Genomic DNA, 53,570 nt, shown 5'->3' on the forward strand with positions numbered 1-53,570 from the left:
CGAGCTGATCACCAGCGAACTGGTCACCAACGCCATCCGCTACGGAGCCGACCCCGTCGTGCTGCGGCTGATCCGGGACACCACGTCGCTGATCTGCGAGGTCTCCGACGGCAGCAGCACCGCCCCGCATCTGCGCCGGGCGCGCACCTACGACGAGGGAGGCCGCGGACTGCTGCTCGTCGCGAGCCTCACCCAGCGCTGGGGCACCCGCTACGGCGACAGCGGCAAGACGATCTGGGCCGAGCAACCGCTGAGCCAGGGCTGACGCGGAGACACAGGGCTGACGCGGGGCGTGTCGGGAAAGGGCGCACAACGGAGGGTCGCCCGCGTACCGGACGTACGCGGGCGACCCCGGAGAGCATGCGGCGGGCGCCGTCAGCCCTGATCGTCGCGGTCCGCCGCCTCCTCCTCGGCCTCCTTCGCCTCGACCTCGGGGTCCAGGACCGACTGGCCGCTGCCGTCCACCGAGGACAGCCGGCCGGACTCGGGGACCTCGGTCGCGGCCGGCGGCTCCACCAGCCAGTCGGGATTGGCCTGCTTGTCCCACCACTTCCAGGCGGCGAACGCACCGCCCGCGACCACGCCCACCAGCGCGACCACCTTGGCGATGCGACCGGCCCGTGCCCGCCGGCTCCGCTTGCGGGCGAGCTTCTGGATCTTCTGCGCGGGGACCTGGCCGCGCAACGCGACCAGCGCGGCGGCCCCCCGCGCGGCGGCCTCGTCCGCGACCGGCCCGGCCGCGGCCATCGCCTGCTCGATGCGCGGCCGGGACACCGCCACCGCCTGCTCGATCCGCGGCCTGGAGTACTCGGCGGCCTGCCGCGCGGCCTTGCGTGTGCGGCAGGCGGCCTCCTGGGCGGCCTGGTCGAGCTTCGGCGGTACATACGTCATGGCCTGCGTGCGGGCCTGCTCCAGACGGGGGGCGACATGGGCGCCGTACTGCACACGGGCCTGGTCGGCGGCCAGGGAGACCTTCGGCGCCAGCCGTACGCGTGCCTCGTGCGCGTAGTGCGCGGCCCTTTCCCTGGCCGTGTCGGCGTAGGGCGCCACCACTTCCGCGGCGTGCAGCACGCTGTCCTTCGCCGAGCCGGTCGCGGCGCGCACGCTGTCGATGCGGGTCACGGGTTCCTCCTCCTCGGTGGCGTACGGTAATTCGACTTTCCACCCATTTACGGATCATGCCTGCCGAGGGGCCCGTGAGCATGTGCGCACGGGCATCCGGGTCACGGTCACGCGGAGACGGTGGAAGGGTGATAGCGGATGAATACGGAGCAACGGGAGCTTGTCGATGACAATGCCACGGATCGCCGCGCGGCGCTCCCGACCCGAGTGGACTGACCCCGAATTCCGCAACCGATTCCGGCGGATGTCCGCCCCGACGAGGGCGCCGGGCGACGCGTGGCCCCGGCCGTGCGAGGATCGGAGGGTCAAGAGAAGACAACGGAAGGCAGATCGTGGCTGAGCAGCTCTACGCCACCCTGAAGACCAACCAAGGCGACATCGAGATCCGGCTCCTGCCGGACCATGCCCCCAAGACGGTCCGCAACTTCGTGGAGCTCGCCAAGGGCGAGCGCGAGTGGACACACCCCGCCACCGGCGAGAAGTCCACGGCGAAGCTGTACGACGGCACGGTCTTCCACCGGGTGATCAGCGGTTTCATGATCCAGGGCGGTGACCCGCTGGGCAACGGCACCGGCGGCCCCGGCTACACGTTCGAGGACGAGTTCCACCCGGACCTCGCCTTCAACAAGCCCTACCTGCTGGCGATGGCCAACGCCGGCCCGGGCACCAACGGCTCGCAGTTCTTCGTCACCGTCGCCCCGACGGCCTGGCTGACCCGCAAGCACACCATCTTCGGCGAGGTCACCGACCCGGCCAGCCAGAAGGTCGTCGACGCCATCGCGGCCACGAAGACCAATCGCAACGACCGCCCGCTCAACGACGTGGTCATCGAGTCGGTCGTCATCGAGTCCCGCGGAGCCTGAACCAACGGCTCGCAAGGGAACCAATCGCCCCGCTCGTCCGTAAGGATGAGCGGGGCGGTGCGTTGCCACGGCGAGTCGTGCACCGTCCACAGCGAACCCGAGGGGACCCCATGGAACAGGCGCCAGGCGGCCGGTCGGAGGCACGCAGCGGCGTGCCCACCTGCTACCGGCACCCGGACCGCGAGACCGGCATCCGCTGCACCCGCTGCGAGCGGCCGATCTGCCCCGAGTGCATGGTCGATGCCTCCGTGGGATTCCAGTGCCCGGACTGCGTCCGCGCCGGCTCCGGCACAGGGCACTCCCCGGCCGCGTCCCGGCCCCGGACGATCGCCGGTGGCAGCGTGGCGGCCGATCCGCGTCTGATCACCAAGCTGCTGATCGGCATCAACCTGGCCGCGTTCCTGGCCCAGCTGTCCCTCGGAGACCGCTTCACCGATCGGTTCGATCTGATCGGCCAGGCCTACGTGCCCCTCCTCGGCGGCATCGAGGGCGTCGCGCACGGCCAGTACTACCGGCTGCTGACCGCGATGTTCCTGCACGGCGGCTACATCCACATCCTGTTCAACATGCTCAGCCTGTGGTGGATCGGCGGTCCCCTGGAAGCGGCCCTCGGTCGTGCCCGCTACCTGGCCCTCTACTTCGTCTCCGGACTGGCCGGCAGCGCGCTCACCTACCTGGTCGCCGCCCCCAACCAGCCCTCCCTCGGCGCCTCCGGCGCCATCTTCGGCCTCTTCGGCGCCACCGCCGTCCTGATGCGCCGGCTCAACTACGACATGCGCCCCGTCATCGCCCTCCTGGTGGTCAACCTGATCATCACCTTCGGCTGGGCCAACATCGCCTGGCAGGCGCACATCGGCGGCCTGGTCGCCGGTGTGATCGTCGGCTACGCGATGGTCCACGCCCCGCGCGAGCGGCGGGCGCTGGTGCAGTACGGGACGTGCGCGCTGGTGCTGGCGGTCATCGTCGTCATGATCGTCGCAAGAACCGCCCAGCTCGCCTGAGGACGGTCTCGGACGAGGCCGTCTCCCTCTGGGGCCCCTCCGCTGTCCAATGTTGTCCACAGTGTGTGCCGAATCTTGTGCACAGTGTGCGGGAACAACTGTGCCCCCTGTCGCTCACCTGTATTTGCGCAGGTCAGGCAGGGGGCCAGAGGATGGCGGCGAGGTGGTGCGACAGTCGTACCGGTGTCAACGGGGGACTGGTTATCCACAGATGGTCTTTCTTTTCCCCAGGGATTTCTACAGGCTGTGGATAACTCAGCGGATAGCTGTGGGGAGAGCTGGACCCGGCCCCCGGTTCACCCGGCTGCGACCGCTACTTCCACTGCGTGGAGACGCCGAATCCGGCCGCGATGAAGCCGAAGCCGACCACGATGTTCCAGTTGTCCAGCGCGTCGATGGGCAGCGAGCCGTCGGTCACGTAGAAGACGACGATCCAGGCCAGGCCGATGACGAACATGGCCAGCATCACCGGGGCCACCCAGCCACGGCTCTCCAGCTTCAGGGCCGTCGCCTGCTTAGCGGGCGGCGGCGTGTAGTCGGCCTTCTTGCGGATACGTGACTTCGGCACGAGGGTCTCTCCTGTCGATGCGCTGCGTGGCCGCGCAGGGGAACTGGGCTGGCTCCGGGGGCGTACAAGGGGACTGCTGGGGGAAACCCCGCGCTCCCCCGGGCGTCCGTTAGCGTAGTGCTTCCGTGGCGCCGAAGGAGATAAGGGTACGTTGAGCAATTCTGCCGACTCTCCGGGGACCGGATCCAGTCCGGCCCGCACGCCCCGTTTCCGGCCCGTGCGGATCCTCACCGTGGCCGTTTTCGCCCTCGCCGGGCTGATTTTCTTCACCAGTTTCAACACGGCCAAGGGCACCAATATCCGGACGGACGCCTCACTGCTGAAGCTGTCGGACCTCATCCAGGAGCGCAGCCACAAGAACAAGGAGCTGGACGAGTCCAACGCGGCGCTGCGCCACGACGTCGAGTCCCTCGCCGAGAGCGACGACGGCAGCACCAAGGCGCAGGACGAGAAGCTGGCCGGCCTGGAGAACAGCGCGGGGACGCGGCCGGTCAAGGGGAAGGCCGTCACGGTCACCCTCGACGACGCCCCGCCGAACGCCACCGCCAAGCTCCCCGGCTACCCCGAGCCGCAGCCCGACTACCTGGTCATCCACCAGCAGGACCTCCAGGCCGTGGTCAACGCGCTGTGGCACGGCGGCGCCCGGGGCATCAAGGTCATGGACCAGCGGCTGATCTCCACGAGCGCGGTGCGCTGCGTGGGCAACACCCTGATCCTCCAGGGCCGCGTCTACTCCCCGCCGTACAAGATCACGGCGGTCGGCGACCCGGAGAAGCTCCAGCAGGCGCTCGCGGACTCCCCGGCGATCCAGAACTACATGGTCTACGTCAACGTCTACGGTCTCGGCTGGAAGGTCACCGAGGACGGGACGGTGACCCTGCCCGGCTACTCGGGCACCGTGGACCTGCACTACGCGCAGCCGGTGAAGTAGCCGCCGGGCCCGGTTCCCCGAGGCCGGGAAACCGAGGGCGCCGCGCCGTTAGTCTGTTGGCGTACGGCGTGAGTGGTGGCGTACGGCGTGAGTCTGGTGCCGTGGTGAGACGGAAGGGACGGCATGTACGGCTGGATCTGGCGGCATCTGCCGGGGAACGCGTGGGTGAGGGCGCTGATCTCACTGGTCCTGGTCCTGGCCGTGGTCTACGTCCTGTTCCAGTACGTCTTCCCGTGGGCCGAACCGCTGCTGCCCTTCAACGATGTGACGGTGAACAACCAGTGAGTGCGCGGATCCTCGTCGTCGACAACTACGACAGCTTCGTCTTCAACCTCGTCCAGTACCTGTACCAGCTCGGCGCCGAGTGCGAGGTGCTGCGCAACGACGAGGTGTCCACGGCGCACGCCCAGGACGGCTTCGACGGCGTGCTGCTCTCGCCGGGGCCGGGCACGCCCGAGCAGGCCGGTGTGTGCGTGGACATGGTGCGGCACTGCGCCGCGACCGGTGTCCCCGTCTTCGGCGTGTGCCTGGGCATGCAGTCCATGCAGGTGGCGTACGGCGGCGTGGTGGACCGGGCGCCGGAGCTGCTGCACGGCAAGACCTCCCTGGTGGAGCACGAGGGCAGGGGCGTCTTCGCCGGGCTGCCCTCGCCGTTCACGGCGACCCGCTACCACTCCCTGGCCGCGATGCCGCCGACCGTGCCCGACGAGCTGGAGGTCACCGCCCGTACCCACGACGGCATCATCATGGGCCTGCGCCACCGGGAACTGCCCGTGGAGGGCGTGCAGTTCCATCCCGAGTCGGTGCTCACCGAGCACGGGCACCGGATGCTGGCCAACTGGCTGGTGGAGTGCGGCGACCAGGGTGCGGTGGCGAGGTCTGCGGGGCTCGCCCCGGTGGTGGGCAGGGCCACGGCGTGACCGCGCTGCGCCCCGAGCGCGAGTCCGGTGCCGACTGGTACGGATCCTCCGAGGGCTACGACGCCCCCGCGGATCCGTACGCCTCGGTGCCGTACGACACGCGTGACCCGGTGGCGCCGTACGCGGGCTCCCTCACCGAGGAGACGATGGGGCTGCGGGTCCCCGAGCCGCCGCCCAGGGCCTCAGGAGGCGAACGGGGCACCACGGCGCCCGGAGCGCCCGGAGCGGCCGGGACGGCCGGAGGAACGGCCGGAGGCCCGCCGGGGACGCCCGGACCGCCTGGGACGCCCGAAGTCCCCCAGGGCGGCCGTGCGGCCCGCAGAAAGGCCGCCAGGGGCCGCCACGGGCGCCAGGCACGCCCAGGGCGTCACGGGGCCGGTGCGCATGCCGCCGGACGGTCCTCACCGGGAGGGGACGGGGCGCCCGAGGGGCAGCCGGCCGCTCCCCTGACCCGGGTGGAGGCGCGGCGGCTCGCGCGGGCGCGCAGACCCGGCCCGGGGGTGGTCGCCAGCCGGATCGTCGGCGAGGTGTTCATCACCACCGGTGTGCTGATGCTGCTGTTCGTCACCTACCAGCTGTGGTGGACGAACGTCCGGGCCCACGCGCTGGCGGGCAACGAGGCACACCAGTTGCAGGACGACTGGGCGAGCGGCAAGCGCAGCCCGGGGGTCTTCGAGCCGGGGCAGGGCTTCGCCATCCTGCACATCCCGAAGCTGGACGTGGTGGTGCCGATCGCGGAGGGCACCAGCAAGACGAAGGTGCTGGACAAGGGCATGGTCGGGCACTACGGCCAGGGCGACCTCAACACGGCGATGCCCGAGGCGAAGACGGGCAACTTCGGGCTCGCCGGGCACCGCAACACCCATGGCGAGCCGTTCCGCTACATCAACAGGCTCAAGCCGGGCGATCCGATCGTCGTGGAGACGCAGGACACCTACTTCGTGTACAAGATGACGTCGATGCTGCCGGTGACGTCACCGGCCAACATCAGCGTCCTGGACCCGGTCCCCAAGGGGTCGGGGTTCACCGGACCCGGTCGCTACATCACACTCACCACCTGCACACCGGAGTTCACCAGCAAGTACCGGTTGATCGTCTGGGGCAAGATGGTCGAGGAACGGCCGCGCAGCAAGGGCAAGCCGGATGCGCTCGTCAGTTAAAGGGCGGATGAACAGTGGCAGCGACCACGGACGACACGGCAGAGCACACCGACGACGGCCCCGCGCCGCGCTCGCGCCGGCGGGGCGGCGGCCGGCTGGCCCTGGCCGTCAGCGTCTTCGGTGAACTCCTCATCACGGCGGGCCTGGTGCTCGGCCTGTTCGTCGTCTACTCCCTGTGGTGGACCAATGTGATAGCGGACCGCAAGGCGGACCGACAGGGCCACAAGATCCGCGACGAGTGGGCGCACTCCGCGCCCGGTGGCCCAGGTGGCCCCGGCGCTCTGGACACCGGGGACGGCATCGGCTTCCTGCACGTGCCGGCCATGCACAACGGCGAGGTCCTGGTGAAGAAGGGCACGTCGACGGACGTCCTGAACGACGGCGTGGCCGGCTACTACGTCGACCCGGTCAAGGCGACCCTGCCGATGACCGGCAAGACGGGCAACTTCACCCTCGCCGCCCACCGGGACGGCCACGGCGCGAAGTTCCACAACATCGACAAGATCGAGAAGGGCGACCCGATCGTCTTCGAGACCCGGGACAAGTGGTACGTCTACAAGGTCTACGACATCCTGCCCGAGACCTCGAAGTTCAACGTCGAGGTCCTCACCCCGGTCCCGAAGGAGTCGGGCGCGACCAAGCCCGGCCACTACATCACCCTGACGACCTGCACACCGGTGTACACGAGCCGGTACCGGTATGTGGTCTGGGGCGAACTGGTCCGTGTGGACAAGGTGGACAGCAAGCGGACGCCGCCGAAGGAACTGCGGTGACGGAGCTCCACGCAGGAGCTCCACGGGCGCGACGGAGCCCCGGCACCAGGAAGGTGCCGGGGCTCCGTTCGTCAGGGCCGTGACGCCGGGCGGTCAGCCGAAGAGGCCGCCGTTGTTGTTGCCGCCGTTGTTGCCACCCTGGTTGTTGCCGCCGCCGAAGGCGGTCAGGGTGATCGGCGTGGCACCCGGGTTGTCGACCTGCTGGTTGGGCTTGGGGTCCTGGTCGACGACGAGGGCGTTGGGGTCGGTGCTGCCCCTGACCTGGATGTTGGTGAAGCCGGCCCCGTTCAGGATCTGCGTGGCCTGTGCCACCGTCTTGGTGCGGACATCGGGTACCTGGGTCTTCTGCTGCTGGACCGGCTTGCCGATCTGGATCGACACCGTGGAGCCCTTGTCGACCGGGGTGCCTGCCGCCGGCGACGTCTGGATGACCTTGCCGACCTTGGCGGGGTCGGTGTTGTCCACATCGGTGCACTCACCGGTGAGGTTGCTGGCTTCCAGCTGCTGTTTGGCGGCCTCGCAGGACTGGTTCGTGACGTCCGGGACCGGGACCTGCTTCTTCTCCGCGGCGACCGTCAGGGTGACGGTGGAGCCCTTCTCCTTCTCCGTGTCGCCCTGAGGGTCCTGGCTGATGACCACGCCCGGGGACTGGTCGGACTCCTGGGTCTGCTTCTCGACCTTGAAGCCCTTGCCTTCCAGCTGGGACTGCGCCTTGTCGAAGGTCAGGCCCCGTACATCGGGCACGATCACCTTCGGCGCCCCCGTCGACACCGTGAGGGTGACGGTGGTGCCCTTCTCGACCTCGGTGCCCTTGGCCGGGTCCTGGTCGCAGACCTTGCCCTTGGGCTCGTTCTCGCAGGGCTTCTGCGTGAACGTCGCCTTCAGGCCGACGTTCTCCGCCATGGACTTCGCGTCCGCCCTCGTCTGGTCGACGAAGTTCGGCACCGGCACCTTGTCGTTGGCCGCGCTCTCGCCGCTGAAGACCCACTTGCCGATCAGGATGGCGCCGAGGAGCACCAGGATGCCGGCGACGACCAGGAGGATCGTCGACGTGTGGGACTTCTTCTGCTGGCGGCGGCGGTCGGGGCGCTCGTCGTAGCCGTAGCCGCCGTCGTCCGGGTTCATCGGCGGCAGCATCGTCGTGGCGGGGGCGCCCGCGTCGGGACGCAGGGCCGTGGTCGGCTGGTCGTCGGGGTAGCCGCCGTAGCCCACCGCGCCCATGGCGGCCGTGGCCGCGACCGGCTGGCCGTCGAGGCAGGCCTCGATGTCGGCGCGCATCTCGTCGGCCGACTGGTAGCGGTAGTCGGGGTCCTTGACCAGGGCCCGCAGGACGATGGCGTCCATCTCGGGCGTGATCTCGGGGTCGAAGACGCTCGGCGGCTGGGGTTCCTCGCGTACGTGCTGGTAGGCCACCGCGACCGGGGAGTCGCCGACGAACGGCGGGCGGACCGTCAGCAGCTCGTAGAGCAGGCAACCCGTCGAGTACAGGTCCGAGCGGGCGTCGACCTGCTCGCCCTTGGCCTGCTCCGGGGAGAGGTACTGGGCGGTGCCGATGACCGCGGCGGTCTGCGTCATCGTCATGCCGGAGTCGCCCATCGCGCGGGCGATGCCGAAGTCCATGACCTTGACCTGGCCGTTGCGGGTCAGCATGACGTTGGCCGGCTTGATGTCGCGGTGGACGATGCCGCTGCGGTGGGCGTACTCCAGGCCCTGGAGGATGCCGACGGTCATCTCCATGGCCCGCTCGGGCAGCAGCTTGCGGCCGCTGTGCAGCAGCTCACGGAGTGTGGAGCCGTCGACGTACTCCATGACGATGTACGGGATCGAGACCCCGTCGATGTAGTCCTCGCCCGTGTCGTAGACCGCGACGATCGCGGGATGGTTGAGCGAGGCGGCCGACTGGGCCTCCCGGCGGAACCGGGCCTGGAAGGAAGGGTCGCGCGCCAGGTCGGCGCGCAGCGTCTTCACCGCCACGGTGCGGCCCAGGCGGGTGTCATGCGCGAGGTACACCTCCGCCATGCCACCACGGCCGAGCACCTGGCCCAGCTCGTACCGGCCGCCGAGGCGACGCGGCTCTTCCATAGCTACCTACCAGCCCTCTCCGTCGGACCCGACCGGCACCACGTGTGCCGCCGGAGCTGCCGTCCGGGCCTACCGTACCCGGCTCGCTTTGTATGACCTGGCCAAGCCCGTAACCCGATACAGGACCGGTATGTCAACGTGCACCGATGTGAAGGGGGCGTGAGCAGGGTCACTTCTTGGAGTTGATGACCGCCTCCATCACGCTCTTCGCGATGGGGGCCGCGAGGCCGCCGCCGGAGATGTCGTCGCGGTTGGCGTTGTCGTCCTCGACCACCACGGCCACCGCGACCGGCGAGCTGCCGTCGCTGGTCTTGGCGTAGGAGATGAACCAGGCGTACGGCTTGCCGGCGTTGTTGACGCCGTGCTGGGCGGTACCGGTCTTGCCGCCCACGGTGACGCCGTTGCCGAGCTGGGCGTTCTGGCCGGTGCCCTCCTTGACGACCGTCTCCATCATCGACTGGAGGATCTGGGCGTTCTTCGAGGACAGCGGCCGGCTCAGCTCCTCCGGCTGGGTCTGCTCCAGGGTGTCGAGGGTCGGCGACTGGAGCTTGTCGACCATGTACGGCTTCATCAGCTTGCCGTCGTTGGCGACCGCGGAGGCGACCATGGCCATCTGGAGCGGGGTCGCGGCGGTGTTGTACTGGCCGATCGAGGACAGCGCGGTCTGCGAGGGGTTCATGTCGTCGGAGAACACCGAGGCGTTGGCGCGGACCGGGGTGAACTGCTCCTTGTTGAAGCCGAACTTCTCGGCCTCGTCGAGCATCTTGTCGTTGCCGAGGGTGGAGCCGATCTTGCCGAAGACGGTGTTGCAGGAGTAGCGCAGCGCGACGCGCATGGTGGCGTTCTTGCAGGGGATGTGGCCCTCGTTGGGCAGCGGGGTGGTGGTGCCCGGCATGGTCCACGGGTCCGGCGAGTCGGTGTTCTCGTCGGCCGTCGTGTACAGCCCGTTCTCCAGCGCGGCGGCCGCGGTGACCACCTTGAAGGTGGAGCCGGGCGGGTAGGTCTCGCGCAGCGCCCGGTTCAGCGTCGGGTCGCTGGGGTCGTTCTTCTTCTGGAGCTTGTTCCAGGCCTTGCCGTCCGCCGCGGAGGTGCCGGCGAACGACGAGGGGTCGTACGACGGGTAGGAGGCCAGCGCCAGGATCTTGCCGGTGGACGGCTCCAGGGCGACGACGGCCCCCTTGCCGTGGCCCTTGAGGCCGTTGTACGCCGCCTTCTGCGCGGCCGCGTTCAGCGTGGTGACCACGTTGCCGCCCTGCTTCGGCTTGCCCGTGATCATGTCCAGGGTGTTGCGGAAGAAGAGCCGGTCGTCGTTGCCGGTGAGTATGCCGTCGTCGATGCTCTCCAGCTGCGTGGCGCCGAAGGACTGCGAGGCGAAGCCGGTGACGGGTGCCCACATGGGGCCGTTCTTGTAGGTGCGCTTGTACTTCAGGTCGTTGAGCCCGTTGCTCTTGGTCTCGGTCGACCCGGTGATCGGGGAGCCGCCGACGATGATGTCGCCGCGCGGGGTGGAGTAGCGGGCGATGGTGACGCGGCGGTTGTTCTCGTCGTTCTTCAGGCCGTCGGCCTTGACGTACTGGAGCCAGTTGTCGCGGATGAGCAGCGTGAGGACGAGGAGGCCGCAGAAGATCGCGATCCGGCGCAGGGGCTTGTTCACGGGCGGACCACCTGGGTCATCTCGGCGTCGGGGTTGGAAGCGGGTGCGGGCGCCGGCCGGCGGGCGGTGTCGCTGATCCGGATCAGTACACCGATGAGGGCCCAGTTGGCGATGACGGAGGAACCGCCGTACGCCAGGAACGGCATGGTCATACCGGTCAGCGGGATGAGACCCATCACACCGCCGGAGACGACGAAGACCTGAAGGGCGAAGGCGCCGGACAGGCCGATGGCGAGCAGCTTGCCGAACGGGTCGCGGGCGGCCAGCGCCGTGCGCACGCCGCGCTCCACGATCAGGCCGTAGATCAGCAGGATGGCCATGATGCCGGCGAGGCCCAGTTCCTCGCCGAAGGTGGCGAGGATGAAGTCGGAGTTGGCGGCGAACCGGATGAGGTCGGAGTGGCCCTGGCCGAGCCCGGAGCCCAGGGTGCCGCCGGAGCCGAACGCCCACAGCGCCTGCTGGAGCTGCTCGGAGTGCACGCCGGGTGCGCCCGAGCGGCTCAGCTTGTACTCGTTCATCGGGTTCAGCCAGGCCTGGACGCGCTGGTGCACGTGCGGCTCGAAGCTGGCCACGCCGACGGCGCCGGCCGCGGACATCAGCAGACCGAAGACGATCCAGCTGGTCCGCTCGGTGGCGACGTACAGCATGATCACGAACATGCCGAAGAACAGCAGGGAGGTGCCGAGGTCGGTCTCGAAGACCAGGATGAGGATCGACATCACCCAGACGACCAGGATCGGGCCGAGGTCGCGGCCGCGCGGCAGGTACAGCCCCATGAAGCGGCGGCTGGCCAGGGCGAGCGCGTCCCGCTTCACCATCAGGTAGCCGGCGAAGAAGACCGCGAGGACGATCTTCGCGAACTCGCCGGGCTGGATGGAGAAGCTGCCGACGTGGATCCAGATCTTCGCGCCGTAGACGGGCAGGGCGAGGCCGGGGACCAGCGGCAGCAGCAGCAGGACCAGCGCGGCGACCATGGAGATGTAGGTGTAGCGCTGCAGGACGCGGTGGTCCTTGAGGAAGATCAGGGCGACGACGAACAGCGCGATGCCCATCGCCGTGTACATCAGCTGGTTGGGCGCCTTGTCGCCGGCCTGGTCGATGGCCTGGAGCAGCTTGGACTGGTCCAGCCGCCAGATCACCACCAGGCCGAGCCCGTTGAGCAGGGTGGCCAGTGGGAGCAGCAGCGGGTCCGCGTAGGGCGCGAACTTGCGTACGACGAGATGGGCGACGCCGGCCAGCAGGCCGAGGCCCAGGCCGTAGCTCAGCAGGCCGGAGGGCACCTGGTTGTCGATGGCCAGGCCCACGTTGGCGTAGGCGAACACCGGGATGACGACCGCGAAGATCAGCAGGGCGAGCTCGGTGTTGCGCCGGCTCGGCGCGCCGATGGCGCCGATCGTGGACGTGTGGTGCGTCGGCGAGTTGGTAGTACTGCTCATCGTGTGACAGGGCCTCTCACGGCTTGCCTACTGCTTACCGCACTGCGAGACGACCTTCTGCTCTTCCTCCGAGAGAGTGGGGCCGGGGTTGGAAGTGGGCGCGGTCGCGGACTTGGACGGGGACGGTGACGTGGACGTCGACGGACTCGGCGTCGCTGTCGCCTTGGACGTGAAGGAGGCGGGGGTGGTTCCGGTGGTGGCGCCGGTGCCGGTGGTGCCGGTGGTGCTCTTCGTGCCGGTGGTGCCTCCGGTCTTGCCCTGGGGCTCCTTGGCGTTGTTCTGGGACTCCGCGGCGCGGCGCTCGGCTTCCTTGCGGCACGCGGAGGCCTGCACCGACAGCTCGTCGATCTTCTTCTGGGCGTCCTGGAGACCGCCGTCGCCGGCGATCGTCGCCTTGACCTGCTTCTGCTGGTAGGGCGGCAGGTACTTGAGTTCGATCTCGGGGTGGTCGGTCTCCACCTTGGACAGCTTCATCCAGGCCAGGTCCTGGCTGATGCCCCGGTAGAGCGCGACGTGCTCGTCGTTGACGCCGACGAAGTACTGGGTCTGCGTCCAGCGGTAGCCGCCGTACAGGCCGCCGCCGATGACGGCGAGCGCGAGCACGCCGTACAGGGAGCCCTTCAGCCACCTGCGGCCCCTGCGCGGCTTGACGAAGTCGTCGTCGCCGTAGCCCGCGAAGCCGCCGGCGGGGATGAAGCCGGTGGTGTCGCCGGAGCCGGGCGGGCCGAACTCGCCGCCCCCGCCGCCCTGGCCGGGTACCTGGCGGCCCAGGCCCGAGGCGCGGCCGGCCGGGGTCTGCATGATGCCGTTGTCGTGCAGGTGGTGCTGGTTCTCGGCGACCGCGCCGACGACGACCGGGGTGTCGGACAGCTGCCCGGCGAGGGTGTCGCCGGTGTCCAGGTCGAGGACGTCGGCCACGATGACGGTGATGTTGTCGGGGCCGCCGCCGCGCAGCGCGAGCTGGATCAGTTCCTGCACGGTCTCCTGCGGGCCCTGGTAGCTGGCGAGGGTCTCCTCCATCGTCTGGTGGGAGACCACGCCGGACAGGCCGTCGGAGCAGATCAGATAGCGGTCGCCGGCGCGGACCTCGCGGATGGACAGGTCCGGCTCGACGTGCTCGCCGCTGCCGAGGGCGCGCATCAGGAGGGCGCGCTGCGGGTGGGTGCTGGCCTCCTCCTCGGTGATGCGTCCCTCGTCGACCAGGCGCTGCACCCAGGTGTGGTCCTGGGTGATCTGGGTCAGGACGCCGTCGCGCAGCAGGTAGGCGCGCGAGTCGCCGACGTGCACGAGGCCGAGCCGCTGCCCGGTCCACAGCAGTGCGGTCAGCGTGGTCCCCATGCCCTCCAGCTGCGGGTCCTCCTCGACCATGGCGCGCAGCTGGTCGTTGGCGCGCTGCACGGCCGCGGCGAGCGAGGTGAGGATGTCGGAGCCGGGGATGTCGTCGTCGAGGGCGACGATGGTGGAGATCACCTCGGAGGAGGCGACCTCGCCGGCGGCCTGGCCGCCCATGCCGTCGGCGATCGCGAGCAGTCGCGGACCGGCGTAACCGGAGTCCTCGTTGCCCTCGCGGATCATGCCCTTGTGCGATCCGGCGGCGAAGCGCAGTGACAGACTCATGCGCACCTCGCCCGTCGGCTCCGGATACAGCCGATCGTGTCGAGCCACACTGCCCACCCTCCGGTCGGGAGCGCGCCGGGGCCCGGGGTGCCGGCCGCCGCCGCGTGCTCGCTCCGCTCGCGCTCATTCATGACGTAGCACTACTTCCGCAGCTCGATGACGGTCTTGCCGATGCGGATCGGCGCGCCCAGCGGGATCGGCGTGGGGGTCGTCAGCCGGGACCGGTCCAGGTACGTGCCGTTGGTGGATCCGAGGTCCTCGACGATCCACTGGCCGTCGCGGTCCGGGTAGATCCTGGCATGACGGCTGGAGGCGTAGTCGTCGTCCAGCACGATCGTGGAGTCGTGCGCGCGGCCCAGCGTGATCGTCTGGCCCTGGAGCGCGACGGTGGTACCGGTGAGGGTGCCCTCGGTCACCACGAGCTTGGTGGGGGCGTTGCGGCGCTGCCGGCCGCCGCCACCCTGCTGACCGCGCTGCTGCGGGGGCGCGGCCTGCCGTGCGGCCTGCTGCGGCCGGCCGGCGTCCCGGCGGGCCCCCCGCTGGGTGACGCGCGTACCGAACAGGTCGCTGCGGATGACCTGCACGGCCACGATCACGAACAGCCACAGTACGGCCAGGAAACCCAGCCGCATGACCGTGAGGGTCAGCTCTGACATTGCCCCCGGTTCACCCTTCGGCTTGCCTATAGATAACGGTGGTGCTGCCCACGACGATCCGCGAGCCGTCGCGGAGCGTAGCGCGGGTGGTGTGCTGCCCGTCCACCACGATGCCGTTGGTGGACCCGAGATCCTGGATCGTCGAGGGCGTTCCGGTCCGGATCTCGCAGTGCCGGCGGGAGACGCCGGGGTCGTCGATCCGCACGTCGGCGTCGGTGCTGCGGCCCAGCACGAGCGTCGGGCGGGAGATCTGGTGGCGGTTGCCGTTGATCTCGATCCAGTAGCGGGTGCGTCCGCCGGCCGTGGGGCCCTGCGGGGGCCGGTGGGCGGCGGGCTGCGGGTAGCCGTACCCGCCGGGGCGTGCGCCGGGCGGCGGGGCGGAGGGCATGGGGGGCGCTGCCGCGGGCGGGTAGCCGTACCCGCCCTGGGCGCCGGGGCGGCCGGGCGCGGCCGGCGAGGGGCCCTGCGGGCTCTGCGCGGCCTGCTGGCTGCTGGAGGAGGCGAGCGTACGGCTGCGCACCCGGTACAGGCCGGTGTCCAGGTCGTCCGCCTTCTCCAGGTGGACCTTGATCGGTCCCATGAAGGTGTAGCGCTGCTGCTTGGCGTAGTCGCGCACCATGCCGGCGAGCTCGTCGCCGAGCTGGCCGGAGTAGGGGCTCAGACGCTCGTAGTCGGGCGCGCTGAGCTCCACGATGAAGTCGTTGGGGACGACCGTGCGGTCGCGGTTCCAGATGGTCGCGTTGTTGTCGCACTCGCGCTGGAGCGCGCCTGCGATCTCCACGGGCTGGACCTCGGACTTGAAGACCTTGGCGAAGGTGCCGTTGACCAGGCCTTCGAGACGCTGCTCGAACTTCTTCAGGACTCCCATGGGGCACCTCCTCCGTCGTGGCCGTCGCTGCGGGTCTTGCTGTCGTGCTTGCGGTCGTGCTTGCGGTCGTGCTTGTGGGTCTTGCGGTCGTGCTGATGCGTACTGCTTACCTGGTACTGCTTACTGATCGTATCCACGCGCCGGTAAATCGGCTGGTTCCCCCTGTCGGCCCCGTCGACGGTTGTCGACACTCCTTGTACTCCCTGTGTACGTCTGCCCAGGATCGTAGAGGCGGCCGTAGACCAGTGTCCCGCACCCGAGGGTGCGGCCTGTCCGGCTCCTGGGGAGACGGGCGGGACCGGTACGAGGTTGATACGTGAACAGGCACAGGTTGATACGGAGCGGGGGCATCCGGGGCGCGGGGACTCGCGGGTGGGGGCGCTCCGGAGGGCACGGCGGTGAGAACGGGGGCATCGGGGGGCAGGGCACTGGGGGGACGTCGGAGGACGTCGGAGGACATCGGGGGACGTCGGGGGCGGTGTTCGGGGGGAGGGCCGGGCGGGGGGCCGGATGCTGTCGGTGCTGGTGCTTGGGGGTGCGCCTGCCCCGGGGAAAGGGATGTGAACCCACCCCGGACGGCGTGCTAATGTTCTGGGTGTCGGAAGGCGCCGGGCCCGAAACGAAGGGAACGGAGCCGGAGGACACACCCAATGCGCGGGTGGCGGAATAGGCAGACGCGCTGGATTCAGGTTCCAGTGCCCGCAAGGGCGTGGGGGTTCAACTCCCCCCTCGCGCACAACTGAAAGCCCCGCAGGTCTCGGACCTGCGGGGCTTTCGCGTTGCCCGGACAAGCGGGGCAGGCTTTGGCGTTGTCCGGGCACGCTTCCTGGCCACCTGTTCTGCCTGTGAGGAAGGTCTCAGGCGGCGAGGGTCACTCGCGGGCCCACAGGGCGGGGACGTTGGGCGGCTCCCAGCCGGTCATGGACGTGTGGGCCTGGACACATCGGTAGGCGACTCCGTCGTAGGTCACCCGGTCGCCCGCGCCGTAGGCGTGGCCGGGCGCCCAGGTGCCGCCGGGCGGATCGGTGGGCGGGTCGGTGGGCGGGTCGGTCGGGTCGCCCGGGCCGGGCGTGCCCTCGACGTCCAGGACGAAGTCGAAGGTGCCCTCCTGACCCCCGCCCGCCCCGCGGACGTTCATCAGCAGCGTCGCGTCGAAGAGGCTGTCGGTGGCGTTGCGCGGCTCACCGGGGAAGTACAGCTGGGTGGTCAGCACCGGCTGCCCGGGGGCCTGGGCCTTGACGTGGATGTGCCGGGTGCGGCCCGGGTAGAGGCCCGGCACGATCGTGCTCAGCGAGTACGCCCCGGTGGCGTCCGTGAACTGGTGACCTCGCAGGGTGTACCCGGCCATGTCGTAGGCGCCGGCGTCGTCGGCCTGCCAGAAGTCGAGGAGCACCCCCGGCAGCGGGACGCAGTCGCGCCCGAAGACGTAGCCGCTGACGGTCAGCGGGGTGCCCGTGGTGCCCGGCGTCACCAGGTCGGTGCGCAGCGGGGAGTCCGGCTTGAAGTAGGGGCCCTCGATCTGGTCGTGGGTGGGGCCGTCGCCGTCGTCGCAGGTGGGCGTGGGCGCAAGGGACCGGCCCCGGCCCGCGGAGTCCCGGGCGAGCGCCACGGTGCCGGTGAGCAGCGGAAGGGCGGCGCCGGCGGCGACGGCCGCCTTGAGCAGGTTCTTGCGGCTGATCGGACGGCCGGGTCCGGGGACGGATCCGGGGCCTGGACCGGGGGCCGGCTCGGTGGGGGATCCGGGCCCGGGAACCGGGCCGGAGTGATCGGGTGGGGTGGGTGTCATGGCGGTTCCTCGGTCTCCTCGAACGGGGGAAGAAGGACGGGACGTGCATGACGGTGTGCCGTTGACGGCCGATGCGATCGCGGTGACCGCGGTGACCTATGCGATCGCGGTGGTCGCGGTGACCGATGCGATCGCGGTGGTCGCGGTGGTCGCGGTGATCGCTGTGATCCCGGACGACTGTAATCAGGCTGGTGACGGCCGTGGAGATACCGGCCGGACCCCTGCGTGGCGTTATGGCCGCCCCCGCGGGGCGGCGTCCCGGTGCACCCGCGGCGGGCCCGGCTGTACGGTCTGGCTCGTCGACGTGAACCGGACGAGGTCTGGGTGGGAGGGGCGGTCGGGATGACCGAGCTCACGGTGGGGACGGATGCGGCCCAAGCGGCCATAGCAAGCAAAGGAAGCGTGAGGGACGCAGGAGGACCGGGAGGCGCGGAGGCGGCGGCGATCGCGGGAGTCGCGGGAGTCGCGGGGGTCGACGCGACCGGTGGCGGGGCCGGACGGGCGGGGCGGGTGCCGGTGGTGCCCGGGTTCGCACGGTGGCCCGTCGAGGGCTCGCCCAAGGCGGAGGGCAAGGCGCTGCGCGGGCGTGTCCCGCGGTCCGCGCACGCCGCCTTCGAGGCGGACGCCGGCCGGCCGGACGCGCTCACGGCCGTCGAGGAGTCCAGCCAGGGCCGCATCCCCGAGCTGACGCCGATCCGGGTCGGCAGGATGGCGGCGACACCGTTCGCGTTCCTGCGCGGCTCGGCGGGCCTGATGGCGTACGACCTCGCGCGCACCCCCATGACCGGCGTCGGCGCCCAGATCTGCGGTGACGCGCACGCGGCCAACTTCGGCCTGTACGCGGACGCCCGCGGCGGCCTGGTGATCGACCTGAACGACTTCGACGAGACCGTCCACGGGCCCTGGGAGTGGGACCTCAAGCGGCTCGCCGCCTCCCTGGTGCTCGCGGGCCGGGAGGCGGGCTGCGACGAGGACAGCTGCCGTGCCGCGGCCCAGGACGCGGTGGGCGCCTACCGGCGCACCATGCGGCTGTTGGCCAAGCTCCCGGTCCTGGACGCCTGGAACGCCATCGCCGACGAGGAACTCGTCTCCCACACCGACGCCCACGACCTGCTCGGCACGCTGGAGCGGGTCTCGGAGAAGGCGCGGGCCAACACCAGCGGCCGTTTCGCCGCCCGGTCGACGGAGCGGACGGAGGACGGCGGGCGCCGCTTCGTGGACGCCTCGCCGGTGCTGCGGCGGGTGACCGACGCGGAGGCGGCGGCGGTGGCGGCGTCGCTGGAGCACTACCTGACCACGCTCCCGGAGGACCGGCTTCCCCTGCTGGCCCGTCACGCGGTGCACGACGTCGCGTTCCGGGTGGTCGGCACGGGCAGCGTGGGCACGCGGTCGTACGTCGTGCTGCTGCTGGACCACCGCGGTGAGCCGCTGGTGCTCCAGGTGAAGGAGGCCCGGCCGTCGGCGCTGGTGGGGCACCTGGTGACCGCCGGTTTCGCGGCGCCGGAGGTGGACCACGAGGGCCGCCGGGTGGTGCTCGGTCAGAAGCGGATGCAGGTGGTCAGCGACATCCTGCTGGGCTGGACGACCGTGGCGGGACGGCCGTTCCAGGTACGTCAGTTCCGCAACCGCAAGGGCAGCGTCGACCCGGCCGCCCTCCCCGCCGACCAGATCGACGACTACGCCCGGATGACCGGCGCGCTCCTGGCCCGCGCCCACGCCCACAGCGCCGACCCCCGGCTGATCGCCGGTTACTGCGGCAAGAACGAGGAGCTGGACGAGGCCGTCGCCGCCTTCGCCGTCGCCTACGCCGACCGCACCGAGGCGGACCACGCGGACCTGGTGGCGGCGGTGCGGGCGGGCCGGATCGCGGCCGAGGCGGGGGTGTGAGCCCGCTTTCGTCGGTTTCGGCGGTGTCGGTGGTGTCGGCCGTCTGCCCGGCCCCCATCGGCGCGGCGCTAGGCTGGTCGAGTGACGACCCCGGAACCTGAGCAGGGTGACGTCGCCGGAGCGGATCGGGCGAGGTCACAGGGCGCCGCGGCGCGGCCCGAGGAGCGGTTGGAGCGGGCCGTGCGGGCCGCCGAGCAGGCGCTCATCGAGTACGAGATCGCGGTGGAGACCTTCCGGGTGGAGGTCGAGAACTTCTCCCGGCTGCACGAGCAGCGGCTCGGCCCGCTCTATGCCCGCCTGGACGAACTGGACGCACAGATCGCCGAGGCCCGGGCCGCGCGCACCGGTGACCCCGAGGACGTCCGCCGGGCGGAGGAGGCGCGGGCCCGGTTGCAGCCGATCCCCGGTGTCGAGGAGCTGCTGCACGGCTGGATGGACGGAGACGGCCTGTTCCCGGAGGCCGTCGCGATGCTCACCGATCAGCCGGTGCGGCCCCCGCAGCGGGTCCGGCCGAGCGAGGAGGCCCGCAGCCTCTACCGTGAGCTGGCCCGCAAGGCCCACCCCGACCTGGCGCAGGAGGACGGCGAGCGCAAGCGGCGCGAGGAGTTCATCACCCGGGTCAACGCCGCCTACGCCCGTGGCGACGAGGACGAGCTGCGCCGGCTGGCCGAGGAGTGGGCCGCCGGCCCCCGGCCCGCCGAGCAGCGCCCCAGCCGCAGCGAGGAGCTCTACGCCCGCCTGGAGTGGCTCTCCGAGCGCAAGGAGATCCTCACGCTCGTCGCCAAGCAGCTGGAGGACAGCGCGATCGCCGGGATGCTCCGGCTCGCCCCCGACGACCCCGACGGTCTCCTCGAGGAGATCGCCGCCCAGCTGCGCGACGACGTGTCGAAACGCGAGGCGGAACTGGCGGAGCTGCGGGCCGGGGCCTGACGCCCCGGCCGGCGCCGGCCGGCCCGCCCGTCTCCGGCGGCGGGCCCGCACTCGGTGGCGACCGCCCCCACTCCGGCTTCGGGTAGCGTCGGAGCATGCATTTCGGAGCTGGTGTACCCACGGTCGAGGTCCAGGACCTCAAGGACGGCGACTTCCTGCTGGACGTCCGCGAGGACGACGAGTGGCAGGCGGGCCACGCCGAAACGGCCCTGCACATCCCCATCAGCGAGTTCGTGGCCCGCTACGGCGAGCTGACGCAGGCGGCGCCGCAGGACGGGCGGATCCACGTGATCTGCCGCTCCGGTGGCCGTTCGGCCCAGGTCGCGATGTACCTGGTCCAGCAGGGGATCGACGCGGTGAACGTCGACGGCGGCATGCAGGTGTGGGCCGCCACGGGCCGCCCCGTCGTGACCGACGAGGGCAAGCCCGGACACGTGCTGTGAGCAACGCGCTGTAAGCCACGCGCTCTGAGCAACGCTCTCTGAGCAATGCTGTGTGAGCTACGCGCTGTGAGCAGGCGATGAGCACGTGCCGGGCCAGGCGCTGGGTCATGGGCCGTGCTCAGCGGTCGAAGTCCAGCTCCACCTTCTCCGTCGCCGGGTGCGACTGGCACGCCAGCACGTAACCCGCCTCCGTCTCCTCCGGTTCCAGCGCGAAGTTGCGGTCCATGCGGACCTCGCCCGTCACCAGGAAGGCGCGGCATGTCCCGCAGACCCCGCCCTTGCAGGCGTACGGCGCGTCGGGACGGTTGCGCAGGACCGTCTCCAGCAGCGTCTCCCCGTCCTGGACCGGCCACGTCCCGCCACGGCCGTCGAGCCGGACGGTGACCGTGCTGTGCGCCGGTGCCGCGGATGCCGGGCGGGTGGCCGTACCGGCGTCCACATGGAAGATCTCCTGGTGGATCCGGTCCCGGGTGACCCCGAGTCCCCGCAGGGCCCGCTCGGCCCCCTGCACCAGCCCGTACGGCCCGCACAGGAACCATCCGGCCACCTCGGGCACCGGCAGCAGCGCCGGAAGCAGCCCCGTGAGCCGCTCCTCGTCGAGGCGTCCGGACGGCAACCCGGCCTGCTGCTCCTCCCGCGAGAGCACCGTCACCAGCTGAAACCGCTCGGGGTAGCGGTCCTTCAGGTCGGCGACCTCCTCCAGGAACATCGTCGAGGCGGTGGTCCGGTCGCCGCGTATCAGGCAGAAGCGGGCCGACGGTTCGCGGGCCAGCAGGGTGGCGGCGATGGACAGCACCGGCGTGATGCCGCTGCCGCCGACCACCGCCGCGTACAGACCGGGCGCGGGACGCAGCGTGAAGCGGCCCGCCGGGGTCATCACCTCCAGCTCGTCCCCGACGGCGATCTCCTTCAGCGCGTAGGCGGAGAACGCCCCGCCCTCCACCAGCCGCACCCCGACCCGCAGCGTGCGCGGCCCCTCGCCGTCGGGGTCCGGTGCCGGTGAGCAGATCGAGTACGTCCGCCGGATGTCGGCCCCGTCGGCCACCCGCCGCAGGGCTAGGTGCTGGCCCGGCGCGTGCCGGTACTCCGCCCGCAGCTCCGGCGGCACCGTGAAGGTGAGGGCCACGGAGTCGTCGGTGAGCCGGTCGACAGCCGTCACGCGCAGTGGGTGGAACCGGGCCATCACACCTCCTTGAAGTGGTCGAACGGTTCCCGGCAGGCCAGGCAGCGCCGCAGCGCCTTGCAGGCGGTGGAGGAGAACCGGCTGAGCAGCTCGGTGTCGGCCGATCCGCAGTGCGGACAGCGGACGGCGTCGACAAGGTCGCCGCCAGGGGGAGCAGCTGGTGCGGTTGGTGCGGTTGGAGCTGCGGGGGAGCCCTTGGTTGGGGGGGTCGTGCGGGGGCGGATGCGGGTGGCGCCGAGATCCACGGAGACGGGTCCCGAGGCGGTCCGTACGCGTGGCGGTGCTATGCCGAACTCCCGCAGCTTGCGCCGCCCCTCGGCTGTGATGTCGTCCGTCGACCAGGCCGGCGAGAGCACCTTGCGGACGGTGACCTCCCGCATGCCGTGCTCGCGCAGCACCCGTTCTATGTCGAGCGACATCGCCTCGACGGCCGGGCAGCCGGTGTAGGTCGGGGTCAGCTCGACCTCGACCGCGTCCGCGCCGTGCAGGTGCACCGCGCGGACCACGCCCAGCTCCTGAAGGGTGAGCACGGGCAGCTCGGGGTCGGGCACGGAGCCCGCGAGCCGCAGCAGCTCCGCCTCCAGTGGGGTCGTCGCGGTCACCATGACGCCCCCGGGTGGCTGCGGTGCAGGTGCTGCATCTCGGCGAGCATCCGCCCGAACGGCTCGGTGTGCACGCCCTGCCGTCCGGCGCCCGCCGACCAGGCCGTGACCCGCGGACCTTCCGGCAGCGTCAGGGTGGCCCGCTCCAGCACATCACCCACGGACTCCAGCCAGGCGGCCTCCAGGCCGGCCCAGTCGAGGTCCAGGCCTGCCACCGGCTGGAACATCTCGCCGGTGAACCGCCACAGCGCCTCGCAGGCCCGCCGCATCCGTTCGTGGCTGACGTCCGTGCCGTCGCCGAGCCGCAGCGTCCACTGTTCGGCGTGGTCGCGGTGGTAGGCGACCTCGTTGACCGCCTTGGCGGCGAGCGGGGCGAACTCGGCCTCGCCGCCGGCCAGCGCCGCGTACAGCAGGTGCTGGTAGGTGGAGAAGTACAGCTGGCGGGCGATGGTGTGCGCGAAGTCGCCGTTCGGCTGCTCGACGAGCTGGAGGTTGGTGAAGGCGCGCTCCTCGCGCAGATAGGCCAGTTCGTCCTCGTCGCTGACCATCGACAGCAGGACGCGGGCCTGGCCCAGCAGGTCGAGGGCGATGTTGGCGAGGGCGACCTCCTCCTCCAGGACGGGCGCGTGACCCGCCCACTCCCCCAGCCGGTGGGAGAGCACCAGGGCGTCGTCGCCCAGGGCCAGGGCGGCGGCGGTGGCGACGGTGGCCGTCACAGGTGCTTCACCCCTTCCGGGATCTCGTAGAAGGTCGGGTGCCGGTAGGGCTTGTCGGCGGCCGGCTCGAAGAACGGGTCCTTCTCGTCCGGCGAGGAGGCCGTGATCGCGGCGGAGGGGACCACCCAGATGGAGACGCCCTCACCACGCCGCGTGTACAGGTCGCGGGCGTTGCGCAGGGCCAGTTCGGCGTCCGGGGCGTGCAGGCTGCCGGCGTGGGTGTGGGACAGCCCGCGCCGGGACCGCACGAAGACCTCCCACAAGGGCCAGTCGGTGTTCGTCATGCCTGCTTCGCTCCTGTCCTGCCTGTCGCGTCCGTCGTGCCTGCCGCGACTGTCGCGTCCGGCCTGCCTGTCGCGCCTGTCGCGCCCGCGGCGCCTGCCACGCCTACCGCGCCGTGCGCCTCTGTTCCGCCGCTGTGCCTGGCCGCGTGGGCCGCGGCCGCCTCCCGCACCCAGGCGCCCTCGTCGTGCGCCCGTCGGCGCTGGGTCAGGCGCTGCTCGTTGCACGGGCCGTTGCCCTTGAGGACGGCCTGGAACTCGGTCCAGTCGATGGCGCCGAAGTCGTGTTGCCCCCGCTCCTCGTTCCACTTCAGGTCCGGGTCGGGGAGGGTGAGGCCGAGGGACTCCGCCTGGGGGACGCAGATGTCGACGAAGCGCTGACGCAGCTCGTCGTTCGAATGACGCTTGATCTTCCAGGCCATCGACTGCGCGGAGTGCTGGGAGGCGTCGTCCGGCGGGCCGAACATCATCAGGGACGGCCACCACCAGCGGTTCACCGCGTCCTGCGCCATCGCGTGCTGCTCGGGCGTGCCCCGGCTCAGGGCCAGCAGCAGTTCGTACCCCTGGCGCTGGTGGAAGGACTCCTCCTTGCAGATACGGACCATGGCGCGCGCGTAGGGGCCGTAGGAGCAGCGGCACAGGGGGACCTGGTTGGTGATCGCGGCGCCGTCCACCAGCCAGCCGATCGCGCCCACGTCCGCCCAGGTCAGGGTGGGGTAGTTGAAGATCGAGGAGTACTTCTGGCGGCCGGTGTGCAGCTTGTCCAGCAGCTCCTCGCGGCTGGTCCCCAGTGTTTCGGCGGCGCTGTACAGGTACAGGCCGTGGCCCGCCTCGTCCTGGACCTTGGCCATGAGGATGGCCTTGCGGCGCAGGGACGGCGCGCGGGTGATCCAGTTGGCCTCCGGCTGCATGCCGATGATCTCGGAATGCGCGTGCTGGGCGATCTGCCGGACCAGTGTCGCGCGGTAGGCGTCGGGCATCCAGTCCCGCGGCTCGATGCGCTCGTCGGCGGCCACCGCGGCGTCAAAGGCGCGCTGGTTCGCGTCCGTACCCGCGGCGCCGTCCGGGGCGTCGTGCGCCGGGATGCCGGCCGTCAGGTGCGCGGCTGCTGTCGCCATGCGGTCCCCCTTGACCTCGACTTCTCTGCCATCTCCCGACCGATCGTTCGGTCCGGTGGATTCCATGGTGCGGTTCGCCGCCGCGGAGTGTCAACCGCTGTGGAAAACGGAGCCGGTGCCCTGTGGACACAGCGCGGACCGCCCGCATCCGACACGGAAAGCGTTCGGGGCACCACGTTTCGCCGCCCGTGAGGGTCTGTTTCCCCGCCCGTGAGGGTCCGCTGTGCGGGCTCTGTGTGCACGGCCTCCGGCGCCATTCGGGTGAAGGCCGACAGAGTAGTGCCAAACGCCGTGCGAGCCGGGCGGTCGTGCGGGCCGGGGCTGTGCCCGGCGGGCGGCGCTGAGTACCGTTCCGTGCGACGCCCGGGAGCAGAGCGGGTGGGCGCGGTGACGTACCGAGCCCCGCGTCCGTTCGGGCGGCGGGGTGAGGGGTGGCCGCAAGGGCGGAAGACAGAGCGGGCACGCGGCGGGATCGGGAAACGGGGCGGCGGAATGGACACGCACGACGAGGACTCGAACGCTCCGCACGGGCCGGGCGGGCGACACGGACCGGACAGGACCGCCGGTCCCCCCGAGCCCCGCGGGGCCGGCGGGGCCGATGAGCCCGGCAGAACCGGCGGGGCCGATGAGCCCGGCAGAACCGGCGGGGCCGATGAGCCCGGCAGAACCCGCGGGGTCGATGAGCTCCGCCGGGTCGGCGGGACCGATGAGCCCGGTGGGTCTCAGGTCACGGAGGAGACTGACCGCCCTCCCACGACGTACGAGCGCTCCGGACCGGAGGGGGAACCGGGAGCCGACGGGCCCCTGGACCGTCCCGAACCACTCGTCGGGACCCGTCTCGGTGTCGCCGCGCTCTCTCCGCGCTATCAGGTGGGCGCCGCGCTGGCGCTCGCGGTGGTGGCGGTGGTCGCCTGTGTGCACCTCGGCATGGTGTTCCTGCACATCGCACCCTCGAACACGGTGACGAAGCAGCACGGCGCGGCCATCGACGACTGGATATACCCGGAGTTCGAGCAGAACTGGAAACTGTTCGCGCCGAACCCGCTGCAACAGAACATCGCCGTCCAGGTACGCGCCGAGACGCACGGGGCGGACGGCAGCACCTCCACCACCGGCTGGTACGACCTGTCGGCGGAGGACGGCCGGGCGATCCGGGGCAACCCGCTGCCCAGCCACACCCAGCAGAACGAGCTGCGCCGCGCCCTCGACTACTACAGCGGCACCCACGACAAGGACAACCGCCCGGTGGGCGTGCGCGGCACCCTGTCCGAGGAGTACCTGCGCCGCATCGTCGTGCTGCGCCTGGACCGCGACCACGCGGCCGCCGGTGGCACGCTCCAGCGCGTCCAGGTCCGCGTGCGCACCGCCGCCGTGTCGCCGCCCGGGTGGAGCGGTGAGAGGGTGCCGTCCGAGCCCGCCTACCGCGTGCTGCCGTGGTGGACGGTGCCGGCCGCCGAGGCCCGGGGAGGTGTGCGGTGAACCAGCTCTCCATGACCGTGTCCCGGGGGATCGGCCGGATCACCGAGGCCGCCCTCGGACCCCGCCAGACGGCCGTGATACGCATCGGCTTCTCCGCGACCTGGCTGCTGTTCCTGCTGCGCGAGTATCCGCACCGCCAGGAGCTCTACGGCCCCGACGGCCCGTGGAGCTGGGACCTGGGCCGGCGTCTGACGCAGGAGAACGGCGCGTTCACCGCGCTGATGTGGTTCAGGGGCCAGTTCTGGTTCGAGACCGTCTACGCGCTGGCCGTGCTGGCGAGCCTGCTGCTGTTGCTGGGCTGGCGCACCCGCACGATGTCCGTGTTGTTCATGCTCGGCGTGTTCTCGCTGCAGAACCGCAGCGTCTTCGTGGGCGACGGCGGTGACAACGTCCTGCACCTGATGTCGCTGTACCTGGTCTTCACCCGTTGTGGGCAGGTGTGGTCGCTGGACGCGCGGCGGGCGGAGCGCGGGCGCGCGGCACGCGCGCGCGGGGAGCGGGTGCCGCCCGACCGGGTGGGCCCGGCGCTGTGGGGTGTGCTGGGAGCGGTCCTGGCCGGGGTCACGGTGGCGGGCAGGATGCAGGGCGAGTGGCTGGTGCCCACGCTGCTGTGGACGGTATGGGCGGCGCAGGCGCTGTGGTGGCTGGTCGCGCGGCGCGCGAGGTCGGCGGAGCCGCGGATCCTGCTCGACGTGATCGCCGACATCCTGCACAACGTCGCCCTGCTGGTGATCATGACCGAGGCCTGCCTGATCTATGCGACGGCCGGCTGGTACAAGATCCAGGGTTCGCGCTGGCAGGACGGCACCGCTGTGTACTACCCGCTCCACCTGGACTACTTCTCGCCCTGGCCCGGCCTGGCCGATCTGCTGTCCTCCAGCGGGACGCTCATGATGGTCGTCACCTACGGGACGGTGATCGTGCAGGTCGCCTTCCCCTTCACGCTGTTCAACCGGCGGGTGAAGAACGTCCTGCTGGTGGCCATGATGACCGAGCACGCCGTGATCGCCGTCGTCCTGGGGCTGCCGTTCTTCTCGCTGGCGATGATCGCGGCGGACGCGGTGTTCCTGCCGACGTCGTTCCTGCACCGGCTCGGCGACCGGGCCGCACGCGCGCGTGGACGGCTGCTGTCGCGCGGCGGCCGCCGCGAGCCGGAGGAGCCGCGCTCCCCCGGGGACAGCGAGCCCGCCCGCGTAGGCTTCCCGGCATGACGGACCCCGTACCCGACCCCGTGCGCGCCTGGCGCCGGCTCGCCGACGGCCCCGCGCCCACCGTGCTGCTCGACGGCTTCCACGCCCTCAAGCACGCGGTGCGCTTCGGGGCCGGGGTACCGGTGGCCGTCACCGCCGACCGGAGCGCGGCACTCGCGCTGGCCGAGGAGCTGGCCCCGGACGTCCGGGACACCCTGGACGCGCTGCTCACCGAGGTGCCGAGGGACACGTACGCCTCGTTCGTGCCGCGTCCGCATCCCACCGCAGTGGCCGCGCTCGCGCTACGGCCCTCCCGCGAGGCGAATCTGCGGGCGCTGGCGCACACGCCCCGCGGCGCGCCGGTCGTCGTCCTGGACCAGCCGCGCAATCTGGGCAACGCGGGTGCGGTGATCCGGCTGGCCGCCGGTTTCGGGGCGACCGGCGTGGTCACCACCGGCACCCTCGACCCCTGGCACCCGACGGTGGTGCGCGGCGGGGCGGGGCTGCACTTCGCGACGGCCGTGGAACGGCTGGCCGTGGACGAACTCCCGGCCGGGCCGCTGTTCGCGCTCGACCCGGAGGGCGAGGACATCCGCGGACTGAAGCTGCCCGACGACGCCGTGCTCGCCTTCGGTTCCGAGCGCAGCGGCCTGTCCGCCGAGCTCCGGCAGCGCACCGACCATCTGGTGGCCCTGCCGATGCGCCCCCAGGTCTCCAGCTACAACCTCGCCACCAGTGTCGCGATGACGCTGTACCACTGGAGCGCGACCGGGGGCGCACCCTGACGGGCGGCCGGCGCCGCTCTCCGAACGCGTCCTACGCCTCGCGGCGGACCTCCACGACCCGGAAGCGGTTGGCCACGAAGGCGCCGTCGCACAGGGCCGCGTTGGCCGCCGGGTTGCCGCCGGAGCCGTGGAAGTCGGAGAAGGCGGCCGTCTGGTTGACGTACACCCCGCCGGTGAGGTTCAGCGACAGCTGGGCGGCCTCCTCCAGGCACACCTCGCGCACCGCCCGCTCGACCTCCTCGTCGGTCGTGTGGGCGCCCACCGTCATGGCGCCCTTGTCGCGGATCGTGCGCCGCAGGAGATCCACCGCGTCGGCGGCCGAGTCGACGGCCACGGCGAAGGAGACGGGACCGAAGCACTCGCTCATGTAGGCGGCCTCGTCGTCCGGCTTGGCGCCGTCCAGCTTCACGATGACCGGCGTGCGGACGACCGCTCCGGGGAAGTCGGGGTTGGTGATCTCGCGGGAGGCGAGGGCGACCTCTCCGAGGGACGCCGCGGCTTCCAGGCGGGCCTTGACGTCCGGGTTGACGATCGCGCCCAGCAGGGCGTTCGCGCGGGCGTCGTCGCCGAGCAGGCCGTCGACCGCCTTCGCGAGGTCGGCCGCCACCTCGTCGAAGGACTTGGGGCCCTGGTCGGTGCGGATGCCCCCGCGGGGGATCAGCAGGTTCTGCGGGGTGGTGCACATCTGGCCGCTGTACAGGGACAGCGAGAAGGCCAGGTTGGAGAGCATCCCCTTGTAGTCGTCCGTGGACTCCACGAGCACCGTGTTGACGCCGGCCTTCTCGGTGTAGACCTGGGCCTGGCGTGCGTTGGCCTCCAGCCAGTCGCCGAAGGCCGTGGAGCCCGTGTAGTCGATGATCCTGATCTCCGGGCGGGTGGCCAGCGTCTTGGCGATGCCCTCCCCCTGGTGCTCGGCGGTGAGTGCGACCAGGTTCGGGTCGAAGCCCGCCTCGGCCAGCACCTCGCGGGCGGTCTTCACCGTGAGCGCGAGCGGCAGGACCGCGCGCGGGTGGGGCTTGACCAGGACCGCGTTGCCGGTGGCCAGGGAGGCGAACAGGCCCGGGTAGCCGTTCCACGTCGGGAAGGTGTTGCAGCCGATGACGAGTGCGACACCCCTCGGGACCGGGGTGAACTGCTTGGTGAGGACGAGCGGTTCGCGCTTGCCCTGCGGCTTGGTCCACTCGGCGGTCCGGGGCGTGCGGACCTGCTCCGCGTACGCGTACGCCACCGCTTCCAGGCCGCGGTCCTGGGCGTGCGGGCCGCCCGCCTGGAACGCCATCATGAAGGCCTGGCCGGAGGTGTGCATGACCGTGTGCGCGAACTCGTGCGTCCGGTTGCTGATCCGCTTGAGGATCTCCAGGCAGACCACCGCGCGGGTCTCGGCGCCCGCGTCGCGCCAGGCGCCCTGGCCGGCCTTCATGGCGGGCAGCAGCACGTCGATGTCCGCGTGCGGGTACGTCACGCCCAGCTCGATGCCGTACGGCGAGACCTCGCCGCCCACCCAGTCGTCGGTGCCGGGCTGGCCGAGGTCCAGGCGGGTGCCCAGGAGGGCGTCGAAGGCGGCCTTGCCGGCGGCCGCGTCCAGGCTGCCGTGCTCCCCGTAGGCCTTGGGGTGCTCGGGGTGGGGCGACCAGTACGCGCGCGTGCGGATCGCTTCCAGCGCCTGGTCGAGAGTGGGCCGGTGGCGGGCGATCAGCTCGTGCGTGGTCAGTTCGGCGGCCATGCGGGACCAACTCCTCGTCTCAAGAGCTCCTCGTCGAGCTCATGACCTGGCAGAAACATGGGCAGGGACAGCCGGTCAGAGTTAGAGTAACCGAACGATCGGTCGGGGCAAGTGGTCCGCCGCGTCTGTGGAAAGTCTGGGCGGAGGGGGTCCGCCGCATCTGTGGAAAACGCCGTGCGGGAGGATCGCGCACATGACAGCACTCGACCTCAGCAGCCCCGTGGCCGTCGTCGGCACCGGCACCATGGGCCAGGGCATAGCCCAGGTCGCGCTGGTCGCCGGCCATTCCGTACGCCTGTACGACGCCGTGCCTGGGCGGGCCCAGGAGGCGGCCGCCGCGATCGGCGCCCGGCTCGACCGGCTCGTCGAGAAGGACCGGCTCACCGGCGCCGACCGGGACGCGGCCCGCGTCCGGCTGAAGCCCGCCGGGAGCCTGACCGAGCTCGCGGACTGCTCCCTGGTCGTCGAGGCCGTCCTGGAGCGGCTGGACGTCAAGCAGGAGCTGCTGAAGGAACTGGAGGGCGTCGTCACCGACGACTGCCTGCTCGCCACCAACACCTCGTCCCTGTCGGTGACGGCCATCGGCGGGGCGCTGCGCAACCCGGGCCGCTTCGTGGGCCTGCACTTCTTCAACCCGGCCCCGCTGATGCCGCTGGTCGAGGTGGTCTCCGGGTTCGCCACCGACGTCACGTCGGCCACGCGCGCGTACGAGATGGCCCGCGCCTGGGGCAAGACCCCGGTCGCCTGTGCCGACACCCCCGGCTTCATCGTCAACCGCATCGCGCGCCCCTTCTACGCCGAGGCCTTCGCCGTCCTGGAGTCCCAGGCCGCCGACCCCGCCACCATCGACGCGGTCCTGCGCGAGTCCGGCGGGTTCAAGATGGGCGCCTTCGAGCTGACCGACCTCATCGGCCAGGACGTCAACGAGTCCGTGACGCACTCCGTGTGGCGGTCCTTCTTCCAGGATGTGCGCTTCGCCCCCTCGCTCGCCCAGCGCCGCCTGGTCGAGTCCGGCCGGCTCGGCCGCAAGAGCGGCCACGGCTGGTACGACTACGGCGACGGCGCCGAGCGCCCCGAACCGCACACCGCCGAGCGGGCGCAGCCTCCCGCGTACGTCGTCGCGGAGGGTGACCTGGGGCCCGCGTCGGAGCTCCTGGCGCTGATCCGTGAGGCGGGCATCGCGGTGCGTGAGGAGGACGAGGACAACGGCACCCGCCTGGTGCTGCCGGGCGGCGGCCAGCTGGTCCTCGCCGACGGGCAGACCTCCGTGGAGTTCCGCGACGTCGTCTACTTCGACCTGGCGCTCGACTACCGCCGGGCCACGCGTATTGCCCTGTCGGCCTCCCAGGACACCTCCTCGCAGACCCTCGCGGAGTCCACCGGCCTGTTCCAGGCCCTCGGCAAGGAGGTCAGCGTCATCGGGGACGTTCCCGGAATGATCGTCGCCCGGACGGTGGCCCGGATCGTCGACCTGGCGCACGACGCCGTCGCCAAGGGCGTGGCCACCGAGGAGGACATCGACACCGCGATGCGGCTTGGCGTCAACTACCCCCTCGGTCCCTTCGAATGGAGCCGCCGCCTCGGCCGGACCTGGGCCTACGGGCTGCTGGACGACCTGCACCTGCGCGATCCGTCCGGACGTTACGCCCCGTCCCTCGCGCTGTACCGGCACGCCTACGCCTCCGAGAAGCGGGAGGGCATCTCATGACCACGGCCAGGCGCGACACGTACACGCCCGAGACGCTGCTGTCCGTGGCGGTGCGGGTCTTCAACGAGCGCGGCTACGACGGCACCTCCATGGAGCACCTGTCCAAGGCCGCCGGCATCTCCAAGTCGTCGATCTACCATCACGTGGCCGGCAAGGAGGAGCTGCTGCGCCGAGCCGTCAGCCGGGCGCTGGACGGCCTCTTCGAAATCCTCGACGAGGAGCACGCGCGCGTGGGGCGCGCCGCCGAGCGCCTGGAGTACGTCGTGCGCCGCATGGTCGAGGTGCTCATCGCCGAACTGCCGTACGTGACACTGCTGCTGAGGGTGCGCGGCAACACGGTGACCGAGCGGTGGGCGCTGGAGCGGCGGCGCGAGTTCGACCACCGGGTGGCCGAACTGCTGAAGGCGGCGGCGGCCGACGGTGACGTGCGCGGTGACGTGGAGGTGCGGCTGGCGACCCGCCTCGTCTTCGGGATGATCAATTCGATCGTGGAGTGGTACCGGCCGGACGGCCGGGGCATGAGCGAGCGGGAAGTGGCGGACGCGGTGACGCAGTTGGTCTTCGGCGGTCTGCGCAAGGAGGGCTGATCCGGCACGCGTTCAACGCTGCGGTTCCAGGTCCTCCTCCTCGAACACCAGCAGCGTGCGGGTGCTGAGCACTTCGGGGATCGCCTGGAGCCGGGTCAGCACCAGCTCGCGCAGCGCCCGGTTGTCCGGCGTGTGCACCAGCAGCAGGACGTCGAAGTCGCCGCCGACCAGGGCGATGTGGGAGGCGCCGGGCAGCCGGCGCAGCTCCTCGCGCACGGTGCGCCAGGAGTTCTGCACGATCTTCAGCGTGATGTAGGCGGACGTGCCGTGCCCCGCGCGTTCATGGTCGACGCGGGCTCCGAAGCCGCGGATGACACCGTCCTCGAGGAGGCGGTTGATGCGGGCGTAGGCGTTGGCGCGCGAGACGTGGACGCGTTCGGCCACCGACCGTATCGAGGCGCGGCCGTCCGACTGGAGCATCTGGAGGATGTCCTGGTCCACGGAGTCCAGTGGGCGGGGCGGCGGCAGGGCGGTGCCGTCCGGGCTTTCGGCCATTTGTTCAGGAGCCATGTCCCCCCGCCTCTCTACCATGGACGTACTGCGTCCATCCCACGCTGTGGAGAACCGTTTGTCCACAGCCTGAGGCCGCCTGTAGCCAAAATGTGCCGGCGACCGAACAATCGGTAGGTGAGGCGGGTCACAGCCGATGCGCCTCCGTAGCCGCTCCCACGAGGAGGTGCCGTCATGACGGTCATGGAGCAGCGGGGTGCCTACCGGCCATCACCGCCGCCCGCCTGGCAGCCCCGTACCGACCCCGCGCCGCTGCTGCCCGACGCGGAGCCCCACCGCGTGCTGGGGACGGAGGCGGCCGGGAAGGCCGATCCGGAGCTGCTGCGCCGTCTGTACGCGCAGGTGGTCCTCGGCCGCCGCTACAACGCGCAGGCCACCGCCCTGACCAAGCAGGGCAGGCTCGCCGTCTACCCCTCCAGCACCGGCCAGGAGGCCTGCGAGGTCGCCGCCGCGCTCGCCCTCGAGGAGCGTGACTGGCTCTTCCCCAGCTACCGCGACACGCTCGCCGTCGTGGCCCGAGGTGTGGACCCCGTCGAGGCCCTCACGCTGCTGCGCGGCGACTGGCACACCGGCTACGACCCCTACGAGCACCGTGTCGCCCCGCTGTCCACGCCGCTGGCCACCCAGTTGCCGCACGCCGTCGGCCTCGCCCACGCCGCCCGCCTCAAGGGCGACGACGTGGTGGCGCTGGCGATGGTCGGCGACGGCGGCACCAGCGAGGGTGATTTCCACGAGGCGCTGAACTTCGCCGCCGTCTGGCAGGCCCCGGTCGTCTTCCTGGTGCAGAACAACGGCTTCGCCATCTCCGTCCCGCTCGCCAAGCAGACCGCGGCGCCCTCCCTGGCCCACAAGGCCGTCGGGTACGGCATGCCGGGCCGGCTGGTCGACGGCAACGACGCCGCCGCCGTCCACGAGGTGCTCACCGACGCCGTACGGCACGCGCGCGCGGGAGGCGGTCCCACCCTGGTGGAGGCCGTGACGTACCGCATCGACGCCCACACCAACGCCGACGACGCCACCCGCTACCGCGGCGAGGCCGAGGTCGAGGCCTGGCGCGGCCACGACCCGGTCCAGCTGCTGGAGCGGGAGCTGACCGGCCGCGGGCTGATCGACGAGGACGCGATGGCGGCCGTCCGCGAGGAGGCCGAGACGATGGCCGCGCGGCTGCGCGAACACATGAACCAGGACCCGGCGCTCGACCCGATGGACCTGTTCGCCCATGCCTATGCCGAGCCGACCCCGCAACTGCGCGAGCAGCAGGCCCTGCTGCGGGCCGAGCTGGCGGCCGAGGCGGAGGAGGGCACCGCCCGATGAGCACCGTCGCCCTCAAGCCGGCCACCATGGCCCAGGCCCTCACGCGCGCGTTGCGCGACGCGATGGCCGCCGACCCCGCCGTGCACGTCATGGGTGAGGACGTCGGCACCCTCGGCGGCGTCTTCCGGGTCACCGACGGACTCGCCAAGGAGTTCGGCGAGGACCGCTGCACCGACACCCCGCTGGCCGAGGCCGGCATCCTCGGCACCGCCGTCGGCATGGCGATGTACGGCCTGCGCCCGGTCGTCGAAATGCAGTTCGACGCCTTCGCCTACCCGGCCTTCGAACAGCTGGTCAGCCATGTCGCGAAGATGCGCAACCGCACACGCGGCAAGATGCCCCTGCCCCTGACCATCCGCATCCCGTACGGCGGCGGCATCGGCGGCGTCGAGCACCACAGCGACGCCTCCGAGGCGTACTACATGGCGACCCCGGGGCTGCACGTCGTCACGCCCGCGACCGTCGCCGACGCCTACGGGCTGCTGCGCGCCGCCATCGCCTCCGACGACCCGGTCGTCTTCCTCGAACCCAAGCGGCTGTACTGGTCGAAGGATTCCTGGAACCCGGACGACCCGCAGACCGTTGAGCCGATAGGCCGCGCCGTGGTGCGGCGCTCCGGCAGGAGCGCCACGCTCATCACCTACGGCCCGTCCGTGCCCGTCTGCCTCGAAGCCGCCGAGGCGGCCCGGGGCGAGGGCTGGGAGCTGGAAGTCGTCGACCTGCGCTCGCTGGTGCCGTTCGACGACGAGACGGTGTGCGCGTCGGTCCGGCGCACCGGGCGTGCGGTCGTCGTGCACGAGTCGGGCGGGTTCGGCGGTCCGGGCGGGGAGATCGCCGCCCGTGTCACGGAGCGCTGCTTCCACTACCTGGAGGCGCCGGTGCTGCGCGTGGCCGGGTTCGACATCCCCTACCCGCCGCCGATGCTGGAGCGGCACCACCTGCCCGGCGTCGACCGGATCCTGGACGCCGTGGCGCGTCTGCAGTGGGAGGCCGAAAGCTGATGGCACAGGTGCTGGAGTTCAAGCTCCCCGACCTCGGGGAGGGGCTCACCGAGGCGGAGATCGTCCGCTGGCTGGTCGAGGTGGGCGACGTCGTGGCCGTCGACCAGCCGGTCGTCGAGGTCGAGACGGCCAAGGCGATGGTCGAGGTGCCCTGCCCCTACGGCGGTGTGGTCACGGCCCGCTTCGGCGATGAGGGCACGGAACTGCCCGTGGGTGCCCCGCTGCTGACGGTCGCGGTCGGGGAGGCCTCCGAACCGGCCGCCGAGGGCGAGACCGGTGGCTCCGGCAACGTCCTGGTCGGCTACGGCACGGGGGCGCCGCCGGCGCGCCGCCGCAGGATTCGGCCCGCCCCGGGCGCGCCGCGCCCGGACGGGGCAGCGTCCCCGGCCCCCCGCCCGGCCCCGAACGCCGTGGCCGTGCCGGCGGTGGCCGAGCGCGCCGGCCATGCCGAGCGGCCCACCGACGGCCCCGTCCCCGTGATCTCCCCGCTCGTGCGCCGGCTGGCCCGGGAGTACGGCGTGGACCTGCGGCGGCTGTCGGGCTCCGGGCCCGACGGGCTGATCCTGCGCGCGGACGTCGAGGAGGCGTTCAGGGCCGGGACGGCACCGGGCCGTACGGCGAAGACGCCGGCCCCAGCGGTCCCGGCCGGCCCGATGGCCACGTTCGCGGCGTCCGCCGGGTCGGCGACCGCGCCGGCCCCGGCGCGGAGCCCGGCCGCCGCCGGCACCCGGATCCCCCTCAAGGGTGTCCGCGGCGCCGTCGCCGACAAGCTCTCCCGGAGCCGCCGCGAGATCCCCGACGCGACATGCTGGGTCGACGCCGACGCGACGGAACTGATGCGCGCCCGGGCGGCCATGAACGCGGCGGGCGGACCGAAGGTCTCCCTGCTCGCACTGCTCGCCCGGATCTGCACCGCCGCCCTCGCCCGCCACCCCGAGCTCAACTCCACGGTCGACATGGAGACCAGGGAGATCGTCCGGCTGGACCGGGTGCACCTGGGCTTCGCCGCGCAGACCGAGCGCGGGCTGGTCGTCCCCGTCGTACGGGACGCGCACGCGCGGGACGCCGAGTCGCTGACCGCCGAGTTCGCCCGGCTGACCGAGGCGGCCCGCGCGGGCACCCTCACCCCCGGGGAACTCACCGGCGGCACCTTCACGTTGAACAACTACGGAGTGTTCGGCGTCGACGGCTCCACACCGATCGTCAACCATCCCGAGGCCGCCATGCTCGGCGTCGGCCGCATCGTCCCCAAGCCCTGGGTGCACGAGGGCGAGCTGGCGGTGCGGCAGGTCGTCCAGCTCTCGCTCACCTTCGACCACCGGGTGTGCGACGGCGGCACGGCCGGCGGGTTCCTGCGCTATGTGGCCGACTGCGTGGAGCAGCCGGCGGTGCTGCTGCGCACGCTCTGAGAAGACCGGGGCCCGTCCGGCGGACAGGCCCTGAGCCTGCCCCGAGCGGACGGAACCCCCGCCCGCGTTCCCTGTGATCGCGGGCGGGACGCATACTCAGGGGGTGACCGCCTTCGAGCGCCCTGCCCATGAGCTCCCCGCGCACGAGTCCGCCGCCCACGACGCCGTCGTGCTCGCCGGAGGCGCCGCCCGGCGGCTGGGCGGCGCGGACAAGCCCGGTGTGCGGGTCGGTGGCCGTGCCCTGCTCGACCGTGTCCTCTCCGCCTGCGCCGAGGCCCGCACGACCGTGGTCGTCGCCGAGCCCAGACCCACGGCGCGGCCCGTGCGCTGGGCGCGCGAGGAACCGCCCGGCGCGGGCCCGCTCGCCGCGCTCGACGCCGGCCTGCGCCACACCACGGCGGACCACGTCGTCGTGCTCTCCGCCGATCTGCCGTTCCTCGCACCGGCCACCGTACGGCGGCTCCTGGGCGCCCTGCGCGCGGGCCGCGCGGACGGCGCGCTGCTCACCGACGCCGACGGCCGTGACCAGCCGCTCGTGGCGGCCTACCGTGCCCACGCGCTGCGCCGCGAGCTGGCGGCGCTCACCCGGGAACACGGCGCTCTCACCGGGCTGCCGCTGCGCCGGCTCACCACCGCACTCGACCTCACCCGGGTCCCCGACCATGTCGCGTCCTTCGACTGCGACACCTGGGACGACATCGCCACCGCCAGGGCACGCATCAGGGAGCATGGGCACGTGTTGGATGAATGGATTTCCGCAGTCAAGGACGAACTGGGCATCGACCTGGACGTCGACACCGGCGTGCTGCTCGATCTCGCCCGCGACGCCGCCCACGGCGTCGCCCGGCCCGCGGCACCCCTGACCACCTTCCTCGTCGGCTACGCCGCCGCACAGGGCAAGGGCGGCCCCGAAGCGGTCGCGCAGGCCGCCCGCAAGGCCGCCGCCCTCGCCCTGCGCTGGGCGGACGAGGACACCGCCGAGGCCAGGCCCGACGTCGCTCCCGACGCCACGCCCGACACCCGTCCGGACGCGGGATGACCGCCCGCGGCGTGCGGGCCGGCGAGGACGCCGAGGAACTCGATGTCGAGGAGGCCCTCGCTCTCGTGAAGGAACCAGGCAACGGCATCGGACCCGCCCACGGCGGCCTGCCCACCTCCGGGCCCGCCTCCCCCCAGGGGTACGGCATCGGCCACGGACCGCTCACGCCCGGCCACGGCGCCACGCACTCCCCCGGCCTCGGAGAGCCCCCGCGTCCGGGGCACTCCCCGGACGCCCACCACCACGCCACCCCATGGCCCCAGGCCCGCGAAACCGCGGCCCGCGCCGTCCGCGGCGGAGCCCGCCGCACGCCCGTCTCGGTCCCCCTGGACGCCGCCCTGGGCCTGGTCCTGGCCGAGCCCCTGGCCGCCCTCACCGACCTGCCCTCCTTCGACACCTCCGCGATGGACGGCTGGGCGGTCGCCGGCCCCGGCCCCTGGGACGTACGCGAAGAAGGCGCCCTGGCCGGACACGCACGGCCCGAACCGCTGACCGACGGCGAGGCCGTACGGATCGCGACCGGCGCCCGCATCCCGCAGGACACCACCGCCGTGCTGCGCAGCGAGCACGGCCGAACGGACGCCAAGGGCAGGCTGCACGCCACCCGCGAGGTGAGCCACGGCCAGGACATCCGCCCACGCGCACAGGAGTGCCGCAGCGGAGACCAGTTGCTGCCCGTCGGGACCCTGGTCACCCCCGCCGTGCTGGGCCTCGCCGCGGCTGCCGGATACGACACCCTCACCGCCGTCCCCCGGCCTCGTGTCGACGTCCTCGTACTCGGCGACGAACTGCTCACCACGGGCCTGCCGCACGACGGCCGGATCCGGGACGCGCTCGGCCCGATGCTGCCGCCCTGGCTGCGGGCGCTCGGCGCGGAGACGGCCACCGTGCGCCGCATCGGCGACGACGCCAAGGCACTGCACAAGGCGATCGGCAGGTCCGAGGCCGACCTGATCGTCACCACCGGCGGCACCGCCTCCGGCCCCGTCGACCACGTCCACCCCACCCTGAGCAGGCTCGGCGCCGAACTGCTGGTGGACGGTGTGAAGGTGCGCCCCGGCCACCCGATGCTGCTGGCCCGCACCAGGGAGGACCAGCACCTCGTCGGCCTGCCCGGCAACCCTCTCGCCGCCGTCTCCGGCCTGCTCACCCTCGCCGAGCCGCTGCTGCGCACGCTGGCCGCGCGTCCGGCGCTCGAGCCGTACACGCTGCCGCTGAAGGACGCGGTGCACGGGCATCCCTACGACACCCGGCTCGTGCCCGTCGTGCTGCGCGGCGACCACGCGGTCCCGCTGCACTACAACGGACCGGCGATGCTGCGCGGGGTCGCGGCGGCCGATGCGCTGGCCGTCGTACCGCCGGGTGGCGCCCGTGCGGGCCAGGAGACAGAACTGCTCGACCTGCCCTGGGCCGCCGCCGGAATCGGGGTGTGTTTCACGTGAAACTTCCGGGCCATGACGCGATCGCCCGCCAGGCGGACGAACATCTCGTGACCCATCGGGTGAAACTCCCGAAGAAAGTGGTGGAACGCCCGATCCGCCAGGTCGGCAAGCGGCTCGCCATGGCCCTGCTGGTGCTGGTCGTGACCGTCGTCATCGTCTACGCCGACCGCGACGGCTACCACGACAACGCCGACGGTTCCGTCGACCTCCTCGACGCGGCCTACTACGCCACGGTGACGCTCTCCACCACCGGATACGGCGACATCACCCCGGTCAGCGACGGGGCCCGGCTCACCAACATCTTCGTCATCACGCCCCTGCGCGTGCTGTTCCTGATCATTCTCGTCGGCACCACACTCGAAGTCCTCACCGAACGCACCCGTGAGGAGTGGCGCCTCAGTCGCTGGAGGTCCGCCTTGCGCGATCACACCGTCGTCGTCGGCTTCGGCACGAAGGGAAGGTCCGCGATCCAGACCGTCTGCGCGACGGGCCTGAAGAAGCAGCAGGTCGTCGTGGTCGATCCCAGCGCCAAGGTGATCGACGCGGCCGCGGCGGACGGGTACGTGGGAGTGGTCGGGGACGCGACCCGCAGCGAGGTGCTCAAGCGGGCGGAGGTGCAGCGGGCACGGCAGATCATCATCGCCACCCAGCGGGACGACACGGCCGTGCTGGTGGCGCTGACGGCCCGGCAGCTCAACCGGGGGGCGAAGATCGTCGCCGCGGTGCGGGAGGAGGAGAACGCGCCGCTGCTCCGGCAGTCCGGCGCGGATGCCGTGATCACCAGCGCGAGCGCCGCGGGCAGGCTGCTCGGGCTGTCCGTGCTCAGCCCGGCCGCCGGCATGGTCATGGAGGACCTCATCCAGCAGGGCAGCGGGCTGGACATCGTCGAACGACCCGTCATACGCGCCGAGGCGGGCAGGAATCCGCGGGAGATCGACGACCTGGTGGTGAGCGTCGTACGCGGACACCGTGTCCTGGGCTACGACGATCCTTCTGTCGGCACCCTCCAGTTGACGGACCGTCTGATCACCATCGTCCGCGCCACCCCGGGCACACGGATCACCCCGGACACCAAGCCGCTGCCCCAGGACTGACGCCGGGGCGGAGTAGCGTCGCCTCCATGCATGCGATCACGATTCCCGAACCCGGTGGACCCGAGGCGTTGGTGTGGGACGAGGTGCCGGATCCGGTGCCCGGTGAGGGGGAGGTGCTGGTCGACGTGGTGGCCAGCGCCGTCAACCGCGCCGACATCCTGCAACGGCAGGGGCACTACGACCCGCCGCCCGGCGCCTCCCGGTACCCCGGCCTGGAGTGCTCGGGCCGGATCGCCGCGCTCGGGCCGGGCGTGTCCGGCTGGGCGGTCGGCGATCAGGTGTGCGCGCTGCTCTCGGGCGGCGGTTACGCCGAGAAGGTCGCCGTCCCGGCAGGCCAGCTGCTGCCCGTGCCCGAGAACGTCGACCTGAGGCAGGCCGCGGCACTGCCGGAAGTGACCTGCACCGTCTGGTCCAACGTCTTCATGGTCGCCCACCTCCGCCCCGGCGAGACCTTCCTCGTGCACGGCGGCTCCAGCGGCATCGGCACCATGGCGATCCAGCTCGCCAAGGCCGTCGGAGCGAAGGTCGCCGTCACGGCCGGCACCAAGGAGAAGCTCGACTACTGCGCCGAACTGGGCGCCGACATCCTCATCAACTACCGCGAGCAGGACTTCGTCGAGGAGATCAAGCGGGCCACGGACGGGGCGGGCGCCGACGTCATCCTGGACAACATGGGGGCCAAGTACCTCGACCGCAACGTACGGGCCCTCGCTGTCAGCGGACGGCTCGCGATCATCGGCATGCAGGGTGGCGTCAAGGGCGAGCTGAACATCGGCACCCTGATGAGCAAGCGGGCCGCGATCACCGCGACCTCGCTGCGCGCCCGTCCGCTCGACGAGAAGGCGGCGGTCGTCGCGGCCGTGCGCGAACACGTGTGGCCGCTGCTCGCCGACGGCAACGTCCGTCCGGTCGTCGACCGGGAGATGCCGATGAGCGACGCCGCGGCGGCCCACCGGGTCGTCGAGGAGAGCGGCCACATCGGCAAGGTGCTGCTGGTGACGCCCTGATCCGGGCATTCGGCCGGGAAGGACCGCAGCCTAGGCCCTGGGCAGGCGGAGAGCGATGAACGCCGTCCCCAGGCCGAGACCTATGAGCACCAGCCCGCTGCCCAGGGGCAGGAGCCGCCGTGCGGGCGCGGCTGCCGGCCCGGACTCCGCGACGGGCGGGGCGGCGGGCGCGTCCGGGGACCCGGACGGCGGCTGAGCGGCCGCCTCGGACGACTCCGGGGCGGCCGTCGTCGGTATGCCGCTCATGCCCCCGGCGTCCTGGCTCCCGCTGCCGTCCGGGTCCGACCCGTCCGTGTCCGATCCGTCCGTGTCCGATCCGTCTGTGCCCGGTCCGGCCGTGTCATCGCCCTCCACCTCCGTGTCATGCCGATGAGGACGGCCCGGCCGCTCGCGGCCCTCACCCGCCGGGCTCCCGGCCCGCGACGGATCGTCCGAGGGCGAGGGCGAAGAGGAGATCGACGACTCCGATGCGGCGGGCAGGGTGACGAACGACACCGAGGACGCGGACGCCGAGGCCGAAGACGCGGAAACCGAGGACGCGGAAACCGAGGACGGGGAGGCCGAGGACGGCGATACGGGAGTCCGGGACGGCCTGGTCACTCCGGATGGTGCGGATGGCCCGGATGGCTGATCAGGTGGCCGGGACGGCCGGGAAGAGTGCCCGGCGGCCGGGCGGGAGGCGCCGCCGTGGTCCGGAGGCGACGCGTTCCCCGAAGGCGTGGAGGCGATGCCACGGTCGGCGACGGAGGCGGAGGCTGACACCGGCGCGAAAGCCGAGACCGGCGCGAAAACCGAGACCGGCGCGAAAGCCGAGCGGGGGGTGGAGGGGGCGATGGACGGCCTGGACAACGGTGACAACGGGCCGCACGCCGAGGCGTGGCCACCGGGCAGGACGGCCGCGCCCAGCCCTATGAGCAGTCCTGTCGCGCGTATCGCCGCGCGTATCGGCGCGGCGCCCAGCCATGGAGTCACGTGGGACCCCCTCACCTGATCTCAGTGATGCGGTGGAACAACACTCACATCGATCAATCAATCCGGCATTCCGGATTGGCCCACCAGGTCGAGGCGCCGTAGTGACTGCACAATCCGGATATGTCACTACGCCACGGACTGCTGGCGCTGCTGGAGGCCGGCCCCCGCCACGGATCCCAGCTGCGTGCCGTGTTCGAGGAGCACACGGGGGCCGCCTGGCCGCTGAGCCTCGGCCGGGTCTGCACCACCCTCGGTCTTCTGGAGCGGGACGGTCTGGTCGCCCGGGAGGGCGTGGACGGGGCCGGACGGGTGACGTACGCGCTGACCAGGGCGGGTCGCGCCGAGCTGCGGTCCTGGTACGCGCGGCCCGTGGAACTCGCGGGTCCACCCCGTGAGGAACTGGCCCTCAAGCTGGTCCTGGCGGACGCGGCGCCCGACGTCGAGGTGCGCGAGGTCGTCGAGGTGCAGCGCCGGCATGTCTCCGAGGCACTGCACGACTACGTACGGCAGCGGGCCGAGCTCCTGGCCCGCCGGCCCGAGAGCCCCGGAGAGGTGGCCCGGTTGCTGGTCCTGGAGCAGCTGATCTGCCACGCGGAGGCCGAGTCCCGCTGGCTGGAGCACTGCGCGGCCCGGCTGCTGCGCCTTCACCCTCCGGAGGAACCGGGACACTCCACGCGGAACGCGGACAGCGCGCACACGGTGGATCACCTTCCGCAGGGGGCACCAAGGAGGTGAGACGTATGGGTGCGAGAGAATGGGCGGCATGGAGATGCCGAGGAACGAACGGTCGCCGGAGAACCCCCAGATCCTGGTCGTGGGCCAGGACGGCATGGCGCTCGGCGGCGGTGACGAAGACTCCCGCGAGACCCCGGTGACGGAGCAGGTGGAGCAGCCCGCGAAGGTCATGCGGATCGGCAGCATGATCAAGCAGCTGCTCGAAGAGGTGCGCGCCGCTCCTCTCGACGAGGCCAGCCGGGTCCGGCTCAAGGAGATCCACGCCAGCTCGGTGAAGGAACTCGAGGACGGCCTGGCTCCGGAGCTCGTCGAGGAGCTGGAGCGGCTCTCCCTGCCGTTCACCGACGAAGGGACCCCCAGCGACGCGGAACTGCGGATCGCCCAGGCCCAGTTGGTGGGCTGGCTGGAAGGCCTCTTCCACGGGATCCAGACGACGCTGTTCGCCCAGCAGATGGCCGCCCGCGCCCAGCTGGAGCAGATGCGCCGCGCCCTCCCGCCGGGCGTCGGCCGCGAGGGCGAGGACGGCCACCCCGGCACCCGCTCGGGCGGCCCGTACCTGTAGGACGACCGGACTGCGGACTGCGGACTGCGGACGGCGGAACGACACAAGGGCGTGGGAAGCGCGTCATGCGCGACCCACGCCCTTCGACCTTCCGGCGACCGTCCGACGTCCCGGCGAGCGACCGGTCGGCGTTCCCAGGCCTAGGCCGGATTGCCGGTGGAGATGTCGAACTGGATGTCCGGCGGGTCGTTCGGATCGAAGTCCGTGCCCGCCTCGGGCGACTGCCGCATGACGGTGTCCTTGCCGTACGTGTTCTCGTCCACCGGCCGCTTCTTGTAGTTCCATCCGGCGGCCTGGAGGCAGGCGAGGACCGAGTCCCAGTTCTTGAAGGCGAAGTTGGGCATCTTCACCTTCTTCTCGTCGTTGTACGACTCCTGCGGGTCGGTGCACTCGGTCTTCTCGATCGTCTTCGTCGTGTCCGGCCCGCGGTAGCCCGACGGATGGCTCGACACCGACGCGCTGGCGCTGCCGCCGCCGCCCTTGGCGTCGTCGTCGCCACCGTTGTTCATGAGCAGCGCGGCGATCAGACCCACGACCGCGATGACCGCCACGGCCACCGACCCCATGATCACCGGCTTGTTGCCCTTGCCGCCGCGCGCCGGGTTCGGGCCCGGGGACTGGGGCGAGATCGTGTACGGCGGCGGGGTCGACGCCTGCTGCGGGGCGGCGTACGGCGAGGGGCCGGGGGGCGTCTGGTAGCCGACCGCCGGCTGAGGGGCCTGCTGCGGGTAGCCGTAGGCGGGCGAGGGCATCGCGGGCGGCGGCGTGCCGTACGGGTTCGGCGTGGCCGGAGCGGGCTGGTACGGCGTCTGCACGTTGCCCACGGGCGGTGGGGCCGTGTCGACGGGCGGGAAGACCGCGGAGCCCACGCCCGCACCGCTCGACGTCCGGGCGCCCGGCACGATGCTGGGCGGGGCCGCCTGGAAGGACGCCGCCACGCGCAGGCACTCGTCACGCATGGACACGGCGCTGGGGAAACGCTCGTTCGGGTTCTTCTTCAGTGCGCGGGCCACCAGCGCGTCCACCGCGGGCGGCAGGGAGCGGTTGATCGACGAAGGAGCCACCGGCTCCTCCTGCACATGCGCGTACGCGATGGCCAGCGGCGAGTCCGCGTCGAACGGCAGCCGCCCGGTGACCAGCTGGAACAGCATGATGCCGACCGAGTACAGGTCCGAGCGGGCGTCCACGCCCCGGCCCAGGGCCTGCTCCGGCGACAGGTACTGCGGGGTGCCGACGACCATGCCGGTCTGGGTCATGGAGGTGACACCGGACTGCATCGCGCGGGCGATGCCGAAGTCCATCACCTTGACCACGCCACGCTTGGTCATCATCACGTTGCCCGGCTTGATGTCCCGGTGGACCAGGCCCATCTCGTGGCTGATCTCCAGGGCGGCCAGCACGTCCGCGGTGACCTTCAGGGCCTTGTCGGCGGGCATCGCCCCCTGCTGCCTGATGTCCTGGTCGAGCACGGAGCCCAGCGGCCGGCCCTCGATGTACTCCATGACGATGTACGGCGTCGTCATGCCGTCCAGGTCGTCCTCGCCGGTGTCGAAGACCGAGACGATGTTCGTGTGCGTGAGCTTCGCCACGGCCTGGGCCTCGCGGCGGAACCGCTCACGGAAGGCGGCTTCCCGGCCGAGCTCGGTGTGCAGCGTCTTGATGGCGACCTGCCGGTCGAGCACGGAGTCGTAGGCGAGGTGCACCGAGGCCATGCCGCCCTCGCCGAGCAAGTCACGCAGCTGGTAGCGGCCGCCTGCCAGTGCCCGTCCGGCGAACCGGCCCTGTGCGCCGTCCTGGCTCATCTTCTGCGTCCCCCATAGGCGCGCGCGGGGCAGCGGCTGCTGTGCGGCAGCTGTGCTCGCGCGATCGGCTGTCCGTCGACCCGTCCCGGGACCGGACCTGACCTGACCTCATGTCCGGATCTCGTTGATCGAATGTGTTATTCCCGGCCAAGTCTGCCCGAGGGCACCGACACGTCAAGCTCGGTGCCCGTTCCGTGACCGTACGCGAAAGAAGCGTCGCGGAAGCGTTACAGCGGACGTACGACCGGTACACGGAATTTGCACGACGGCGGGCGCACGGGGTTTTATGGCCGGTCCGGTCCCGGGCCGGTCCTCACCGCGAACCTGGACCGGCGGCTTGCGCCGAACCTGTAGCGTGGCGGACGGAGACCCGTGACAACACCGCACACCGCGGGCAGAAACGACGGCGAGGACTGATGGCACAGACGCAGCGCGCCCAGGGCCCGTCCGACCCCGAGGCGACTGGCGGCGGCGGCATGTCGGACGCGCCTGAGATGTGGGGCAACGGCGGCCTGGTCGGCGACGGCCGGTACCGGCTCACCCGCAGGCTCGGCCGGGGCGGCATGGCCGAGGTGTTCGCGGCCGAGGACGTGCGCCTGGGCCGCACCGTCGCGGTCAAGCTGCTCCGCGCCGACCTCGCCGAGGACCCGGTCTCCAAGGCCCGTTTCACGCGCGAGGCGCAGTCCGTGGCCGGCCTCAACCACCATGCGATCGTCGCCGTGTACGACTCCGGCGAGGACATGGTGGGCGGCCAGTCCGTGCCGTACATCGTGATGGAGCTGGTCGAGGGCCGCACCATCCGTGACCTGCTGCTCAACGCCGAGGCGCCGGGCCCCGAGCAGGCGCTGATCATCGTCTCCGGGGTCCTGGAGGCGCTGGCCTACTCGCACCAGCACGGCATCGTGCACCGCGACATCAAGCCCGCCAACGTGATCATCACCGACAACGGCGCCGTGAAGGTGATGGACTTCGGCATCGCCCGCGCCCTGCACGGGGCGTCCACGACGATGACGCAGACCGGCATGGTCATGGGCACCCCGCAGTACCTCTCCCCGGAGCAGGCCCTCGGCAAGGCCGTCGACCACCGCTCCGACCTGTACGCGACGGGCTGCCTGCTGTACGAACTCCTCTCGCTGCGGCCCCCGTTCATCGGCGAGACCCCGCTGTCGGTGGTCTACCAGCACGTCCAGGACCCGGCGATGCCGCCGTCGCAGGTCTCCGAGGCCGGCTGCCCGCCGGAACTCGACGGCCTGGTCATGCGCTCGCTCGCCAAGGAGCCCGACGACCGCTTCCAGACGGCCGAGGAGATGCGCGGCCTGGTCCAGTACGCGTTGCAGATGCTGTACGACCAGGGCGGCCACACCGGCACCTGGAACACCGGGCCGGTGGAGATGCACGAGGGCCGGCACACCCCGGCGTCGGGCTTCGCCGGTACGACCGTGATGCCGCACCCGGGCGAGACCGGTCCCGGCACCGCGCAGATCCCGCAGCCGATCCTGCCCGCGGGGTACGGCAGTGGCGACGACGGCGGGTTCGAGGGACACGGCAACCAGGGCAGCGGCCGCGGCAAGCTGTGGATCCTCGCCGTGCTCGCGGTGATCGCCATCGCGGTGGGCGTGGCGCTGGCGCTGCACAACACCGGTGGCGACGGCGGCGGTGGCGGCACCGGCACCACCAACTCGCCGTCGAGCTCCCAGTCGTCCAAGGACGACCAGCCCAGCTCCACTCCCAGCGAGTCGTCGCAGGACCGTCCGTCGGACACGTCGACGGACAGCGGCAACAGCTCCAACGGCGGCGCCGGCTGGGACTTCACGCCGTCGCAGGAGCCGTCGCACACGCCGTCCCCGACGGCGACGGACGATTCGAGCGACGAGCCGACGAACACGCCGAGCTCGGACCCGCAGACGACTCCGTCGGGTCCTGCGAGTCCTACGGACACCAGTGGCGGTAACACCGACGGTGGGGCGGACGGCGGCAGCAGCGGCAGCGACAACGGGGGCACGGACGGCGGCGACACCGCCGGTACGGCCGCCGGCGGGGCGGCGAACACCGGGGTCACCGGCGGCTGATCACCCTTCACTCCGCGAACGCCCCGCACACCGCCTCGTACTCCTCGGTCCACCACACCGCGAGCGCCGAGGCGGCCGGGAACTGGCAGTCGGCGCGGGTGTCGCCACGCTCGTAGTGCCAGCGCAGCATCCAGAAGTCGTTCAGGCGTTCCCACCACACGCGGTGCACGGCCGCAACGAGCTCCGAGGGCGTGGCGCCGGCGGTGCGCCGGTACGCGCGCGCGTACGCCCTGATCTTCGGCAGGTCCAGGGTGCCGGCCGGGCGGACGAAGAAGATCGCGGCGGCGCGGACGGCCTCCTCGGCCCGCGGCTGCACACCGAGCCGGTCCCAGTCGACGATCGCGGCCGGGGCGTGCCCCTTGTAGAGCACGTTGAAGGGGTGGAAGTCGCCGTGCACCCAGCCGACGGGGCCGCCCGGCGGGGGGCGTCGGCCGACGTACCGCTCCAGCAGGGCGCGGCGCTCCAGGAGCCGGTGCCGGGCCAGTTCGTCGAAGGCGTCGGCGGGGCGGTGGCGGCGGACGTGGGCGAGCAGGTCGTCGATCAGGGCGAGGGTGTCGTCGGGGTCGGCGCTCTCCACGGGGTGCGGGTGCGTGGCGGGGCGGGTGCGCCCCTTGGGCGGCATCACGCGCTCCAGGCAGGCGTGCACGGCCCCCAGGAGCGCGCCGAGGCGTGTGCACTGGTCGGTGGTGAGCTGGCCGCCGTGCCGGTGCCGGCCGTCGATCCAGGGGTGCAGGGCGTAGGCGTGGCCGCCGATCACCGCGACCGTGCGTCCGTCGCGCCCGGGCAGCGCGGGCGCCACCGGGACGCCCAGGTCGGCCAGGCGCCGGGTGGCGCGGTGCTGCCGGGCGATCGCCGCCGGGTCGGCGGTGTCGGGGTCGAAGTGGTGCTTGAGGAAGTAGCGGCCACGGGTGGTGCACAGTCGGTAGCCGCGGTTCAGCAGGCCCTGCTCGACGGGTTCGCAGGTGAGGGCGGAACCGGCGGCGTACTGGCGCAGTAGGGCGCTCAGAGGGGGCGCATGGGGTACAGAGGGTGGTACACATCGGCGCGGCACGCGCCAGATGCTAGGGCAACGGCCGAGGCCGTGAGCTGGGCGTTGTCACAGACAGTCTTCAGTAGTCGCTTTCGGTCACATAAGGTCACCGCCTTGAGCGCTTCCGGTGCGCGGCCCTCGGCTCGCATGCCCCCGGTATGGGTCATCCATCAAGAGCAGTTCCGGCCACTCTTCAGCCCTTCCCGACGCGGGGGTGGCCGGGATACCGTGCCGGTGTTCCGGCCCCCTGCACGGCTGTGACCAGCGGCTGCCCCGATTACCCGCGCCAGTACTTGGACGTCCAAGCGAAAATACTTGGAAATCCAATGAAACACGCAGGTCAGGAGGGGTTTCCCAGAAATGTGGAGCACTGGGTAACGTGGCTGTTGCAGGGCGCTCGCCGGGGCACCTGTCACGCCTGTTCCCGGCCGAGTGGCACCCACCCCGTGCCTCGGTGGTCGGTTTCAGGTGAGCCGCACTGGCCTACCGGCAACCCCGGGGGCCGGACCGACGGAGGAGCACACGTGACCGTGGAGAGCACTGCCGCGCGCACACCGCGACGCAGCGCCGGAAGCAAGGCCGGCGCCACCGGCGCCAAAAAGAGCACCGGAGCGAACGCGAAGAGGAACGCCGGCCCCGAACTCGTGCAGTTGCTGACCCCTGAGGGGAAGCGCGTCAAGAACGCCGAGTACGACAAGTACGTCGCCGGCATCACTTCCGAAGAGCTTCGCGGGCTGTACCGCGACATGGTGCTCACCCGCCGCTTCGACGCCGAGGCCACCGCGCTGCAGCGCCAGGGCGAACTGGGACTGTGGGCGTCGCTGCTCGGTCAGGAGGCCGCCCAGATCGGCTCGGGCCGGGCCCTGAACGACGACGACTACGTCTTCCCGACCTACCGCGAGCACGGCGTCGCCTGGTGCCGCGGGGTCGACCCCACCAACCTGCTCGGCATGTTCCGCGGCGTGAACAACGGCGGCTGGGACCCGAACAGCAACAACTTCCACCTGTACACGATCGTCATCGGCTCCCAGACGCTGCACGCCACCGGCTACGCCATGGGCGTCGCCAAGGACGGCGCGGACTCGGCCGTCATCGCCTACTTCGGCGACGGCGCCTCCAGCCAGGGCGACGTGGCGGAGTCCTTCACCTTCTCCGCGGTCTACAACGCCCCGGTCGTGTTCTTCTGCCAGAACAACCAGTGGGCGATCTCCGAGCCCACCGAGAAGCAGACCCGCGTGCCGCTCTACCAGCGCGCGCAGGGCTTCGGCTTCCCGGGCGTGCGGGTCGACGGCAACGACGTACTGGCCTGCCTCGCGGTCACCAAGTGGGCGCTGGAGCGCGCCCGCGCCGGCGAGGGCCCGACCCTGGTCGAGGCGTTCACGTACCGCATGGGCGCCCACACCACCTCCGACGACCCCACCCGCTACCGGGGCGACGAGGAGCGCCTGGCCTGGGAGGCCAAGGACCCGATCCTGCGCCTTCGCCGCCACCTGGAGGCCGCAAACCACGCGGACGAGGGATTCTTCGCGGAACTCGAGGCCGAGAGCGAGGCGTTGGGCAGACGAGTACGCGAAGCGGTCCGCGCCATGCCGGACCCGGACCACTTCGCCATCTTCGAGAACGTGTACGCGGACGGGCATGCGCTCGTCGACGAGGAACGCGCCCAGTTCGCCGCCTACCAGGCGTCGTTCGCGGACGTAGAGGGGGTCTGAGCATGGCTGCGGAGAAGATGGCCCTGGCCAAGGCGATCAACGAGTCGCTGCGCCACGCCCTGGACGCCGACCCCAAGGTCCTGATCATGGGCGAGGACGTCGGCAAGCTGGGCGGCGTGTTCCGGGTGACGGACGGGCTGCAGAAGGACTTCGGCGAGAGCCGCGTCATCGACACCCCGCTCGCCGAGTCCGGCATCGTCGGCACGGCGATCGGCCTCGCGCTGCGCGGCTACCGCCCGGTGGTCGAGATCCAGTTCGACGGCTTCGTCTTCCCGGCGTACGACCAGATCGTCACGCAGCTGGCGAAGATGCACGCCCGCTCCCTGGGCAAGGTCAAGCTCCCGGTCGTGGTCCGCATCCCCTACGGCGGCGGCATCGGCGCGGTGGAGCACCACTCGGAGTCCCCCGAGGCGCTGTTCGCGCACGTCGCGGGCCTGAAGATCGTCAGCCCCTCCAACGCGTCGGACGCGTACTGGATGATGCAGCAGGCCATCCAGAGCGACGACCCGGTGATCTACTTCGAGCCCAAGCGGCGCTACTGGGACAAGGGCGAGGTCGACCTCGAGGCGATCCCCGCCCCGCTGCACAAGGCGCAGGTCGTCCGCGAGGGCACGGACCTGACCCTGGCCGCCTACGGCCCGATGGTGAAGCTGTGCCACGAGGTGGCCGCCGCGGCCGCCGAGGAGGGCAGGTCGCTGGAGGTCCTGGACCTGCGCTCGGTCTCCCCGATCGACTTCGACTCCATCCAGGCCTCGGTGGAGAAGACCCGCCGCCTGGTCGTGGTCCACGAGGCCCCGGTCTTCTTCGGCTCCGGCGCGGAGATCGCCGCCCGGATCACCGAGCGCTGCTTCTACCACCTGGAGGCCCCCGTCCTGCGGGTCGGCGGCTACCACGCGCCGTATCCGCCGGCGCGGCTGGAAGAGGCGTATCTGCCGGACCTGGATCGCGTGCTCGACGCCGTCGACCGCTCGCTGGCGTACTGAGGGAGAGGTTCGTGACGACGATGACCGAAGCGTCCGTGCGTGAGTTCAAGATGCCGGATGTCGGCGAGGGTCTGACCGAGGCCGAGATCCTCAAGTGGTACGTCCAGCCGGGTGACACGGTCACCGACGGCCAGGTGGTCTGCGAGGTCGAGACCGCCAAGGCGGCCGTCGAACTGCCGATCCCCTACGACGGCGTGGTGCGTGAACTGCGCTTCCCCGAGGGCACCACCGTGGACGTGGGCACGTCCATCATCGCGGTGGAGGTCGCGGGCGCGGCCCCGGCCGAGGTCCCCGCACAGGCCCCGGCGGCCGAGCCGGCGCAGGAGGAGGCGGAGCCGCAGGGCCGCCAGCCGGTCCTGGTGGGCTACGGCGTCTCGACGTCGGCCACCAAGCGCCGCCCGCGCAAGGGCCAGGAGCCGGCGGTGCCCCAGGCCGCGACGGCACTCCAGTCGGAGCTGAACGGCCACAGCGCGTCGGCCGTGACCGCCCCGGCCCCCGCCCCCGCCGCCGGGACGGACCGTCCGCTGGCGAAGCCGCCGGTGCGCAAGCTGGCGAAGGACCTGGGCGTGGACCTGACGACGGTGGTCCCGTCCGGCCCGGACGGCATCATCACGCGCGAGGACGTCCACGCGGCGGTGGCGGCCACCGTCGCCCCGCAGGCGCCGGAACCGGTGACGGCCCCCACCCCGGCGGCCACCGCCCCGGCTCCCGCTCCCGCGGTGACCTACGACGGCGCGCGGGAGACCCGCGTCCCGGTCAAGGGCGTCCGCAAGGCCACGGCGGCCGCGATGGTCGGCTCCGCGTTCACGGCGCCGCACGTCACGGAGTTCGTGACGGTCGACGTGACCCGCACGATGAGGCTGGTGGAGGAGCTCAAGCAGGACAAGGACATGCAGGGGCTGCGGGTCAACCCGCTCCTGCTGATCGCCAAGGCCCTGCTGGTCGCCATCAAGCGCAACCCGGAGATCAACGCGTCCTGGGACGAGGCCAGCCAGGAGATCGTGCTCAAGCACTACGTCAACCTGGGCATCGCCGCGGCCACCCCGCGCGGCCTGATCGTCCCCAACATCAAGGACGCCCACGCCAAGACGCTCCCGCAGCTCGCCGAGGCACTCGGTGAGCTGGTCGCGACGGCCCGTGAGGGCAAGACGTCCCCGGCGGCCATGCAGGGCGGCACGGTGACGATCACCAACGTCGGCGTCTTCGGCGTCGACACGGGCACGCCGATCCTCAACCCGGGCGAGTCCGCGATCCTCGCGGTCGGGGCGATCAAGCTCCAGCCGTGGGTCCACAAGGGCAAGGTCAAGCCCCGCCAGGTCACCACCCTGGCCCTGAGCTTCGACCACCGCCTGGTGGACGGCGAACTCGGCTCCAAGGTCCTGGCGGACGTGGCCGCCGTCCTGGAGCAGCCGAAGCGGTTGATCACCTGGGCCTGAGCCGGGAGATCACCCGTACCCCGGACGACGACGAGCCGTGCACCCCACCCGGGGTGCACGGCTCGGTCGTGCCGTACGCCGGCGTCAGCCCAGGCGGGCGAAGCCGTAGTTGAGGATCTTCGTGGCGTCGGTGGCGCGCTGGTTGACCGAGGACGAGGCGAGGACCGTGCCGATGACGGTCTTGCTGCCCCGCGTCGCGGCGAAGACCAGGCAGTACTTGGCCTGCGGGCCCGAGCCGGTCTTCACCCCGATGGCGCCCTTGTAGCTGCCCAGCAGGGTGTTCGTGTTCGTCCACTTCGCCATCGTGCGGGTACTGCCCGTCTTGGTGATGGTCTTGGCCGTGTACGACTTCGTCTTCACGATCGTGCGGAACGTGGAGCTCTTCATCGCACTGCTCGCGATTTTCGTCAGGTCGCGCGGCGTCGAGTAGTTGCTGCCCTTGCCGATCCCGTCGAAGGAGTCGAAGTGGGTGTTCTTCAGCTTCAGGCTCTTCGCGGCGGCGTTCATCTTGCCGATGAAGCTCTTCACGCGCGCGTCCCGCGTCGAGCCGGAACCGTACTTGTCGGCCAGCGCGTACGCGGCGTCGCAGCCGGACGGCAGCATCAGACCGTACAGCAGCTGACGGACGGTCACCTTGTCGCCGACGATCAGATGCGCCTGGGAGGCGTTGTTCTTCACGACGTAGTCGCTGTACGCCTTCTGGATGGTGACCTTGGCGTCGAGGTTCAGGTTCGGCTGCGCGAGCACGACCTTCGCGGTCATGATCTTGGTGGTGGAGCCGGTGGACAGTCGTGTGTCCGCCTTCTTCGTGAACAGCGTCGAGCCGTTGGCGTTGTTCATCGCGTAGCCGCCCTTGGCGACGATCGACGGCGCGCTGACGGCCTGCGCGGGTGCCGCGGCGAGAGCTCCGGTGACGAGCACGGCGCCGGTGGTCAAGGCGACGGCGGTGGCTCTGCGGAGGCGGCTGGCCTGGGTGCCGGTTTTCAAGTGAGATACCCCGATTACTTTGAATGCCCCTAGGGTGCGGTCGAGTTGAGTTCCCAACAGAGTGGGGCCGCACCTGTGTGACGTCGGACCGGCGCGGATGGTTGTGCGGTCGGCGGGGTGAATTTCTCCGTGACCTCCGGGCGGACCGAGCGGTCCGCATTCCGCATGATGGACGATGCGGGTCATGCGTACGTCTTGTATCTATGCTGTGGGCATGACCCTCGCCGTGAAGCAGCCCCCCGCCGCCGACCGTGTGTACGCCCACGTCAAGCAAGCCGTTCTGGAGCGCCGTTATGAAGGCGGAACGCTTCTGACCGAGGGTGAGCTGGCCGAGGCCGTCGGCGTCTCCCGCACCCCGGTGCGCGAGGCGCTGCTGCGCCTGGAGGTCGAGGGGCTG

At 71.5% G+C, this 53,570-nt stretch carries 53 protein-coding genes and 1 tRNA gene; 33 read left to right on the forward strand and 21 right to left on the reverse strand.

The window, feature by feature from the left end:
- A partial coding sequence (locus ABZ484_RS20485) for an ATP-binding protein (RefSeq protein ID WP_358867310.1) occupies positions 1 to 265 on the forward strand: 265 nt, incomplete at its 5' end.
- 110 nt (positions 266 to 375) lie between these two features.
- Here ABZ484_RS20485 and ABZ484_RS20490 read toward each other — a convergent pair.
- Positions 376 to 1,122, reverse strand: coding sequence for a DUF5324 family protein (locus ABZ484_RS20490; protein WP_358867311.1), 747 nt, complete (start codon positions 1,120 to 1,122; stop codon positions 376 to 378).
- Between the two features lie 332 nt (positions 1,123 to 1,454).
- Here ABZ484_RS20490 and ABZ484_RS20495 point away from each other — a divergent pair, with 332 nt between their 5' ends.
- Positions 1,455 to 1,985, forward strand: coding sequence for a peptidylprolyl isomerase (locus tag ABZ484_RS20495; protein WP_358867312.1), 531 nt, complete (start codon positions 1,455 to 1,457; stop codon positions 1,983 to 1,985).
- 110 nt (positions 1,986 to 2,095) lie between these two features.
- Positions 2,096 to 2,986 (forward strand): rhomboid family intramembrane serine protease, encoded by an 891-nt coding sequence (locus ABZ484_RS20500; protein ID WP_358867313.1) that lies wholly within the window; start codon positions 2,096 to 2,098, stop codon positions 2,984 to 2,986.
- A 313-nt stretch (positions 2,987 to 3,299) separates the two neighbouring features.
- On the opposite strand, the gene crgA is transcribed toward ABZ484_RS20500, so the two are convergent.
- Positions 3,300 to 3,554, reverse strand: coding sequence for a cell division protein CrgA (gene crgA, locus ABZ484_RS20505; RefSeq protein ID WP_030181722.1), 255 nt, complete (start codon positions 3,552 to 3,554; stop codon positions 3,300 to 3,302).
- 151 nt (positions 3,555 to 3,705) lie between these two features.
- Here crgA and ABZ484_RS20510 point away from each other — a divergent pair, with 151 nt between their 5' ends.
- The 5 genes from ABZ484_RS20510 to ABZ484_RS20530 all read left to right on the forward strand — a co-directional run bounded on the left by ABZ484_RS20510 (position 3,706) and on the right by ABZ484_RS20530 (position 7,338).
- Positions 3,706 to 4,485, forward strand: coding sequence for a DUF881 domain-containing protein (locus tag ABZ484_RS20510; protein WP_358867314.1), 780 nt, complete (start codon positions 3,706 to 3,708; stop codon positions 4,483 to 4,485).
- Between the two features lie 123 nt (positions 4,486 to 4,608).
- Positions 4,609 to 4,770, forward strand: a complete 162-nt coding sequence (locus ABZ484_RS20515) for a hypothetical protein (RefSeq protein WP_030181717.1) — start codon at positions 4,609 to 4,611, stop codon at positions 4,768 to 4,770.
- A complete protein-coding gene (locus tag ABZ484_RS20520) occupies positions 4,767 to 5,405 on the forward strand; it encodes an aminodeoxychorismate/anthranilate synthase component II (protein WP_358867315.1) in 639 nt (212 codons plus the stop codon). Before ABZ484_RS20515 ends, ABZ484_RS20520 begins: the two co-directional genes overlap by 4 nt.
- The gene (locus ABZ484_RS20525) at positions 5,402 to 6,565 is read left to right on the forward strand and encodes a class E sortase (protein WP_358867316.1); all 1,164 of its coding nucleotides are present in this window, start codon (positions 5,402 to 5,404) and stop codon (positions 6,563 to 6,565) included. The genes ABZ484_RS20520 and ABZ484_RS20525 overlap by 4 nt, the downstream gene beginning before the upstream one ends.
- Positions 6,566 to 6,579: 14 nt before the next feature.
- On the forward strand, positions 6,580 to 7,338 hold the full coding sequence (locus ABZ484_RS20530; RefSeq protein ID WP_358867317.1) for a class E sortase: 759 nt from the start codon (positions 6,580 to 6,582) through the stop codon (positions 7,336 to 7,338).
- Positions 7,339 to 7,431: 93 nt separating this feature from the next.
- On the opposite strand, the gene pknB is transcribed toward ABZ484_RS20530, so the two are convergent.
- The 7 genes from pknB to ABZ484_RS20565 all read right to left on the reverse strand — a co-directional run bounded on the left by pknB (position 7,432) and on the right by ABZ484_RS20565 (position 15,788).
- Positions 7,432 to 9,420, reverse strand: coding sequence for a Stk1 family PASTA domain-containing Ser/Thr kinase (gene pknB, locus ABZ484_RS20535; protein ID WP_358867318.1), 1,989 nt, complete (start codon positions 9,418 to 9,420; stop codon positions 7,432 to 7,434).
- Between the two features lie 169 nt (positions 9,421 to 9,589).
- Entirely contained in the window at positions 9,590 to 11,074 is a 1,485-nt protein-coding gene (locus ABZ484_RS20540; RefSeq protein WP_358867319.1) for a penicillin-binding protein 2, read from the reverse strand.
- Entirely contained in the window at positions 11,071 to 12,510 is a 1,440-nt protein-coding gene (locus tag ABZ484_RS20545; protein ID WP_358867320.1) for an FtsW/RodA/SpoVE family cell cycle protein, read from the reverse strand. The genes ABZ484_RS20540 and ABZ484_RS20545 overlap by 4 nt, the downstream gene beginning before the upstream one ends.
- A gap of 27 nt (positions 12,511 to 12,537) precedes the next feature.
- Positions 12,538 to 14,127 (reverse strand): Stp1/IreP family PP2C-type Ser/Thr phosphatase, encoded by a 1,590-nt coding sequence (locus ABZ484_RS20550; RefSeq protein ID WP_358867321.1) that lies wholly within the window; start codon positions 14,125 to 14,127, stop codon positions 12,538 to 12,540.
- A 140-nt stretch (positions 14,128 to 14,267) separates the two neighbouring features.
- The gene (locus ABZ484_RS20555) at positions 14,268 to 14,783 is read right to left on the reverse strand and encodes an FHA domain-containing protein (protein WP_358867322.1); all 516 of its coding nucleotides are present in this window, start codon (positions 14,781 to 14,783) and stop codon (positions 14,268 to 14,270) included.
- A gap of 10 nt (positions 14,784 to 14,793) precedes the next feature.
- On the reverse strand, positions 14,794 to 15,651 hold the full coding sequence (locus ABZ484_RS20560) for a DUF3662 and FHA domain-containing protein (protein ID WP_358867323.1): 858 nt from the start codon (positions 15,649 to 15,651) through the stop codon (positions 14,794 to 14,796).
- Complete coding sequence (locus ABZ484_RS20565; RefSeq protein ID WP_358867324.1) at positions 15,639 to 15,788, reverse strand: hypothetical protein; 150 nt, start codon at positions 15,786 to 15,788, stop codon at positions 15,639 to 15,641. The genes ABZ484_RS20560 and ABZ484_RS20565 overlap by 13 nt, the downstream gene beginning before the upstream one ends.
- A 515-nt stretch (positions 15,789 to 16,303) precedes the next feature.
- Between ABZ484_RS20565 and ABZ484_RS20570 the strand changes: the two genes are divergently transcribed.
- Positions 16,304 to 16,387, forward strand: a tRNA-Leu gene (locus tag ABZ484_RS20570).
- A 135-nt stretch (positions 16,388 to 16,522) separates the two neighbouring features.
- Here the strand turns inward: ABZ484_RS20570 and ABZ484_RS20575 are convergent.
- Positions 16,523 to 17,437 (reverse strand): carbohydrate-binding protein, encoded by a 915-nt coding sequence (locus ABZ484_RS20575; protein WP_358867325.1) that lies wholly within the window; start codon positions 17,435 to 17,437, stop codon positions 16,523 to 16,525.
- A 43-nt stretch (positions 17,438 to 17,480) separates the two neighbouring features.
- On the opposite strand from ABZ484_RS20575, the gene ABZ484_RS20580 reads away from it, so the two are divergent.
- The 4 genes from ABZ484_RS20580 (at position 17,481) to ABZ484_RS20595 (ending at position 20,697) form a co-directional block, all read left to right on the forward strand.
- Positions 17,481 to 17,783, forward strand: coding sequence for a hypothetical protein (locus ABZ484_RS20580; protein ID WP_358867326.1), 303 nt, complete (start codon positions 17,481 to 17,483; stop codon positions 17,781 to 17,783).
- Positions 17,780 to 19,324: a DUF2252 domain-containing protein gene (locus ABZ484_RS20585; RefSeq protein ID WP_358867327.1), complete on the forward strand. Its 1,545-nt coding sequence runs from the start codon at positions 17,780 to 17,782 to the stop codon at positions 19,322 to 19,324. Before ABZ484_RS20580 ends, ABZ484_RS20585 begins: the two co-directional genes overlap by 4 nt.
- An 81-nt stretch (positions 19,325 to 19,405) precedes the next feature.
- Complete coding sequence (locus ABZ484_RS20590; RefSeq protein WP_358867328.1) at positions 19,406 to 20,254, forward strand: hypothetical protein; 849 nt, start codon at positions 19,406 to 19,408, stop codon at positions 20,252 to 20,254.
- 95 nt (positions 20,255 to 20,349) lie between these two features.
- A complete protein-coding gene (locus ABZ484_RS20595; RefSeq protein WP_358867329.1) occupies positions 20,350 to 20,697 on the forward strand; it encodes a rhodanese-like domain-containing protein in 348 nt (115 codons plus the stop codon).
- Between the two features lie 118 nt (positions 20,698 to 20,815).
- Here ABZ484_RS20595 and ABZ484_RS20600 read toward each other — a convergent pair whose 3' ends face one another.
- The 5 genes from ABZ484_RS20600 to paaA are packed head-to-tail and all read right to left on the reverse strand — an operon-like array spanning position 20,816 to position 24,597.
- The gene (locus ABZ484_RS20600) at positions 20,816 to 21,880 is read right to left on the reverse strand and encodes a 2Fe-2S iron-sulfur cluster-binding protein (RefSeq protein ID WP_358867330.1); all 1,065 of its coding nucleotides are present in this window, start codon (positions 21,878 to 21,880) and stop codon (positions 20,816 to 20,818) included.
- Positions 21,880 to 22,485 carry a 1,2-phenylacetyl-CoA epoxidase subunit PaaD gene (gene paaD / locus ABZ484_RS20605; RefSeq protein WP_358867331.1) on the reverse strand — a complete coding sequence of 202 codons (606 nt, stop codon included), beginning with the start codon at positions 22,483 to 22,485 and terminating at the stop codon, positions 21,880 to 21,882. The genes ABZ484_RS20600 and paaD overlap by 1 nt, the downstream gene beginning before the upstream one ends.
- Positions 22,479 to 23,198 (reverse strand): 1,2-phenylacetyl-CoA epoxidase subunit PaaC, encoded by a 720-nt coding sequence (paaC, locus tag ABZ484_RS20610; RefSeq protein WP_358867332.1) that lies wholly within the window; start codon positions 23,196 to 23,198, stop codon positions 22,479 to 22,481. The genes paaD and paaC overlap by 7 nt, the downstream gene beginning before the upstream one ends.
- Positions 23,195 to 23,482: a 1,2-phenylacetyl-CoA epoxidase subunit PaaB gene (gene paaB / locus ABZ484_RS20615; RefSeq protein ID WP_037614825.1), complete on the reverse strand. Its 288-nt coding sequence runs from the start codon at positions 23,480 to 23,482 to the stop codon at positions 23,195 to 23,197. The genes paaC and paaB overlap by 4 nt, the downstream gene beginning before the upstream one ends.
- Positions 23,479 to 24,597 carry a 1,2-phenylacetyl-CoA epoxidase subunit PaaA gene (gene paaA / locus ABZ484_RS20620; RefSeq protein ID WP_358867333.1) on the reverse strand — a complete coding sequence of 373 codons (1,119 nt, stop codon included), beginning with the start codon at positions 24,595 to 24,597 and terminating at the stop codon, positions 23,479 to 23,481. Before paaA ends, paaB begins: the two co-directional genes overlap by 4 nt.
- A gap of 492 nt (positions 24,598 to 25,089) precedes the next feature.
- Here paaA and ABZ484_RS20625 point away from each other — a divergent pair, with 492 nt between their 5' ends.
- Genes ABZ484_RS20625 through ABZ484_RS20635 form a run of 3 tightly spaced genes read left to right on the forward strand, consistent with a single transcriptional unit; the run spans position 25,090 to position 28,051 of the window.
- Positions 25,090 to 26,076 (forward strand): DUF5819 family protein, encoded by a 987-nt coding sequence (locus ABZ484_RS20625; protein WP_358867334.1) that lies wholly within the window; start codon positions 25,090 to 25,092, stop codon positions 26,074 to 26,076.
- Complete coding sequence (locus tag ABZ484_RS20630) at positions 26,073 to 27,287, forward strand: HTTM domain-containing protein (protein ID WP_358867335.1); 1,215 nt, start codon at positions 26,073 to 26,075, stop codon at positions 27,285 to 27,287. The genes ABZ484_RS20625 and ABZ484_RS20630 overlap by 4 nt, the downstream gene beginning before the upstream one ends.
- Positions 27,284 to 28,051: a TrmH family RNA methyltransferase gene (locus tag ABZ484_RS20635; protein WP_358867336.1), complete on the forward strand. Its 768-nt coding sequence runs from the start codon at positions 27,284 to 27,286 to the stop codon at positions 28,049 to 28,051. The genes ABZ484_RS20630 and ABZ484_RS20635 overlap by 4 nt, the downstream gene beginning before the upstream one ends.
- 31 nt (positions 28,052 to 28,082) lie before the next feature.
- Here the strand turns inward: ABZ484_RS20635 and paaN are convergent, their stop codons facing one another.
- The gene (paaN, locus tag ABZ484_RS20640) at positions 28,083 to 29,774 is read right to left on the reverse strand and encodes a phenylacetic acid degradation protein PaaN (RefSeq protein ID WP_358867337.1); all 1,692 of its coding nucleotides are present in this window, start codon (positions 29,772 to 29,774) and stop codon (positions 28,083 to 28,085) included.
- Between the two features lie 193 nt (positions 29,775 to 29,967).
- Here paaN and ABZ484_RS20645 point away from each other — a divergent pair, with 193 nt between their 5' ends.
- Together ABZ484_RS20645 and ABZ484_RS20650 are read left to right on the forward strand one after the other, a co-directional pair.
- Positions 29,968 to 31,482, forward strand: coding sequence for a 3-hydroxyacyl-CoA dehydrogenase (locus tag ABZ484_RS20645; protein WP_358867338.1), 1,515 nt, complete (start codon positions 29,968 to 29,970; stop codon positions 31,480 to 31,482).
- Positions 31,479 to 32,069 carry a TetR/AcrR family transcriptional regulator gene (locus tag ABZ484_RS20650; protein ID WP_358867339.1) on the forward strand — a complete coding sequence of 197 codons (591 nt, stop codon included), beginning with the start codon at positions 31,479 to 31,481 and terminating at the stop codon, positions 32,067 to 32,069. Before ABZ484_RS20645 ends, ABZ484_RS20650 begins: the two co-directional genes overlap by 4 nt.
- 12 nt (positions 32,070 to 32,081) lie before the next feature.
- Here the strand turns inward: ABZ484_RS20650 and ABZ484_RS20655 are convergent, their stop codons facing one another.
- A complete protein-coding gene (locus tag ABZ484_RS20655) occupies positions 32,082 to 32,564 on the reverse strand; it encodes an Lrp/AsnC family transcriptional regulator (RefSeq protein ID WP_358867358.1) in 483 nt (160 codons plus the stop codon).
- 189 nt (positions 32,565 to 32,753) lie between these two features.
- On the opposite strand from ABZ484_RS20655, the gene pdhA (ABZ484_RS20660) reads away from it, so the two are divergent.
- The 7 genes from pdhA (ABZ484_RS20660) to ABZ484_RS20690 all read left to right on the forward strand — a co-directional run bounded on the left by pdhA (ABZ484_RS20660) (position 32,754) and on the right by ABZ484_RS20690 (position 40,885).
- Positions 32,754 to 33,893 carry a pyruvate dehydrogenase (acetyl-transferring) E1 component subunit alpha gene (gene pdhA / locus ABZ484_RS20660; protein ID WP_358867340.1) on the forward strand — a complete coding sequence of 380 codons (1,140 nt, stop codon included), beginning with the start codon at positions 32,754 to 32,756 and terminating at the stop codon, positions 33,891 to 33,893.
- Positions 33,890 to 34,894, forward strand: coding sequence for an alpha-ketoacid dehydrogenase subunit beta (locus ABZ484_RS20665; RefSeq protein WP_358867341.1), 1,005 nt, complete (start codon positions 33,890 to 33,892; stop codon positions 34,892 to 34,894). The genes pdhA (ABZ484_RS20660) and ABZ484_RS20665 overlap by 4 nt, the downstream gene beginning before the upstream one ends.
- Positions 34,894 to 36,303 carry a dihydrolipoamide acetyltransferase family protein gene (locus ABZ484_RS20670; RefSeq protein WP_358867342.1) on the forward strand — a complete coding sequence of 470 codons (1,410 nt, stop codon included), beginning with the start codon at positions 34,894 to 34,896 and terminating at the stop codon, positions 36,301 to 36,303. The genes ABZ484_RS20665 and ABZ484_RS20670 overlap by 1 nt, the downstream gene beginning before the upstream one ends.
- A gap of 103 nt (positions 36,304 to 36,406) precedes the next feature.
- Complete coding sequence (locus ABZ484_RS20675; RefSeq protein WP_358867343.1) at positions 36,407 to 37,342, forward strand: NTP transferase domain-containing protein; 936 nt, start codon at positions 36,407 to 36,409, stop codon at positions 37,340 to 37,342.
- Entirely contained in the window at positions 37,339 to 38,784 is a 1,446-nt protein-coding gene (locus ABZ484_RS20680; RefSeq protein WP_358867344.1) for a molybdopterin molybdotransferase MoeA, read from the forward strand. Before ABZ484_RS20675 ends, ABZ484_RS20680 begins: the two co-directional genes overlap by 4 nt.
- Positions 38,781 to 39,878 carry a potassium channel family protein gene (locus ABZ484_RS20685; protein WP_358867345.1) on the forward strand — a complete coding sequence of 366 codons (1,098 nt, stop codon included), beginning with the start codon at positions 38,781 to 38,783 and terminating at the stop codon, positions 39,876 to 39,878. Before ABZ484_RS20680 ends, ABZ484_RS20685 begins: the two co-directional genes overlap by 4 nt.
- A gap of 26 nt (positions 39,879 to 39,904) precedes the next feature.
- Positions 39,905 to 40,885, forward strand: a complete 981-nt coding sequence (locus ABZ484_RS20690; protein WP_358867346.1) for an NAD(P)H-quinone oxidoreductase — start codon at positions 39,905 to 39,907, stop codon at positions 40,883 to 40,885.
- A 30-nt stretch (positions 40,886 to 40,915) separates the two neighbouring features.
- Here ABZ484_RS20690 and ABZ484_RS20695 read toward each other — a convergent pair whose 3' ends face one another.
- Positions 40,916 to 41,131, reverse strand: a complete 216-nt coding sequence (locus ABZ484_RS20695; RefSeq protein WP_358867347.1) for a hypothetical protein — start codon at positions 41,129 to 41,131, stop codon at positions 40,916 to 40,918.
- Positions 41,132 to 41,366: 235 nt separating this feature from the next.
- On the opposite strand from ABZ484_RS20695, the gene ABZ484_RS20700 reads away from it, so the two are divergent.
- The 3 genes from ABZ484_RS20700 to ABZ484_RS20710 all read left to right on the forward strand — a co-directional run bounded on the left by ABZ484_RS20700 (position 41,367) and on the right by ABZ484_RS20710 (position 43,154).
- Positions 41,367 to 41,516, forward strand: coding sequence for a hypothetical protein (locus tag ABZ484_RS20700; RefSeq protein ID WP_358867348.1), 150 nt, complete (start codon positions 41,367 to 41,369; stop codon positions 41,514 to 41,516).
- A 461-nt stretch (positions 41,517 to 41,977) separates the two neighbouring features.
- Positions 41,978 to 42,592 (forward strand): helix-turn-helix transcriptional regulator, encoded by a 615-nt coding sequence (locus tag ABZ484_RS20705; protein WP_358867349.1) that lies wholly within the window; start codon positions 41,978 to 41,980, stop codon positions 42,590 to 42,592.
- 28 nt (positions 42,593 to 42,620) lie between these two features.
- A complete protein-coding gene (locus tag ABZ484_RS20710) occupies positions 42,621 to 43,154 on the forward strand; it encodes a bacterial proteasome activator family protein (protein WP_030177563.1) in 534 nt (177 codons plus the stop codon).
- 140 nt (positions 43,155 to 43,294) lie between these two features.
- On the opposite strand, the gene ABZ484_RS20715 is transcribed toward ABZ484_RS20710, so the two are convergent.
- On the reverse strand, positions 43,295 to 44,956 hold the full coding sequence (locus tag ABZ484_RS20715; protein WP_358867350.1) for a protein kinase: 1,662 nt from the start codon (positions 44,954 to 44,956) through the stop codon (positions 43,295 to 43,297).
- Positions 44,957 to 45,372: 416 nt separating this feature from the next.
- On the opposite strand from ABZ484_RS20715, the gene ABZ484_RS20720 reads away from it, so the two are divergent.
- A complete protein-coding gene (locus tag ABZ484_RS20720) occupies positions 45,373 to 47,025 on the forward strand; it encodes a protein kinase (RefSeq protein WP_358867351.1) in 1,653 nt (550 codons plus the stop codon).
- A 7-nt stretch (positions 47,026 to 47,032) separates the two neighbouring features.
- Here ABZ484_RS20720 and ABZ484_RS20725 read toward each other — a convergent pair whose 3' ends face one another.
- Positions 47,033 to 48,076, reverse strand: a complete 1,044-nt coding sequence (locus tag ABZ484_RS20725; RefSeq protein WP_358867352.1) for a phosphotransferase — start codon at positions 48,074 to 48,076, stop codon at positions 47,033 to 47,035.
- 503 nt (positions 48,077 to 48,579) lie between these two features.
- Here ABZ484_RS20725 and pdhA (ABZ484_RS20730) point away from each other — a divergent pair.
- From pdhA (ABZ484_RS20730) to ABZ484_RS20740, 3 genes are read left to right on the forward strand one after another with little or no spacing between them, the layout of a single operon-like run.
- Positions 48,580 to 49,767: a pyruvate dehydrogenase (acetyl-transferring) E1 component subunit alpha gene (gene pdhA / locus ABZ484_RS20730; protein ID WP_358867353.1), complete on the forward strand. Its 1,188-nt coding sequence runs from the start codon at positions 48,580 to 48,582 to the stop codon at positions 49,765 to 49,767.
- Positions 49,768 to 49,769: 2 nt separating this feature from the next.
- Positions 49,770 to 50,750 carry an alpha-ketoacid dehydrogenase subunit beta gene (locus ABZ484_RS20735; protein WP_358867354.1) on the forward strand — a complete coding sequence of 327 codons (981 nt, stop codon included), beginning with the start codon at positions 49,770 to 49,772 and terminating at the stop codon, positions 50,748 to 50,750.
- 11 nt (positions 50,751 to 50,761) lie between these two features.
- Positions 50,762 to 52,186 (forward strand): dihydrolipoamide acetyltransferase family protein, encoded by a 1,425-nt coding sequence (locus ABZ484_RS20740; protein ID WP_358867355.1) that lies wholly within the window; start codon positions 50,762 to 50,764, stop codon positions 52,184 to 52,186.
- A gap of 84 nt (positions 52,187 to 52,270) precedes the next feature.
- Here the strand turns inward: ABZ484_RS20740 and ABZ484_RS20745 are convergent, their stop codons facing one another.
- On the reverse strand, positions 52,271 to 53,173 hold the full coding sequence (locus ABZ484_RS20745) for a D-alanyl-D-alanine carboxypeptidase (RefSeq protein ID WP_358867356.1): 903 nt from the start codon (positions 53,171 to 53,173) through the stop codon (positions 52,271 to 52,273).
- 214 nt (positions 53,174 to 53,387) lie between these two features.
- Between ABZ484_RS20745 and ABZ484_RS20750 the strand changes: the two genes are divergently transcribed.
- Positions 53,388 to 53,570: GntR family transcriptional regulator (locus tag ABZ484_RS20750; RefSeq protein ID WP_358867357.1), on the forward strand; the 183-nt coding region annotated here is incomplete at its 3' end.

This window comes from Streptomyces sp. NPDC006393 (genome assembly GCF_040628575.1).
Lineage (GTDB): Bacteria > Actinomycetota > Actinomycetes > Streptomycetales > Streptomycetaceae > Streptomyces.

Excerpts from the sequence above, each read along its gene's own strand:
- paaN (WP_358867337.1), bottom strand. The coding sequence starts at position 29,774 with ATGGCCGCCGAACTGACCACGCACGAGCTGATCGCCCGCCACCGGCCC.
- ABZ484_RS20690 (WP_358867346.1), top strand. The coding sequence starts at position 39,905 with ATGCATGCGATCACGATTCCCGAACCCGGTGGACCCGAGGCGTTGGTG.
- ABZ484_RS20670 (WP_358867342.1), top strand. The coding sequence starts at position 34,894 with ATGGCACAGGTGCTGGAGTTCAAGCTCCCCGACCTCGGGGAGGGGCTC.
- ABZ484_RS20595 (WP_358867329.1), top strand. The coding sequence starts at position 20,350 with ATGCATTTCGGAGCTGGTGTACCCACGGTCGAGGTCCAGGACCTCAAG.
- ABZ484_RS20695 (WP_358867347.1), bottom strand. The coding sequence starts at position 41,131 with ATGAGCGGCATACCGACGACGGCCGCCCCGGAGTCGTCCGAGGCGGCC.
- ABZ484_RS20635 (WP_358867336.1), top strand. The coding sequence starts at position 27,284 with ATGACGGACCCCGTACCCGACCCCGTGCGCGCCTGGCGCCGGCTCGCC.
- ABZ484_RS20650 (WP_358867339.1), top strand. The coding sequence starts at position 31,479 with ATGACCACGGCCAGGCGCGACACGTACACGCCCGAGACGCTGCTGTCC.
- ABZ484_RS20625 (WP_358867334.1), top strand. The coding sequence starts at position 25,090 with ATGGACACGCACGACGAGGACTCGAACGCTCCGCACGGGCCGGGCGGG.
- ABZ484_RS20735 (WP_358867354.1), top strand. The coding sequence starts at position 49,770 with ATGGCTGCGGAGAAGATGGCCCTGGCCAAGGCGATCAACGAGTCGCTG.
- ABZ484_RS20665 (WP_358867341.1), top strand. The coding sequence starts at position 33,890 with ATGAGCACCGTCGCCCTCAAGCCGGCCACCATGGCCCAGGCCCTCACG.
- paaB (WP_037614825.1), bottom strand. The coding sequence starts at position 23,482 with ATGACGAACACCGACTGGCCCTTGTGGGAGGTCTTCGTGCGGTCCCGG.
- ABZ484_RS20710 (WP_030177563.1), top strand. The coding sequence starts at position 42,621 with ATGGAGATGCCGAGGAACGAACGGTCGCCGGAGAACCCCCAGATCCTG.
- ABZ484_RS20575 (WP_358867325.1), bottom strand. The coding sequence starts at position 17,437 with ATGACACCCACCCCACCCGATCACTCCGGCCCGGTTCCCGGGCCCGGA.
- ABZ484_RS20585 (WP_358867327.1), top strand. The coding sequence starts at position 17,780 with ATGACCGAGCTCACGGTGGGGACGGATGCGGCCCAAGCGGCCATAGCA.
- ABZ484_RS20515 (WP_030181717.1), top strand. The coding sequence starts at position 4,609 with ATGTACGGCTGGATCTGGCGGCATCTGCCGGGGAACGCGTGGGTGAGG.
- ABZ484_RS20705 (WP_358867349.1), top strand. The coding sequence starts at position 41,978 with ATGTCACTACGCCACGGACTGCTGGCGCTGCTGGAGGCCGGCCCCCGC.
- ABZ484_RS20715 (WP_358867350.1), bottom strand. The coding sequence starts at position 44,956 with ATGAGCCAGGACGGCGCACAGGGCCGGTTCGCCGGACGGGCACTGGCA.
- ABZ484_RS20555 (WP_358867322.1), bottom strand. The coding sequence starts at position 14,783 with ATGTCAGAGCTGACCCTCACGGTCATGCGGCTGGGTTTCCTGGCCGTA.
- ABZ484_RS20655 (WP_358867358.1), bottom strand. The coding sequence starts at position 32,564 with ATGGCCGAAAGCCCGGACGGCACCGCCCTGCCGCCGCCCCGCCCACTG.
- paaD (WP_358867331.1), bottom strand. The coding sequence starts at position 22,485 with ATGGTGACCGCGACGACCCCACTGGAGGCGGAGCTGCTGCGGCTCGCG.
- ABZ484_RS20550 (WP_358867321.1), bottom strand. The coding sequence starts at position 14,127 with ATGAGTCTGTCACTGCGCTTCGCCGCCGGATCGCACAAGGGCATGATC.
- ABZ484_RS20500 (WP_358867313.1), top strand. The coding sequence starts at position 2,096 with ATGGAACAGGCGCCAGGCGGCCGGTCGGAGGCACGCAGCGGCGTGCCC.
- pknB (WP_358867318.1), bottom strand. The coding sequence starts at position 9,420 with ATGGAAGAGCCGCGTCGCCTCGGCGGCCGGTACGAGCTGGGCCAGGTG.
- paaA (WP_358867333.1), bottom strand. The coding sequence starts at position 24,597 with ATGGCGACAGCAGCCGCGCACCTGACGGCCGGCATCCCGGCGCACGAC.
- ABZ484_RS20680 (WP_358867344.1), top strand. The coding sequence starts at position 37,339 with ATGACCGCCCGCGGCGTGCGGGCCGGCGAGGACGCCGAGGAACTCGAT.
- ABZ484_RS20720 (WP_358867351.1), top strand. The coding sequence starts at position 45,373 with ATGGCACAGACGCAGCGCGCCCAGGGCCCGTCCGACCCCGAGGCGACT.
- ABZ484_RS20600 (WP_358867330.1), bottom strand. The coding sequence starts at position 21,880 with ATGGCCCGGTTCCACCCACTGCGCGTGACGGCTGTCGACCGGCTCACC.
- pdhA (WP_358867340.1), top strand. The coding sequence starts at position 32,754 with ATGACGGTCATGGAGCAGCGGGGTGCCTACCGGCCATCACCGCCGCCC.
- ABZ484_RS20645 (WP_358867338.1), top strand. The coding sequence starts at position 29,968 with ATGACAGCACTCGACCTCAGCAGCCCCGTGGCCGTCGTCGGCACCGGC.
- ABZ484_RS20545 (WP_358867320.1), bottom strand. The coding sequence starts at position 12,510 with ATGAGCAGTACTACCAACTCGCCGACGCACCACACGTCCACGATCGGC.
- ABZ484_RS20560 (WP_358867323.1), bottom strand. The coding sequence starts at position 15,651 with ATGGGAGTCCTGAAGAAGTTCGAGCAGCGTCTCGAAGGCCTGGTCAAC.